Origin of the sequence: Rufibacter ruber (assembly GCF_014138425.1) — a bacterium.
Classification (GTDB): domain Bacteria; phylum Bacteroidota; class Bacteroidia; order Cytophagales; family Hymenobacteraceae; genus Nibribacter; species Nibribacter ruber_C.
Genome location: NZ_JACJIQ010000003.1, coordinates 173,015 through 230,685, shown reverse-complemented (window position 1 = coordinate 230,685; position 57,671 = coordinate 173,015). Strand labels below are relative to the sequence as shown.

The window sequence follows — 57,671 nt, the reverse complement described above, 5'->3', positions numbered from 1 at the left end:
CCCAACACGCAGCGGGGCACGCAGGAGAGCGCTTATCCTTATTCGTTCTCTCCCAAGCAGTAATCATTCACTTCCTTTATTCCTGTTTTCGGGCTGTTTTTCAGAAAACAGCCCGAAAACAGGAATTCAACTTAGAACAAGATGAAATCGCTTTTCCTTTCCCTCGCCCTGTCCGTTGCCACTATTTCTGCCAGTCAGGCCCAGACCGAGACGCACACCAGAGGCAAGTACACCCTCACGTTTGTGAACCAGGACCCGCAGTTGAACCCTACGGTGAAGCAGAAGCTGATAGATGCCTTCTTCCAGACCTATCCTGCAGAGGCCAAGCGGTTCAACAAAAACGCGGTAAAAGCGGTGACCGTGACCATTGACACCGCTTACACGGGAGTGGCCTACGCCCATGACGGCAAGATCACCATCAGCTCCCAATGGCTCCACAAACGCCCCACAGACATTGACGTGATCACCCATGAAGGCATGCATCTGGTGCAAGCGTACCCCCCAGACAGCGGCCCCGGCTGGCTCACCGAAGGCATTGCCGACTATGTACGCCACACCTTTGGCGTAGACAACGCCGGCGCCAACTGGTCGCTTCCTGCCCTCACAGATAAACACCACTATGACAACAGCTACCGCATCACCGCCCGTTTTCTGGTGTGGGCTGAGAAAAACACCAACAAGAAACTGGTCAATGAACTAGACGCCCGCATGCGGAACAAAACGTATACCCCAGAGGCATGGAAAGAGCTGACGGGTAAAACGCTGGAGGAATTATGGCAGGCGTACAAAGCCAATCCGGCTATTTAAGTATGCTAGTATTCCATGGCGCAAGCGTCCGCTTGTGCCCGCACACATGCCAATATGCAAATTCGGCACAAGCGGACGCTTGCGCCAGAAATCAGCATTAGGTGAAATAAAACAGCTCGGCCTCCCCTTTTGTCTGGAGAAGGCCGAGCTGTTTTTGGCCTGTTTTTCAAAAAGTAACCCAGAAACGGGAGACCTTTTATTTAAGAATGGTCTCTATACGGGCTAATTCCTCAGTGCTGAACCGGGTGTTCTGCATGCACTTGAGCGAGTCTGCCAACTGAGCGGGCGTGCTGGCGCCAATCAGCACCGATGTTACCCGCGGGTCTTTCAGCAGCCACGCCAGCGCCATCTGCGCCAGTGACTGTCCGCGTTGTTCGGCCATTTCGTTTAACAGCTGAATCTGCTCCAGTCTATCCTCGGTTATGTCTTCGCGCTTCAAAAAGCCGTGTGCTTTGGCAGCACGGGAGTTTTCAGGCACGCCGCCTAAATACTTGTTCGTGAGCAAGCCCTGGGCAAGCGGCGAAAACGGAATACAGCCTACGCCCTCCTGCTCCAGCAGGTCCAGCAGACTTTCCTCTACCCACCGCACAAATAGGGAGTACTTGGGCTGATGAATGAGGCACGGCGTTCCCAGTTCCTTCAGGATTTCAATGGCACGGGTGGCTTCTGGCGTTTCATAATTGGAAATGCCCACGTACAGCGCCTTCCCCTGCCGCACAATAGAGTCCAGGGCGCCCATGGTTTCCTCCAGCGGCGTATTGGGGTCTGGGCGGTGGCTGTAGAAAATGTCTACATAGTCCAGCTGCATGCGCTGGAGGCTCTGATCCAAGCTGGAGACCAGGTATTTACGGGAGCCCCAATCGCCGTACGGCCCCTCCCACATTTTATATCCGGCCTTGGTGGAGATGATCAGTTCATCGCGGTAGCCCCTGAAATCCTCGCGCAGAATCTTCCCAAAATTTTCTTCGGCGGAGCCGGGCGGCGGGCCGTAGTTGTTGGCCAGGTCAAAATGGGTGACACCGGCATCAAAGGCATCACGCAGGATTTGGCGCGAATTCTCCAGCACATCTACATGCCCGAAATTGTGCCACAGGCCTAACGAGAGAGCGGGCAGTTTTAAGCCGCTCCGGCCGCAGCGGCGGTACTCCATGGTTTCATAACGGGCCGGGGAGGGAATGTATGTCATGTTTTTCTTTCGTTTGGGAAAGTCTAAGGTAAACGATCTGGATGTTGGGTGCAACGGCAAGCGTCAATTCAGCAGAAGATCAGCGCTTTACTTTAACTTCCGGCTGAACAGCTCCAATGTTCGCTCCCAGGCCAGTTGAGCAGCGGCCTCGTGGTAACGGGCCGGGGAGGTGTTGTTGTTAAACGCGTGGTTGGCGCCTTCATACACAAACAGCTGGTATTTGGTGCCCGCCTCTTTCAACGCCGTTTCAAACGCCGGGATTCCGGCATTCACCCGCTCATCCAGTCCGCCGTAATGCAGCAGTAATTCGGCTTTGATCATGGGTACATCAGCTGCCTCTGGTGGGCGGCCATAGTAGGCGACAGCGGCCTCTAAGCCGGGATCATGTACTGCCAATTGTCCCGCCAGGGCACCACCCCAGCAGAAGCCAACGCAGGCGGTTTTCCCGTTGCCGTACTGATTGGTTTTAAGGTACTCCAGCCCTTTCAGAAAGTTCTGCAGGTTCTGTCGCGTGTCCAACTTAGAGAATAGCTCCCGGGCTTCATCTTCATTGGCCGGCGTTCCGCCGAAAGGGGAAAGGGCATCTGGGGCAACCACCCAATACCCCGCCTGCGACACCCGCATGGCCACGTCTTTGATGTGCGGGTTCAGGCCCCGGTTCTCATGAATGACCAGGACAGCACCCAATTTCTTCTTCCCCTCTGGCCGTACCTGAAAGGCTTTCATGGTCACCCCGTCAGCCCCTGGATAGGTGATATCTTCGGCTTTCAGATCTTTGGCTACCACCGTGGCGGCGTGGGCATAGTTGTTCTCCAACTGCGGGAGCAGCGCCAGGGCCAGGGTGAGGCTTCCCGTCAATTTCACCAGACGGCTGATGAATTCCTTGCGGGAAAGCGGTACGTGGGTGTACTCGTCAAACAGGTTGATGATGCGCTGGTCCATAGAGGGGTGAATGGTTGTTAGTATTCAGAGCTTGTTTGCTAGTAGATGCTGTTAATTTAATAAAATATCACGGCGCGTGTCTTTAGACTTGTGACAAAGAGATGATGCGAGTCTCCAGGCTCACCGGGAACCACGGGCAAAAAGGCAGGAGCCTGGAGACTCCGTGCATCCACTAGCACCAGTCTCAACCCTCTCGCCAGATGATTCTGTTTTTGACCTGTTTTCCCAAAAACAGGTCAAAAACAGAATCATCTGTTCTGGTTAAAGGGGGTTCCCTTCTACTTCCTCGGCTTGCCACCCATGTAAAAGGTCAGTTTTCCGCCTTTGGCGATGTCTGCATAGGCCAGGAAAGGTCTGTTTAGTGCTTTGCCGTTCAGCTCTACTTTCTGCACATACACGTTCCTGTCACTCTGGTTTTTGGCTTCAATGGTAAACGTTTTGCCGTTCTCCAGCTGCAGGGTGGCTTCTTTCACGGTAGGGCTGCCCAACGCGTACTCACCGGAGGCGGGGGCCACGGGATAAAACCCGAGGGAGCTGAACAGGTACCACGCACTCATCTGGCCGCAGTCATCGTTGCCGCCCAGACCGTCTGGGGTAGGTTGGTACTGTTTTTTCAGGATCATGCGCACGCGCTCCTGCGTTTTCCAGGGCTGGTCTGTCCAGTTGTAGAGGTAGGCGGCGTGGTGGGCGGGCTCGTTGCCGTGTACGTAATTGCCAATAATGCCTTCGCGGGTAATGTCTTCGGTGTCGGCGAAGAACTCATCGGGCAGGTGCATGGTGAAGAGCGAGTCCAGGTGCGGCACAAAGCGCTTGTTTCCGCCCATGGCCTGAATCATGGCCGCCGGGTCATGCGGCACGTAGAGGCTGTAGTTCCAGGCGTTGCCCTCAATGAAGCCCTGGTTGTGCGTGCTCAACACATCGAACTCTTTTTTGAACGTGCCGTCACTCAGCTTAGGCCGCATGTAGCCTATGCTTTTATCATACACGTTCTTCCAGTTCTGCGCGCGGCGGCTGAATTCTTGATACACGTCTTGCCGGTTCAGCTTTTTCGCCACTTGGGCAATGCACCAGTCATCATAGGCGTACTCCAGAGTTTTAGACACCGAGGAACCGTTCTTGTCTTCGGGCACGTAGCCCAGCTGCATGTAGTACTGCAGGCCGTCATAGTAGCCTTGGCGGGCGGTGGCCACGCAGGCGTCCAGGGCGCGGTTGGCATTGCCGGTATAGGTGCCGTTCATAATAGCGTCTGCAATCACAGATACGCTGTGGTACCCAATCATACACCAGTTCTCATTGGCGTGGTGTGACCAGACCGGCAGCATGTGGTGCACACTCTGGTCATAGTGCGCCAGCATAGAAGACACCATATCCGCATTTCGTTTGGGCTGCACCAGGTTAAACCAGGGGTGCAAGGCACGGTAGGTGTCCCAGAGGGAGAAGGTGGTGTAGTTGGTGAAGCCGTTGGCCTGGTGGTTGTTCTGGTCCAGGCCCCGGTACTGACCGGTCACATCCATGTAAGTGGTGGGCCCCAGAAACGTGTGGTAGAGCGCGGTGTAGAAGTTGATGTAATCATCTTTGGTGGGCAGTGCGGCCTTGACTCTGCCTAACTCCTGGTTCCACTGCGCCTGGCTCTCCTGCTTCACCCGCTCAAAGTCCCAGTGCGGAACCTCGGCGCGCATGTTGGCCACCGCCCCCTGGGTGCTCACCGGAGACAGGGCGAATTTGATCTTGATCTTCTCCCCTTCCTCAGTTTTGAAATCAAAATAGGTGCGCAGCTGCTTACCCGCCATCTCCGGAAAATTCTTGCTCTGGTCAAACTTGCGCCAGAAGCCGCGGTACACCTGGGCCTTGCTGTAGTCTTTGTTGCCGTAACTGGTGAATGGCTTGGAGAACGCCATGGCGAAGTACACCGTACGGGTGCGGGCCCAGCCGTTGGTCTGGCGGTAACCGGTAATGAGCGTGTCGTTTTCTATCCGGATGAAGGTCCAGACGTTTTTATCCTCATAGTTGTAGATGCCGTGCATCAAATCCAGAATGATGTGCGACTCCTCTGACTTAGGGAACGTGTACTGGTGCATGCCCACGCGGTTGGTGGCGGTGAGTTCGGCCAGAATGTTATGATCCTCCAGTTGCACGCGGTAATAGGCAGGCTCCGCCTTTTCATGGTCATGGGAGAATTTGGAGCGGTAGCCTTTCTCGGGGTTCGCCTCGGTGCCGGGGTTCAGCTGGAGCTTGCCCGTGGTAGGCATGATCAGGAAGTCACCCAGGTCAGAGTGGCCGGTGCCGCTGAAGTGGGTGTGGCTGAAACCCACAATAGTAGGGTCATCATACTGGTAGCCGGCGCAGTACTTGTAGACATCTTTGTTGTACTTGCCGTTTACCTCATACGGAATGGTATCTGTGTCTGGCGACAGCTGCACCATGCCAAACGGCGCCGTGGCCCCCGGGTAGGTGTGTCCCATTTTATGCGTGCCTATAAGCGGATTCACCCAGCGCACCAGATCAAGAGGAGGTTTCTGGCCCAAGGGGGTAAACTGACAGATGAAAAGTGTGAAAAGCAGGAGATTCCTCATCATTCTGAAATGGCTGTAAAGGGGGATGCTAATTTGTCTCCAAAGATAGAAGAGATTTCCTGAGCAAAAAGGATTTAGCCTTTTGAGGCTACCCGTTACGTCTGTTAACAACAATGCGTCTCACCCTGCATTTTTTCTGTTTTCGGCCTGTTTTTAAGAAAACAGGCCGAAAACAGAAAACAAAATTTTGCCGTTGGATTTTCTACGGCACTACCACTATTTTACCTTTGGTGTGGTGGGTGGCAATCTGCTCCAGCGCTTTGGCCGCCTCCGCCAGAGGGTACTTCTCACTTACCAGAACTTTCAGCTTGCCCGCCTCGGCTAGTTCCCGCAGGTGCTCTAACTCCACTGCATCAGGTTCCACGAACACATAGTGGAAGTTGAGGTTCTGCGTGTCAATATCATCGCCGCGGTTCAGGATGGAGACAAGGGTGCCGTTGGGTTTCAGGGCTTTCAGGCTTTGCTGCAGGGTTTCGCCGCTGGCGGCGTCAAAGATCAAATCCACGCCGTCTGGGAACAGCTGCTGCACGGCCTCGCCCACGTCCTGCCCGTTGTAGTCTAGGGCATGGTCTGCGCCCAGCTCCTGCATGAAGGCATGGTTCTTCTGGCTGGCTACGCCAATGACGGTGGCGCCTTTGTCTTTGGCCAGTTGAATGCCCAAGGTGCCAACTCCGCCGGAGGCGCCCAGAATCAGCACGGTCTGCCCCGCCTGCAGATTACCCGCGTCAAACATAGACTGGTACGCCGTTAACCCCACCAGCGGAATGCCCGCGGCTTCCTCAAAACTCAGGTTCTTGGGCTTGTGCGCCAGGTAAGACTCAGGGAGTACCATGTACTCAGCAAAAGTACCGTGCTGCACCTCTGGGCGGCGGGCGTACGCGTACACCTCATCGCCCACCTGAAAGCGGCGGGCGCTGTGGCCGCGGTCTTCCACCACCCCGGCCACGTCCCACCCCGGAATAGCGGGAAACTTCACCGGCAGAAAACTGCTCAGATACCCCGCCAGCACCGCATTGTCTACAGGGTTCACAGCGGCGGCCTTAATGCGCACCAGCACCTCCCCTTCTTTTACCTCAGGTATTTCCAGTTCGCCTACCTTGATTTTATCGGGGGCGCCGAACTCTTCATAATAAGCGGCTTTCATCTTTCTCTTTGCCATAGAATGCATTCTTGTTTATAGTTCTCAGTCTGATTTTAAACGTGCCCGTCAGGCCGGGAGCCGCCCTTCCTCCACCTGCTTGAGTTTGTACGTAATGAAAACCGATGGGCATAGAAGGTCTGAGCACCAGCTCAGGGGCACCTCTTGTTTTACTTTTTCTACAGGAAGAGGTTCACTGGCACGGGCGGTTTCCAGAACGTAAACCACAAAGCCGCTTTTCTGTTTTCGGGCTGTTTTTCAGAAAACAGCCCGAAAACAGACGCCAGATAATGCAGCTTTCGCCCAAGGCTTTCCGTTCAGTTTGCTACCTTTACCCGTAGAATACTTTCCCAGTCGCCCGTGCGCGGGAACACCCTGTTGTTCCGCCGGGCTAAATTGAACCTATGACCATGAGTATTTCCCTAGAATCTTTAGAACCCAAAGCCCTGTGGCAGCATTTTGCGGCATTAAACTCCGTACCCCGCCCCTCTAAGAAAGAAGAGCGTATCATCAAGTTCATGCAGGACTTCGGGAACAGCCAGGGCTTTCACACCATCACAGATGAGGCAGGCAATGTGCTCATCACCAAACCGGCCACTAAAGGCATGGAGAACCGCCAGACGGTGGTGCTGCAGAGCCACCTGGACATGGTGCACCAGAAAAACGCTGACACTGATTTTGACTTCCTGAGCCAGGGCATTGACATGTACGTAGACGGTGACTGGGTGAAAGCCAAAGGCACCACCCTGGGCGCTGACAACGGTATTGGCGTGGCCACCATGATGGCGCTGCTCACCTCGCAAGACATAGCCCACCCGCCCCTGGAGTGCCTCTTCACCATTGACGAGGAAACCGGCATGACCGGGGCCATGGGCTTGAAAGGAGGTCTGCTGAACGGCACCATCATGCTCAACCTGGACACCGAAGATGACCGGGAACTCACCATTGGCTGCGCCGGCGGCGTAGACGTGACCGCCACGGGCAGTTATGCGCAGGAGAACATTCCGTTTGACTTTTCAGCGTACAGGCTGAGCCTCACCGGCCTCACCGGCGGCCACTCGGGCATGGACATTCACCTGGGCCGCGCCAACGCGAATAAACTCATGAACCGCATTCTGCACCAGGCCGCTGACAAGTTCAACGCCCGGGTGTGCAGCATTGACGGCGGGAGCCTCCGCAACGCCATTCCGCGCGAATCTTTTGCCGAAGTGGCCGTGCCAGAAGCCAAATCAGACATCTTTGAGCAGTTCCTGCAGACCCAGGCTGAGATTCTAAAGAGTGAATACGCCCTCACAGACCCAAACCTGCAGCTTCTTTTTGAAGTCTCTGACTTGCCGCAGGCGGCTATCTCCTATGATTTCCAGAACCAGCTGCTGCGCGCGCTCTACGCCTGCCCCAACGGTATCTACCGTATGAGTCCGGCCATTGCAGGCCTGGTGCAGACGTCAAATAACCTGGCCCGCGTGCTGGTGAAAGACGGTGCGTACACTATTCAATGCCTCACCCGCTCCTCTGTTGACACCGAGAAGTTTGACCTGGCCGCCGCTATCCAGAGCACGTTTGAGTTGGCGGGTGCCAGTGTGACCCAGAAAGGCTCCTACCCCGGCTGGACGCCGAAACCAGACGCCACCATTGTGAAAACCATGAGTTCTCTGTACCAGGAGCTGTTTCAGGAGGCCCCGCACGTAAATGCCTGCCACGCCGGTCTGGAGTGCGGAATTCTGGGCGCCAACTATCCGGAGATGGAAATGATTTCCTTCGGGCCCAATATTACCGGCGCCCACTCGCCAGATGAGAAGGTGCAGATCAGCTCTGTGCAGAAGTTCTGGGGCTTTCTGCTGGAAACGTTGAAACGCATTCCGGAGAAGGCGTAGCCCTTTCAGTTGTTTCGGCCGGAGCCGCTCTTGTAAACCAGGGGCGGCTCCGGTATTTACAGCAGATTTTAAACTGGAAAGCTTGAAGAGCAAAGGTCAGATTCTGCGAACCCTGTCTGTGCGTTCGCGCTTGGCATTACCAATAAAAATCTCCCGCAATTCTGTTCAGCTGTTTTGAGCCTGTTTTTCTAAAAACAGGCTCAAAACAGAAAATTTTCACCGTCAGCAATACCTGGCGTTGCCTCAAACTATGTCAGCAGAGAACGCAGCACCACTTCCTATTATTTCGCCGCAGGGCCACCAGCCTCTGTCTGCCCTGCAGGAGCAGTTCAACCTTCTTCTCCAGCAGATCAACGCGGCCAAGGCCGAACTGGCGGCGCACACAGATGCCCAACAGACCGTACGGCAGCGGGTGCAAAAAGAAATAAGGCCGCTCATTTGGCAGATCATTGACCTGCGCGTGCATCTGGTGCACCTCTTTGACCACACCTACACCCAATACCTGCTCCCCCCACATGAACAGGACAAACTGGCCCAGCTGATCCTTTCGTTTGTGCAGCCGCTCCTGCAGCACCAGGACACACCTGAACTGGAGGAGATCTACCAGCGCTATGCCGCCGCCCCAACCCCTGAAAGTGAAGCCCCATCTCCTCCTGACCTTCTGGTGAGGGAAAGCACAGAAAACGCCCCCCAGGAACTAGATTGGGAGGACTGGGAAACGGCGCAGGCGCAGCTGGAGGAACAGCTGGAGCGGGAGCGGCAGGAGCGGCAAGCCCAGCGGTTGGCTAAAAAGAATACTAAGGTGCAGCTCACCACGGCAGACCAGTTGAAACTGGAGATCTTGGGTACTGCCAGAACCACGCGCCGCCTTTACACTGATCTGGCCAAACTGCTGCACCCAGACCGTGAGCTGGACGCCACGCGGCGCCTCTGGAAAGAGGAGGCCATGAAAAAAGTGACGGTGGCTTACCACCAAGATGATTTCTTTGCCCTGCTCCGGCTGCAGATGGAGTACCTGCAGGAGCAAACCCAACAGCTGCACCAGCTGCCAGAGCAGCAGTTGCTGCCTTACGTGCACCTGCTACAGCAACAGCTGGCCGAGCAGCTGGCCGAGAAAAACAGGCTCAGCAGTCAGGGCGAGCAGGATTTCTACGGCTCTTTCTACGGCTCCCCCAAACAGGTGGAGTTAAAGTTCAGGGGGTACAAACGGGAGCTGAAAGAGGAGATACAACAACTGCGCGTAGAGCTGGTACGCCTGCAGGATTTGCAGGCCCTGAAAGCCTTGCTGAAGCTGATCTGAACAGCTTTTCAAGGTCCTGAATAAATATATTTTCTGCTTTCTTTCTGATTATCAACCACATTCCAAAACCAGAAATGTAAATCGTATTTATTCCTCCAACTCGCCCCACTCCTTCTGCGTATATTTTTACATATCTATATCTAACCATTTACATAAATGAGTACACACGAAGCAGAGTATAGAGCTCGCGGAAACTGGAACGAGATCAAAGGCAAAATCAAAATGGCCTACGCTGATCTGACTGAAGATGACCTCACCTATGATGAGGGGCAGGAGGACAAGTGGATCGGGAAACTCCAGCAGAAGCTAGGGAAGACGGAACACGAGCTTAAAAACTGGCTCCGCACCCTTTGATTCGATTATGTGCTAAAATGCAAACCCCCAACTCGGCCTGTTCGGTAGAGTGGGGGTTTTTGGCGTTATCCCAACCTGCTGCATAAGACCGTTAACAGGAACCTGGGAATTGCAGAAGTCCTTTACAATAAGGTTCATAAATCAGAAAATGACTGCCCACCGTGATTCTCCCTTGAGGATTGCCATACGGTAATTTAACCTAAAAAGTGCTCTGATGATTTCAAAGTCACATGATGGTTCAGTAAGTAGCTTTTTAGAGTTTGAAGTTATTCAAAGTTTCTTTCAGCCCCCGCCCCAAGCGTGCGCGTGTGCCTCCGTTTTGGGGCTACTTTCCCTAAAACAGCCCGGAAACAGAAGTTTATTTAGCCTGAAGGCAAAACCGCACGCTTACCACAACCTGCAAGAGTGAAAGCAAATACCTTTAAATAACATTGCCCCTCGGGCGAAATCTAAAAGTCAAAAAAAGCCCCATCCTTCCGCGTCTACCAAGGCACAATTGTAGCACGAAAGAACAGGGCTGTAAGATCATCAGCAGTGGTAAACTTTTACCGGGCTGATAAGGGAGTCAAATTATAGTGATACCCCGCGTTTCCACGGAATGAAGTCATCCTGGCCTAGAAGTTGGGCTTTGGTCTGAGTATTGCCGCTGGCCACCTCAATGATGAAGTCTAAGATGTCTTCGCCCATTTCCTCAATGGTTTTCTCACCGGCAATCACCGCACCGGTGTCTACGTCAATGATGTCTGGCATGCGTTCAGCAAGCTTGGTGTTAGAAGCCACCTTGATCACCGGCGTGACCGGGTTGCCGGTGGGTGTGCCCAAACCGGTGGTGAACAGGATGATGTTACAGCCCGAACCAGCCAAGGCCGTGGTGCTCTCTACGTCATTGCCTGGTGTGCACAGCAGGTTCAACCCATCTTTGGTGATGTATTCAGGGTAATCCAGCACGTCTTGAATAGGCGAAGTACCGCCTTTCTTAGCGGCTCCCGCCGATTTGATAGCATCAGTTATCAAACCGTCCCGGATGTTGCCCGGGCTGGGGTTCATGTCAAAACCGGAACCCACTGCTTCGGCGGCGCGGGCGTAGGAGCGCATGAGGTGCACAAACCGGTCGGCAATTTCATTGGTAACGCAACGGTTGATCAGGTCCTGCTCCACGCCGCACAGCTCCGGGAACTCAGACAACACTGATTTTCCGCCCAGGGCCACCACCAGATCAGAGGTATGGCCAATGGCCGGGTTAGCCGAAATGCCGGAGAATCCGTCTGAGCCACCGCACTCCAAACCTACCACCAGCTTGCTCAACGGCGCCGTCTGGCGGGTTTGTTTATCGGCTTCCACCAGACCTAAGAAGGTTTTTCTGATGGCCTGTGACAACAGTTCGGTTTCAGTGCCCTCCTTTTGCTGCTCCAGCACATACAGCGGCTTGGAGAAGGCTGGGTTGATCTTCTTGATGGCGTCTTCCAGAATGTGCACCTGCGCGTTCTGGCAACCCAGGCTCAACACAGTGGCCCCGGCCACATTAGGGTTATTGATATAACCGGCCAACAGGGCGCAAAGGGTGTCAGAGTCTTGTCTGATACCGCCGCAGCCGCCCTCATGGGTCAGGAACTTGATGCCGTCAATGTTGTCAAAGATGCGTTTCTTGGTGGCGTGCTCGGTACGCTGCAGGGTAAGGGTTTCAATGGCCTCAGTGTTACCAGACTGGTACAGCTCCACCATCTGCTGCACGTAAGACTTATACACATCACGCTGCCCAAAGCCCAGCTCATCTAAGAACGCCTGCTTGATAATGTCAACGTTGCGGTTCTCACAGAACACCAGCGGAATCACCAGCCAGTAGTTGCCGGTCCCCACCTGCCCATCGGCGCGGTGGTAGCCCATGAACGTTTTATCTTTCCAGCGGGACACATCTGGCACGTTCCAGCCCGTTGATTGGGTTTTCCCCTGGAAACCGGATACCTGGTGCTTCACGTTGTGAATGGTCAGCACACCGCCAGCCGGAATGTCATACACGGCCTTGCCCACCAGGGAGCCATACATGATGATACGGTCGCCTTGCGCCAACGGCACTTGCGCAAACTTGTGCTTGGCCTGAATGTCATCAGTCAAGACCACGTCTGCGCCGTCATAGGTCACGGTTTCGCCTTTTTTCAGATCGGTCAGTGCTACCAGCACATTATCGTTCGGGTGAATTTTTAGAATTCGGTGTAGCATAGCGTTAAGAGCATATCGTGCAATCGATTGCGCAATATATCAATATTTAGAGAACATTGAAAAAATTAGAACAAAATCTTTTAGAAAATAAAGAAAATATAACGCAGGGGTTCCTGAGCAGCGCGGGGTTTAGATTTTCCCAACAGAAGAATTCCCACTTTTCGCCTCTGGCGAGGCAATTGAGAATACTTTTCAACCAATTTTCATTTCAGTTTGCACAGACAGCAAGAAAGCATTTAGCTCTTCTAGAGTAAAGCTGATTGTACATTTTGTCATTCTGAAAGTCTTAGGGAACAGGTAGAAACGTAATTAAGCTTCTGTTGACCGCTTCTGCCGTTCGCCACCAAGATCCTTTCAGGATGACAGAGAGGAAAAAGGTCATAGTGGTTTGCCTAAGACCCGCTAAAAAGCTTTTATTTTTATATGCCTTCAAAGGCAAGGGCGCTGCTCAAGGTATGCCATACCTGATCTCCTGTTTTCGGCCTGTTTTTGGGAAAACAGGCCGAAAACAGGATTACCAATTTTTTTTAATCACTTCCGCCCCACAATCTGGTCCATGACCCACGCGGTGCGGGCGGCGGTTTCTCCGGTGCTGGGGCATTTGCCCTGCCCTCTCAATTCGTCTACCATGGTCTGGATGAACGGCTGCTGCACGTGGGTGGGCGGCGGGAGGTGGAACTCTTGCAGCCCCTCCTGGTTCTCCAGCCGTACCGGCTCTGGCGCAAACGACGGAAACGTGATTCTCCCTTTGCTCCCAATTATCTCAGTGGTGTCTGTGAACTGGGCGGGATCAACGGTAAAGCACCAGACACCGGTTCCGAGCACGCCGTTCTGGAACCGGAACTGCGCCGTCACCAGGTCCTCGGCGGGGTAAAGACCGGCCTGGTTGGCGGTTTGCCCGGAAGCCTGCGCAATGGGGCCCAGCAGAAAATCAAGGTAGTCCAGTTGGTGTGATGCCAGGTCAAAGAACAGACCGCCGCCGGCTTTGTCGGGTTGTACCCGCCACGGCAGCTCTTGTGGGTTCAGGTTCTGCGGCACCGGGTGGTACAGACGAATATTCACAAACCGAACTTCGCCAATGGCACCACTCTCTACCAGTTCCTTCACTTTCAGAAAAGACGGCAGACACCGGCGGTAGTAGGCTACAAACAGCGGCACCTGCGCCTGGGCGCATGCTTCTACCATTTGCTGGCACTGCTGGTAATTCAGCGCCATGGGCTTTTCTACGTACACCGGTTTTCCGGCTTGAGCCACCTGCAAAGTATAGTCTGCGTGAGCATCTGGGGGCGTGGCAATGTACACCGCATCTACCTCAGGGTCCTGAATCAGCGCCTGCGCGTTCTCATACCACGCTGGCACCCCGTGCCGCTGGGCATAGTCCTGCGCCTTATCCGCGTTTCGGCGCATGACGGCCACCAGCTGGGAATGCTCAATCTTCTGGAAGGCGGGGCCGCTTTTGACTTCGGTCACGTCACCGCAACCAATGATGCCCCACCGCACGGTGGAATAGGGAAGTTTTGCCATGTCTTAGGTAGCTTGTTCTGAGATTCCAAGATAAGCAGTTCCCTGAAAGGGAAGTCTGTTTTGGGGCTGTTTTTGGAAAAACAGGTCAAAAACGGCGCGGCTCTACTTTTCAGGAACAACGGCCTTGGGGGTGAAGGTCACTGATTTGATCACGCCGTTAAACCAGGAGCGTTGGTCCATGCGGGTGCCCAGAGAGGTTTTGGCGGTGGCGGGAATGGGCAGGTACGTGATCTGTCCGGCCAGTTCCAGGTTTCCGTTCACGTACCCTCGCATCTGCCGGTCTTTGTAGACCAAGGTCATAATGGCCCACTGGTTCACCGGATGCGTTTTGGTGGAGTCAATCAGGGTGAGGGAGGCGCTGTCTGTGCGCATGAAAAAATCTGGGTACCACTGTTTCTGGTTGTTCAGCCGCAGCTCCATGAGTATTCTCCGGTTGGGGTTGGCCGGATCCTGAATGTGCAAAAACCGCTGCTCAAAATTGGCGGGCCAGGCATCTGCCGGTTTGAACACCACTTCAATGGTGAATTCTTCCGCCCCCAGAATAGGGTTCACGTCTAGCAACAGTCCGTCTTCTACCCCATCAAAGGCCACTGCGGTTGCACCATCCTCTGTTTTCACCACCTTTGGCGACCCCACCACCGTCACCGGATGGCCAGCCACGGCGGAAATAGAATTCACCTGCCAGTGCATTGGTTTGACCGAAGCGCAGGAGATCATTCCGCCAAGGGCGAAGCTGGAAAGTATGTAGCAGAAGTTTCTCATTAGGTAGCGCCTTTGGTGGAAATGGATCAAAGTTTCTGATTGCTGATTGTCAAGATTGGGGAATTTTCATCCTTCCATGCACTCTACTCTACTCTACTCTACTCTACTCTACTCTACTCTACTCTACTCTACTCTACTCTGTCATCCTGAAAGGATCTTGGTAGCGAACGGTAGTAGCAAGGACTAAACGTCTTTACCGTTCGCCCACAAGCTCCTTTCAGGATGACATAGAGAAGGAAAAGGAAGAAAGAAAGAAAAAAGGGTAGCATGAAAAATGGAGAAGGACGGGTATTGAGAAAGAAATATAGAAAGAGAAATGTGCTTCTATGGGGAATTTTCACCCTCTCTGTTTTTTGCCTGTTTTTCTGAAAACAGGCCGAAAACAGCTCGTCAGCAATTAGCCTGTTTAACTAGAATACTATTTCCTTCCTTTTCCTAAACTACTTCTTCACCGTCGGTTTTACCACCCGCTCTGCCAGTTCCAGCCTCAGGTCTTTGATACCCGCTAGCACAATCTGGGCCATTTCGCGGGCGCCCAGTTCATTGAAATGGGTATCGTCTTCTTTGCCGTCTGGGTAATTGGGGTGCTGGTTGGGTTTCAGGTGCAAAAAGAGTTTCTTAGAGAATTCAGGGCCGTACTGCTGCAGCAGTTCCTGACTTTTCTGATCCAGGTCAATCAAAGGCACCTCCTGCTTTTTGGCCACCTCCCGAACAATGGCGGCATACACCTGGTGCGTCTCCTCAATCTTGCCGGCAGCGTCAAACTTGCGGCGGGCGGCGGGGGTGATCAGCACGGGCTGGGCTTTCCTGGCTCTGGTCTCCGAGATGAACCGCTCCAGATTGGCCCGGTAATCTTTTTCAGTGGTATAGCTTTTCTTGGTGGGCACCTCGTCATTATGCCCAAACTGGATGAACACGTAATCTCCCGCATTCAGGGCCTGGGACACCGGCTGCCAGAGATTTTCTTCAATAAACGTGCGGGTGCTTCGGCCGTTTTTGGCGCGGTTGTCAACGGTCACGGTGTTGTCAAAAAAGTACTTAAACGGCATGCCCCAGCCGGTCTCCGGGTAAGCTTTGGTTTCTTTGATAGAGATGGTGGAGTCCCCAATCAGGTAAACGGTGATAGGGGTCTTTTTTTGTTTTGCAATGAATGACATACACCCTACCGTCAGTAGCGTCAGGGCCAGAAAAGAGAAATGAAGTTTACGCATCAGAAAATAGTTAAAACAACTGTTGGGGCAAGAGTATTTTCCCGCCGATAAGAGGCACGTTCTGAAACAAATGGTCTTTACCATTGGACAACCTGTAAGGCTTTTTAACCCCGTTAATCTGCACCTTGATCCGCCGATGGATTCTTAACCAGTACCGGCTCTGTACTTTTCAGGCAGCACATCTACATCCTTGACGGTTTGCCAAGCCCCACCTGTTTTCCAATGGCGTTTTGGAGCCGTTTTCTGAAAAACAGGCTGAAAACGCAAACCAAGCGCTTACCATTCGTCTCTGGCCAGCATGGGCCTGCCCCGCTTGCAGAGCTGCAGCGCCAGCCCCCATGGGTCCCGGAGCATGACCAGGTGAGAACCATCATCTAAGGTTTGGTCAGAGACGCAGGTGGCCCCCGCCAGGCAAAGCCGCTCCTTGTCGGCAGTGGGGTTTTCAGAGACAAACGCCAGGTGCACCAACAACGGGTTCATGGTTCGCTAGGCGGGCACCTCATCGGCGGGGTTCAGGTAGATCTCCACCATAATGCGGCCGCTGTCATCTGCCATGAAGGTGGTAAACGGTGCCTCTTTCTGCTGCCGCACCACCCGCATGCCTAAATACTGGGTGTACCAGCTGGCCATGCCCACCGGATCTTCTACGTTCAGGGCGAAGTGTTCTAATTTCATTTTGTGTTGTGTTTTATTCGCGGCGCGATTTTAGAAACTAAATCAGGTAAATCATACTGCAGCAGCAGACCCTGCACCACATTTGAATACATGTTCTGCTGCAGCGGATTGGCCACATACCTCTCATACGACGTGAGCGTGTTTTGCAGCTCGGCCTGGGCGATGCGGTTGTCCAGGAAGGTGGCGTGCGTGACCACCGGCCCGTAAAGTCCGTCAGCCGCAATGAGTACGGGTAGTGTGCTCAGTTCTTTTCTGGAGAGTAGATAGTCCAGCAGCGTGACCACATCCTGCACCCGCTGGGCGAGCAGCGGCCGCTTCAGGTGCAGGCCCAAAATGGCGTTTCTGTACTCATGGCTCATGTACTTGGCATCATTGAGCTTGGGGTCATCCTTAGATTCGCCCACGCCCCGCAGGTCTGCCAGCACCAGCACGTGGTCCGCCTGCATCTCCTGCTGGATCAGGCTGTCATTCTTCACCAGCGTCTCCTTCCCATTTTCCGCCAGGCGGATGATCAGCTTCTTGGGGGCCGTCTTACCCGTTGGAAAGTACACCAGCGCCGGAATGGGCAGCTCCCCGTTCCGCATGATGATCTGCTTTTCCACCCGGTAACTTTTCACCTGCGAGCCACCGCTCTGCTCCGTGAACACGGGGTTGGTATTCGGCTGGAAGCCGATGACTTGCCTCACCTTCTCCTGCAGCATTGGGAGGTTGGGCTCTGCCATAAACGCTTTGCGCTGTGGGGCCAGCTGCTGGAACTGCGCCAGGTTCATGGCCTGCACCGTGGCTTCATGGGGAAAGGCGGTAGTCACCTGCCCCGTGGTGGTGGCGAGGAGGTCCTTCTCCGGCAGGCTGCCAATGTCCCCTTCCCTGATTTCCTTCGTATCCTGGTAAAACCATTTCCGGAACCATTGCACGGCCACCTCCCGCTTGGGCTGCGAGATGCCATGGCCGTCTGGCCATACAAACAGCTTCACCTTCTCCGGCTGTTGCAGGGTGGTGAACACTTTCTGGAGTTCCTGATAGCCTTGCAGCGTGCCACGGTGATCTACAAAGTCATTCTCCCCGGCTAAGATCAAGACAGGTTTGGGAGCTGCGGTGATGATGAAATCAGCCATCTCCAGCGCGCCCTCGCCGGGCATGTACTGGCAACCGTCCTGCGCCCCCGCCTGCTCCATGTACCGCTCCCGCTGGGTGAAGTAACTGCAGGGTGCCGCCACTTTGATGCGGTCATCATAGGCCATCAGGTAAATGGTCTGCGTGCCACCCCCCGAATTGCCAATAGCCCCCAGTTTGGTTTTATCTACCTCTGGCCTGGTCTCCAGATAATCCAGCCCGCGCACGTTGTCCCAGAGCATGTAGTCTGCCACGCTGGTGCCCACCAGATTTGAACCGGCATTGAGCAAGGTGTGCTCGGTGGTGGCGCCGCGGGTGAGGGTTTTGCCTTTTTCATCAATGAGCTGAATGCGCTCGCCCTGCGAAAACGGATCAACCGACAGCACCACAAACCCATGACTGGCGAACAGGCGGGCGGTTTTCTGGTAAGACTCGGTGGCTTTGGCGGTCATCTCGTGCCCGTTCATGAGCAGGATAGCCGGGAATTCCCCTTTGCCTTCTGGCACGTACAGGTTGGCGGTGACGTGGTGGTTGGGCCGGCTCTCGTAGACCAGATTCTCTATCCTGAAACCTTTCTGCTTGATCTGCCGGGTGACTTTTGCGTTTAGCGGCTGTTTTTCAGGAAACTGCCCCAAAACATTCAGGTACTGCTGCTTCACCCCGGCCTGGTAGGCTTGCATGGCGGGTTTGCTCTGCTGTGCCTGGGTCAGTTTCTCCCGCCGCACGTCATATGCCTCCTGCAGTTCCCGCACCAGATAGGCGTTATAAGTGGTTTGGGCTTTCCAGGTGAGCACCTGCGGGGTGGTTTGGGCCTGCACTTGACCTGCCCAACATACTCCTACTATAAAAATGAATAATCGCTGATGAACTTTCATATTCTATTCTACACCTTTCTTCGGCAGGCAGTAAGCACTAACGAAGGAAGACACATCCTGCTTTATAAGAACTGTTTTGCGTTTTGGAGCTGTTTTGGCGAAAACAGCTCCAAAACGCAAAACAAGATGAAACAATGAAACCGCCCGTTTCCGGGCTCCATTAACTTCCTTTCAGGTAAACCCAGGTAGCCTTTACCATCAGGACATTTCTTTAAACTAAAAGCCCCAGGCCGAAGAGAAACATTTTCTGCACTACCCGTTCATTCACTGCCGGAGCTTCTGTCTAAGACCAACCTGCTAGAAAGTTCAGGGGAATTGAGACTACCCATTGACTCTGAGCTGTATTCACCTGATCCCATCACGGGAAACGGGTTTTTCCCTTCTCTGCTGGCTGAAAGATCTTGAAGGGCGTAACATTAGGTCCCGTTGATGTTCTGCTGTTATTTTCTCCAGGGTCACCGTTAACTAAAGAAGGCCAATCTGATGACTTTTCTACCCCAGATTTTACGTGTACTTCTACTTGATTTTCTATCCCGGCAGCCTCTGCAATAAAAAGTATATCTTCTGCAAAAGCCGTAAGGCATAGTAACGCAAAGGCAAACAGGATAGACGGTAAGTTTTTTCTCATGACTGATTGGTTTAGCATGAACTGATCCTCCTGGCAGCAGCAGTAGTATCTCCCGGGCAAATCTGGATTGGCTGCCAAAAGTCTCTTTTCACGGTTATTTACTCCATATGCTTGCTCATTATTCTCTTACTCTCTCTTTCCTAACTTTTCTGTTCCTCAAAATAACAATGAACCTATTAATGTGCAATCGATTGCTCCTTGTATCTAAAAAAAAGGCATCACCTGCCTTTCTTTACCCCCTCTTTCTATGGAAGCTGTTTAGAGTTTTGACAGAAAGGCGTTTCGCAAAGATTCTAATTTCTGTTTTCGGGCTGTTTTTTGAAAAACAGCCCGAAAACAGAAATTAGTGCGGGGGAACAACCTTACCCGGCAGCCTTTGCCTGCCAGTTTCAAAAAATCTATCCAGCTTCATCCTCAAGAAACATATTGCATTTTACTCTTGAGTGATGAATAGGTCACTTAACTATCAACGAAATAAAACTCCCTGTTGGTCTTCTGTAGTCAGATAAATAAACTTGCTGCTGCAGATTGGCTCCCAGGCACTGATTCCTCCCCACTAACTTATTTAGATAACTTAGTTTGCTGAACCCTGATAAAATAATGACAGGATCAGCAGACGGCTTCTCCCTCTCAGAAGCCATCTGCTGATGTACCTGTCACTACTGAACCACTAGCATCTTACGAACGCTTCTGCCGCCGTCTGTGATCAGATGGTAATAGTAAATACCACCTGGTAAAGAGGTTCTAAAGAGAATAGTATGTGATCCAGTTTGCTTTATTCCCTCAGAGACCGTGGCTACTTTTTTACCCATAGCGTCAAACACCTCTAAAGAAACCCGCGTTGCCCGCTTTACCTCATAAGGAATGGTGGTAGCGCCTGTGAACGGGTTAGGGTAATTTTGCTCCAGCTTAGACACTTTGTTCTCTGTCTCATAAGCAGACCCGGTAACGTTGTACTCAACAGGCTCTGGCATCCAGTCAAAGCTGTAACTGGGGTGGGTTGCCCTGGCAAAAATTTTGGCTACCATATGGTCTGCGGCCTCTGTTGCCGTCAGCAACCTTGAGATACTGCTTCTGGCGTTGGTGGCCGCTCCCGGTCCCGTGTTGTTGTACTCGCCGTACAAGGCGGGAGTGGTGTTCCAGGTGCTCCAACCTGCCGGGTTCAACGTGGCTGGCAAGACTGAGTTCATGAAAACTGTACGGGGAGCGGCTTGCCATGGTCTACCCAGGAAGAAGCTGGTAATGGCGTTCCCGTCAAACCCTACGGCAGACGCTTCTACGGTACTGTTCAAGAACACAAAGCCGTGTTTGGTATCAGCTTCTGTAGAGGCAGCCGTCAGCATTCCGCCATTGCGGTTTACCCTGATGGTACAGTGGTCAAACACCACAACCTGACGTCCAAAAATAAAATCAACTGAGCCTTCCAAGAGACAGTCTTTCATGTACACCCGCCCCACTACTCTACCGCCCCATGCGTAATAGGTGTCCTGGTAACCCAAAATACGGCAGTTGTAGTAAGCCTGGCGGTCACCGTTGGTTCTCAGCGCCACCGCCTGCTGGTTTCCTACAGATCCGTCATTCTTAACTGTGTTTTGGAAGGTGATGTTTACGGCTGTAAAGTCATCTGCCTCTATAGCCACACTGTAGGAATTAGCAGTGCCTAAATTGTTTTTACCGGCATAGTCATCATACGTGAGGATAGTAGTAGCAGGGTTTTCACCGCGTAGTACTACGTTCACCTTTTCCCTCTGCAGAATCACCTTTTCATAGTAGGTGCCAGGCTTCACTAAGATAGTATACTTGCCTGTGTAGAAATTAGGCACCGCATCAAACGCCGCCTGAACAGTAGTGTAATCACCGGTGCCGTCTTTGGCCACTACCTTGGTTACATTTGCTGCCTGGGCCTGGGTGGTGAATGTTACTTCATTGCCGTAGCCGGTACCCTGGCTGTTGGTGGCAAATGCCCGCACATGGTAGGTAGTGTTAGGAGTCAGGTTAAAGAGGAGGCTGTTAAAGCTTCCTAAACCATTCCCTCCCTCTGCTTTCGCATCTGCGGTGGTGGGATTACCGGTGGTATTCCAGACAACCCCGCGGGAAGTTACTTCTGCTCCACCCCATGCCGTTACATTGCCCCCAATCTCAGCGGTTTTAGCAAGCACGTTGGTCGCAGCAGAGGTAGTCACGGTAGGCACCACCATTTCTGCCAGTGTGGTGAAACTCACCTGTTCCCCATAGGCGGTTCCGGCGGCGTTGGTGGCGTAGGCCCTTACATAGTATTTTGTGTTGGGGCTGAGGCTGGTCATCTCACTGCTGAAGGCGCCTGAACCAGTGCCATTTTGAGTTTTATTCCCATCTACGGTAGGGTTCTCGCTGGTTCCCCACACCACACCCCTTGCCGTAACAGCCGAGCCGCCGTCTGTGGAGATGTTTCCGCCGCTGGTGGCAGAGGTGGTAGAAATTCTGCTCACCTGGGCTACGGTTGAAACAACTGCCGGATCAACGGTCACGCCAATGGCCGATCCCGTGATGGTGAATTTGTGCACCGCCACCAGTTTGGCCCAACCTTCTGCCATGGTGTTGTGCGGATAGATGCGCACGTAGAACGTTTCATCTGAATTTACCGTGGCATTGAGATCAACCGAGATGGGCTCAACTTTATTTCCTACCAGCGCCCTGTCTGCCACCAGCAAGGTACGCTGGGCAAATGACGGGTCTTTGGAATAATAGATAGCAGCCTTCAGGTTAGAGGAATACCACCCGCCCAAAGCAAGAGACACATTGGTCACGTGAAAGGAAGCCCCGGTTTTAGGTTTCACCGCATATTGAAAATACAAGGACTCCACCGGATTCGGTTCTGCCTGCCAATCCTGTGAAACTGTCTGCACGGCCATTACATTAACATTCGCATTGGTATCAGTGATAGGCAGATCGGTTTGGCCATAATATTTCATGGCAGGGCTGTAAGTGGGAGCCTGCCCTATCAGTGCGCCCGTCACCGAGAAGGTCTGGTCACTTGCCCACACAATCTGGGAAGGAACGGCCATTGCTTCGGTTTCACCAGAAATGGTCACATCCTGCAGGGTAATATACTTACCTGTTGAAGCAACATTATACCAAGGATAGAACCGCAGGTACAAACTATCCCCCTCTGCTACGCCTGCCGACAAGTTGACCGATACCGGCTGAAGCTCAGAATTAGAGACCACGTAATCAGCGGCCCCGCTCCCACCCACTATCTCGGTGGCCGTCTTGAAGGAGCGATCAGTTGAGTAAAAAACCCTTGCGCGCATACCATTCCCACTGTGAGAGGCGATTTTATAAGAAATAGACTTCACAGTGAGCTTGTTGTTTGCGGTGGCTGCCACAGAGAACTGCATGTAGGTGCCGGCAATGGTGTCCGTCTGTCCGGCAGGCCAGCTGTTGCCTAGTATGCGTGCCCGTTGGCTTGTGTTGATGCCGGTATAGCCGTTCAAATCCATATTCTTTAGCTGCTGCTTTGAAGCTGCCATTTGCCCAGCGGTGGCCACGGCCCCACCTGTTCCGCCTGTACTTGGGTTTGTCAACGCCCAAGTAGCGGAGGCCTGATTCATAGGCCCTGCAGGTATCTGGTGAAAGGTGGCCGTGATGGCTTTTGCCGAATTCATAGTTAGGGTTAACGGGTTGGTCATACCCGTGGCAGCTCCGCTCCAGCCGCTGAACTGCCAGCCTGCCGCGGCGGTAGCCGTTAGCGTGACCATTTCCCCCTCTGAGTAGGTTCCACTATTGGGATTCACAAGGCCTTGCCCCACCGTAGTCACGGTTAACGCATATGTGGTGGCGGGTACCTGTGTGAACGAAGCCGTGACAGCCTTATCTGCACTCATGGTAACCGTCAACGGATTTGCAATACCCGTAGCGTCACCACTCCAGCCGCTGAACTGCCAGCCTGCCGCGGCGGTAGCCGTCAAGGTAACTTCTTCCCCCTGGTTGAACGATCCGCCGTTAGGAGAAACAGCCCCCTGACCAACAGTAGAAACTGTTAAAGTATGCCTGGTCGCTTGTATTTGGGTAAACGTAGCTGTAATGGCCTTGTTCGCATTCATGGTGACTGTGAGAGGATTAGTACTCCCTGTAGCATCTCCGCTCCAGCCGCTGAACTGCCAGCCTGCTTCTGCAGTTGCCGTTAAGGTGACTTGCTCATCTTTGGCAAATGTGCCGGTGGAAGGTGATACCGCCCCTTGCCCCTGAGTAGTCACGGCCAGGCTATAGATAGTGGATGCCCCTGCTGCTTCCGTAGTGCCTGAGATAACTACATCTTTCAGGTTAAGGTATTTTCCTGTGAGGCTACTGGTTTGGTTGTGTAGCCATGGATACACTCTCACATAAAAAGTTTTCCCATTGGCCACCCGGCTGTTCAATTGGGCAGAGACAGCATACATGGAGCCGTTCGTCAACAGATCATTGCTGCCGGCTGAATATGGAATTTGGGTAGGGTTCCTGAAGGAAGGTTCTGTGGAATAATAAATAGTAGCCTTCAGGTTACTACCGCCACTGCCGCCAATCTTAAGAGAGACGGTGTTTACGGTTAGATCATAACCCTCTTTGGGGGTTACAGAGAACTCTACATAGACATTGCTGATGGTATCTGTCTGACTGGCGGGCCAGCCAATGTTATTCATATAACTGAGACGCTGGCTACTTTCAGTTCCCGTGTACCCATTGATAGTTAAGATACTTAACTTTTCATCAGGGGCATTGATTTGTCCTGTAGCAGTGGCGGTAAGTCCAGTACCCGGAGTGGTGCCGGAGGGATTGGAAAGCGCCCATGTAGCCGTTGCCGTCTGCGCGAACACCTGTGTAGAAAAAAAGCAAAGCAGCCATGCCAAGCCAAGTAAGAAGTAGATTTTCTTCATAGGGTAAGGATTATATAAAACTAAATGGAATTACTACTGCACGTGCCCAAGGCACTTTCACTACCTCCTGTTATTTTACAACCGCAGGGTATATGGTACTTTCCTGATTTATTAGCTAAATATTCTCCTGCTCAACCCGCACCAGCCCTTCTCTTGTACCCCTTCTTTTAGAAGCTACCTCTTTTCATGAGCAATCGATTGCACAAACTTGAACTAAAAAAAGGCACTCATTTGCCTCCCTTTTTCTACCCCAGCACCGCCTGCCCCTCCTTAATATTTAAATATCATCAATTATCTTTTAATAATCAAGGTAAAAATACCTTTTTATCATTAAAATAGCTTTAAAATAGTTTTATTGCAATTTTTAACTCAGTCAAAAGGGCGATCTGGAGATGGATTTGCCGTGTTCACAAGTCTGTTTTTGACTTGATTTTTCAAAAACAGGCCAAAAACAGACCTGTGAAATAATTTCTGCACTTACCCAAATGACTGTGGCTAACAGCATATTTCCCACAGAACCAACTTCCCCGGCTTTGTGCCCTTAAAGAAACAGAGGGACGGTGTTATTTCTTTGCCAGGCTTTTCATTCCCTCAAACACCAATCTAGCTACTTCTTTGGCTCCTTCGGGCTGGAAGTGGGTGTTATCTTTCTGGCCGTCTGGGTAGTTTTTGTATTTGCCCGCCGGCAGGTTCATGAAATAGTGTTCGGTCACATATTCCTGGCCTTTGGCCGAGAAAGAATCAATGGACAGCTGTTGCAAGTCAATCAACGGTACGTTCAACTCCCTGGCCACGTCTTTTACCGCCTGCGGATACTCCCCGTGCACGTTCCCAATTTTACCGTCTTTCCAGGGGTAGTTGCGGGTTACGGGCGTGAGCAGGATTGGATACGCGCCTTTCTGCCTGGTTTGGTTCACGTACAGCCGAAGGTACTCTTTATACCCCTGCACGTTCACGTAGCGCTCCGGCTTGTTCTCTGCCGCATCATTGTGCCCGAACTGAATCATCACCACGTCATTTTTCTTCAGCTCCTGGTATACCGCTGCCCAGCGGCCTTCCTCAAAAAACGTACGGGTGCTTCTTCCGCCGCGGGCTTTGTCCAAGAGGATCACACTATCTGCTTTGATAATATGCTTAATCTTAGAAACGCTGTCTGCCCGCAGAAATGGCTGAAACACCTGCCCCCACCCCATCACCGGATAGCGTTTGTTCATGTAGTCTTCGCCGTCATAGTCAGAGTAGTCTGCCACCGTTGAGTCACCAATAAGATACACCCGCGCCACTTTCTTTTTGAAAGGGGCGAAGGCCATAACCATCAGGAGCAGCACTACCGCAGGAACAAGTCTTTTTTTCATTGGGTAAGGGGAAATAGGGAGAGAATCACCGTTTCTGTTTTGGAGCTGTTTTAGCCAAAACAGCTCCAAAACAGAAACGGCTTTTAGGTGAAGGTTGCTTCTGAAAAACTACCAGAAGGCTCCCAGACGCAGTGGCTACGCCGGCGGCCCTAAAGATTATTGCACTGAAACCGCGGCTTTCTTCAAGTCTTTCCCCTGTGAGATTTGGGTGGCGGAATTCTTGAAATCCTTGTTCTGCAGCTTCACATTCTGCGTCAAAGGCCCCAATACTTTCACGGCTGGCTCTTGGCTGTCTTTGTACGTAAGCCCCTGCACGTTCACGTTTTTGCTGTTGTAGATGGTCAGCGCCGGGCCTTTGTCAGTCAGCACCTTCACGTTTTTCAGCGTAATACCGGTGGCATCAACCGCCGTGATGCCTTTTTTGGCTTTCAGGAAAGCATTTTCAATAGACACGTTCTGCAGGTTCATCTCGGGCAGTCCTTGCAAGGCCACCGCCTCATCTGCGCCAGACACAGTGATGTCCCGCATCCAGATATTTTTGAACGAAGGGGTTTCCTCCGTCACCGGCACCTGTTTCTCTACGCGGGCTTCAGTGCTGGCTTTCTGGTCTTCCTCCAGTACCGGGGAGTTGCCGCCGTAGAACAGGTTGAAGCTGATGGCTTGGGTGGGAATGTTAATCATGTCAATGTTGGAGATCCAGATGTTCTCCACCACGCCGCCGCGGCCGCGCGTACTCTTAAAGCGCAGGCCAATGTCAGTGCCCATGAACGTGCAGTTAGACACGTGAATGTTTTTCACGCCACCCGACATTTCGCTGCCCACCACAAAACCGCCGTGGCCGTGGTACACCACGTTGTTTTTCACAATGGCGTTTTCAGTGGGAATTCCTCTGTCACGGCCGTCTTTGTCTTTGCCAGATTTGAAGCAGATGGCGTCATCGCCCACGTCAAAGGTATTGTTGTACACCAGCGAGTTTTTGCAGGACTCCAGGTCCAGGCCGTCGCCGTTCTGGGAATACCACGGGTTGCGCACGTTCAGGTTGCGCAGGATCACGTTCTGGCACATGAGCGGGTGCAGGTTCCAGGCCGGTGAATTCTGGAACGTAGGGCCATCCAGCAGCACCCGGTTGCAGTTCACCAGACTCAACAACACCGGACGCAGGTAGTCTTTCACGGCCTCAAACTCTTCTTTGGTCTTGAAGTTGGGCACGTTGAAATTGTCTTTCCCATCCCCTTTCTTAGACTTCTCAGAAGGATACCAGGTCTTCCCGTCTTCGCTCAAAACTCCAGTTTTAGTAAGGTTCTTCCACTGGGCATCGGTCATTTTGCTTTTCTTCACGGGGCGCCACGCATCCCCGTTGCCGTCAAAGGTGCCGGAGCCCGTGATGGCCACGTTTTCCAGATTATTACCGGAGATGGGCGACTGGCAGCGGTAGGTGTTCAAGCCTTCAAAGCTGGTCTTGATCAACGGGTAATCCTCAAAGTCACGGCTGAAGATGACCATGGAGCCCGCCTCGGCGTGCAGGTTGATGTTGCTTTTCAGCACAATGGGCCCCGTGTACCACAGCCCCCTGGGGATCACCACTGTTCCGCCCCCTTTGGCGGCCACCTCGGCAATGGCTTTTTCAAACGCCTGGGTATTCTTGGTGATGCCGTCGCCCACGGCGCCGAACTGGGTAATGCTTACCTTGTAGGCCGGGAAGCTGGTTTCCTGCACCCTTGGCATGTTGAACTCAATGCCCTGGTAAACTTGCTCCAAGGTGAGAGCGTCTTTCCCAACGCCTGCGCTGCCGCCGGTGGTTTGGGAAGCAGCGGCGGCGGCGGGCGTTGCCACCCCGGTTGGCTGCCGCTGGCACGAAAACTGAACTAAACCGGCCATGCCTATTGCCAGTAGTACTCGGTTCTTCATCAAATTCCTCATATCTGTTTTACTCGTCAATTACTAAACTTACTTTTTCTGTTTTTAGCCTGTTTTCTGAAAAACAGCCCGAAAACGCACTCACTCAAGGTGTGATCCTGAACCAGTCATAGTCGGCGAAGCCGGAGTCATTGGTTTTGTCTTCCCGCGTAGCGAAGATGCCCACTTTTGCCCCAATCCAGCGGCCAGGCACGGCGGTAAAGACCTCCCCCGCCTGCTTGAAATTCTGCCCGTCTTCACTGTAGCTGAACTGGCACTTGGCGCCCGCACTTACCTTTACCCTCAACTGCACCTCGTTGCCGCTCAATTTGCCAAGAATCTGCTCTTTCTCAGGAGTACCCTTGTGCGATTTCAGGGCAGAGGCGTACGTCAGGTACAGCCCGTCTTTTTTGCTTACTATGGAGAGGTGGGCATAGTCTTCGCCCATGACCACCAAACCGGTGCGCTCCTTCTCCAGCTTTGGGTTTGGCGTGAATTTCACTTTGGTGGTGGCGGTAAAACTCTGCGCCGGAAATTTCTGCAGGAGCAGGTTGGGCACATCCCAGAGGGTTTTGCCGCCTTCGGGCAGCTGGTGGGTGTACAGCCGTAATACGCCGCGGTTGGTGGTGAATGCCCAGGTGGACTTGGGGTTGGCGTGCCACTGCCACTGCAGGCCCAGGGTGGGTTCATTGAACTCATCTGATTCCTGCGGGGTCACCACTGGGTAGGTCTTGCCCACGTTCGGCTTTTGGTAGACCATCACGGGCTGACCTTTGCCGTCGCCGTCTGGGTCTTCGCCAATCACCGGCCAGTTGTTCACCCACTTCATGGGCTGCAGGTGCACCACGCGGCCATAAGCCTCCTTGTCCTGGAAGTGCAGGAACCAGTCTTCGCCACTAGGCGTGTCTACCCATGCCCCCTGGTGTGGGCCGTTGACGGTGGTTTTGCCCTGATCCATCACAATCTTCTCCTCATAGGGGCCGTACACGTTCTTAGAGCGAAGTACCAGCTGCCAACCCGTAGCCACCCCGCCCGCCGGAGCGAAGATGTAGTAATACCCGTTCCGCTTGTAGAACTTGGGGCCTTCCACGGTAGGGTGGTTCTCATGCCCGTCAAACACCAGCATGCCCTCATCAAGAACCTTGGTGCCTTCTGGGTTCATCCTGTTTACTGTGAGAATGCTCTTGATGCCCGCCCGGCTTCCGGCCCAGCCGTGCACCAGGTAGGCCTTGCCGTCTTCATCCCAGAACGGGCAGGAGTCAATCAGGCCTTTGCCCGCTTTTACCAGGACAGGCGCCTCCCACTTACCCGCGGGGTCTTTGGTCTTCACCATGTAGATGCCAAAGTCAGGATCTCCCCAGTAGATGTAGAATTCACCGTTGTGGTGCCGGATGGAGGGCGCCCATACGCCGTTGCCGTGCTGCGGTTGGGAGAAGTGCTCAAACGGCGGTTGGCGTTCTAGCGCATAGCCAATGATCTTCCAGTTCACCAGGTCCCTGGAGTGCAGGATCTGCAGCCCCGGAATGGCATTGAAGCTGGAGGAGGTCATGTAGTAGTCATCTCCTACCCGGCAAACGTCAGGGTCTGAGTAGTCGGCGTCAATGACCGGGTTCTGGTAGGTGCCGTTGCCTTTGTCTGCCACCCACACTTTTGAAACTTCGCCGGTGGGCGCAGCCGCTGAGGCAGGTGGACGGGTAGAGGGTTTCTCTGCTTGACAGGCCATCAGTAAGAGCAATCCGGCGGTGTAGTACTTTATACGCATGTCACTTGGTTCACTTGGTACTGCTAAAGAGTGCGGGTCTGGTCTTCCGCCAAAGGCGGGAACCAACCGGCCTTCCCGTCAACTTTCTGTTTTTGGCCTGTTTTTGTAAAAACGGCTCCAAAACACACTTATTCCTTTACAAGGGCTACACGCCTCACCACCACATCATTGCCTACCTGCAGCGAAACCAGGTAAAGATCGGAGCCCATTGAGCCGCCGTGGCTGTCTTTCCCGTTCCATTCCACCTGGTGGGTTCCCGGGGTAACCGTTCCCTGGAAAACTGTGGCGACCACCTTGCCGGTTAAATCAAGTACCCTCACCAGCGCCTGGGCCTTTTGGGCGGCGGTGAACACCAGGGTGGTGGAGACCGTGAAAGGGTTGGGATACAGACGGGTGGCAATAACCGCCTTTTCCTCTGCAGAGGAGGTGAGAGTTGCTGCCGGTACCAGGCTGTTCAGGTAATCTTCCAGGTTGGTGTAGCCGTTGCTGTTGCGGTCCCCGTTTCGGTCTGAAGCATCATTTGGGTTTAGGCCGTTCTGATTTTCCCAGGCATCTGGCATGCCGTCTTTGTCTGCGTCTGCGGGCGCCGGCAGTGACTCTAAGGTTGGCCAGCCGCCTACGGTGCCCTGGGTGTCAATAATCCCCTTGCTGGCACCATAGGCTCCCCCATACGTAGCAGTACCGGTACGCACCTCATTGATGATCCTGGTGTCAACCGCATCCCGCTTCAGGCTAGCCCCGGCCCCGGCCAAAACTGCCTCATACGCCTCAAGGGCGGTATGGGTCGTTTCCATGTGGTAATCAATGGGCGCCTGCAGCCGCACGCTGGCTCTTTGGGCCGTGGTAATATTTGCGTCATAGTCTACGCCACCGGCCCAGTTGTCGGCGGTGACGGTGGCGTTGCCGTGCACGTAGTTGCCGTTGATGTAGAAGGTGCCATAGCCTGCCCCGAACTGGGGATCTGACTCATAGGAGACCTGCACAATGCGTTTGCTTTTACTGCTTGGGGTAGCCGGACCAGGTTTATAATAATTATTGACCATGTTGTATTTACCGTTCTCGCCGCCGTAGGCACTGTTATCGCCCCAGTTGTAGAGCACATTGTTCCTGAAATCAACGTGCTCATTGGGATAGGTACCCCCGTTGATCCCAGACCGGCCACCGCCGTTGAAACGGGGATTGCGGCTGGTATGGTGGGCTAACAGGTTGTGGTGGAACGTAGCCTGATCGCCGCCCCAAATGCCGCCATAGCCATGGTTGCCCTTGTTATGGACAGATTTGTACAGGCTTTCGCTCAAGAGACACCACTGCATGGTGAAATTCCTGTTCAGGTAAAAACTGGCCGTCTCATCTACTGACCAGCTCATGGTGCAGTGGTCAATAATTATATTCTGCTTGTTCCTGCCCCAGATGGCGTCATTCTCCACCTGCGCCTCATCTCCCAGCCTGAACCGCATGTACCGGATGATCACGTTGTCTGCGTCTACCGTCACAGTTTGGTTGCTGATGCAGATACCGTCACCGGGTGCGGTCTGGCCCGCAATGGTGAGGTTTCCGTTTTTAATAGGCAGGGCCGAAAGCAATTTGATAGTGCCGCTCACCCGGAAGACAATGGTTCTGGCGCCCGTTGCATTGACCGCCGCCCTAAAGCTGCCGGTGCCGGAGTCATTCAGGTTGGTGACCTCAATCACCGTGCCGCCCCTGCCCCCGGTGGTAAAACGCCCAAACCCTTCGGCTCCCGGAAAAGCCAGCTGCTGCGCAAAACCGACAGAGGTTTCAAGGGCCAACAGCACGAGTAGTGCCATGATATGTGGTAGTTTTTTTCTCATATTTCCTGTTGGTCTTAATTGGTCTTTTATCGGTTTGCTTCTTCCCGTTTTTGGCTCGTTTCTAGAAAATCAGGCCATAAACGGAAAGACACTGCTCTTCCTTTGTTCTTCTCTGCTCTTTCGGATTTATCAATCCGAAAGTCCTATGTCGGGGATTTCTAATCCCCTGGTTTTTCAGGCTTGCCTCAACGGGGATTAGAAATCCCCGACAGTGTGGTTCGGGATTTGAAATCCTGAACAGCTGACAGCTGATCAGCGTTTATAGCCGAGAATCAAGCGGTATTTTCATTATAGCCCCGGCTTTTGCTACTTTTCCCGCTTCGTCCTCCCCTACCCCCTCCAAAGGGGGACGGAATGCGTGTTACTTTTTTCCGTTTTTGGCCTGTTTTCATAAAAACAGGCCAAAAACGGAAAGTCATTACTTTCCCGCCTGCGGGGTTTGCTTAGTTGCCAATGGGTCCCAGTCTCCGAAGATTTTTTCCAGGGTATATTCCTGCGCTTCTTCTGCCGTCAGCTGTTTAGACCAGCTTACCCGTTGCTTTGGGGCTGTCCCTGGTCCGGTAGAGCCAAACTCAGCATAAAAAGTGGTCTTCTCAGCGTCTGGTTTGCTCCAGTTATGCCAGCCTTCGGGTTTGATATGTTTGCCCAAATAGCTGTTGAGGAATACCGTCTTGGCAAACGGCCGCCAGGGCCGGCCCAGATAATAAGAATTCTCAGGGGCATCGCCGGTAAGGCGGCAGTTGAGGAAGACAAAACCATACGGTGTGCCTTCTAAGGTAGAGGCCGCCGTCACAAAACTCCCGCCTTTCTTGCTGTAGATCTCACACCCCTCAAACACCGCCGTTGACCACCCGAAGATGAAGTCTGTGGTGCCTTCTATGTAGCAGTTCTTATAGTACTGGCGGCTCTTTTCGCCGTGCGGATACAGGGTGTCCTGAAAACCCAGAAACCGGCAGTTCTTGAACATGACCTTATCCCCGTCTACCCGCACGGCCACCGCCTGCCCCACCGGGCCAGCCGAGTTCTCAAACGTGATGTTCTCAGCCGTAAAATCGTCACCGTACACAAAGAAGCTGGAGGAGCCGGTGGTGCCCATCTCCTCGCCAAAGCGGTTTTTCTTAGCGGCATAGTCATCATGGGTGAGAACGGTTTTCTGCACGTCCTGCCCCACCAGTTTCACATTGGTTTTGGTGGAAGGCAAGGTAAGTTTCTCCTTGTACACCCCGTTTTTGATATAGATGGTGGTCTGGTTCTTCCGGAAATCAGGTACAGCGTTGATGGCCTCCTGCACCGTTTTGAACTGCCCGCTGCCGTCTTTGGCCACTACAAAGTCATACCGTTGGGCATACGCCGGTTCCAGCAGAATCAGGGACAGCAGGAACAGTAGAATAACTTTTCTAACTCCCATGGGCTCTATTTATTTGATGCCTGTGCCCTACCCATTTCCTCAAATTCCAGGGAAGCCATGATGAACGGAGAAACGGCTTTGGGGTCATTGTCACGGCGCTCCTCGTTGATGTAGTATTCATAGGTGCCGTCACGGTACGGGTTACCGCCCAGACCGGCCACGGCGCAAACCTGCGTGATGCTGATGGTGCCGTCTGCCTCTTTCCTGATCAGGTTCTCTAAGATGCCGTTGTAGGCTTTCCGCGCCAGCGGAAGATATTTCCCGCTGTCTATGTAGCCTTTTTTGCTGGCCTTCACCAAAAAGTAGGTGAACATGCTAGACGCCGAACCTTCTAAGTAATTTCCCTCTCTGCCGCCTTGGTCTACCACCTGGTACCACAACCCGGTTTTGGGCTCCTGGTACTGGGCCAAGGCGCCCGCCATTTTCTTGGTGATGGCGATGACCTCGTTGCGTTGCGGGTGGTTCTGCGGTAGGAAATCAAGCGCATCTACTAACGCCATGGCGTACCAGCCCATGGCGCGGCCCCACACGTTGGGTGAAAGCCCGGTTTTGGGGTCTGCCCACTTCTGCTCGCGCTTCTCGTCCCAGCCGTGGTAGAACAGGTTCTTCTCCTTCACATAGGTGTACTTGTCTACCAGAATGATCTGTTTGGCCACGTCATCAAATACTGCCGGTTCGTTGTAGGTGGCGCCGTACTGGGCCAGGAACGGCGAGGCCATGTACAGACCGTCTAGCCACATCTGGTGCGGATAGATTTTCTTGTGCCAGAAACCGCCCTCTGAGGTTCTGGGGTGGGTACGCATCTGGTCGCGCAGTTCATCCAGGGCAAGCTTGTATTTCTGCTGACCCGTCTCCTGGTGCAGGAAAATCAGGAATTTACCCGGGTTCACGCGGTCTATGTTGTAGTCTGTTTTCTTATAGGTTTTGATCTTGCCCTCCGCCGTGATCATGGTATCTGCGAAGGCCTTGATGTAGGTGAAGTAGGTACGGTCACCGGTGCGCTTGTACACCCGCTCCAACGCACTGGCGAATAAGCCTTGGGTATAGTCCCACTTCGGCTCGGGCCGGAAGTCAATCATCCAGCCCTCCGGACTGCGTTTCATCTCTGAGTCAGCCATCCAGACAGAATAGGGTTTACCTGCCGGGGACGTTGGTACTTGGGTACTTCCGGTCTGGCCGGAGCGGCAGGCAACAGTTGCTACCAAGAACGCAAGCAGGAGATAGAGGGACGTTTGTTTCATGGTTTGTCAGATAAGCGTAAGCGGTTCTAGCGTTTCATTTTCTGTTTTCGGCCTGTTTTTGTGAAAACAGGCCGAAAACAGGGGTTAGTTTTTGGTTGGATTCCAGTTGTCTTTGCCGGCCAGGACTTTCTCTGGAGTAAATTTCTTAGCCTCTTTCCGGGTGAGCTGCTTTGACCATGGCACCCGCTGGTCTTTGGCAGCCCCGGGCCCCGATGATTTATATTCGGCGTAAAAGGCGGTTTTCTCAGCTTCAGGTTTCTTCCAGTTGTGCCACCCCTCTGGTCTGATGTGCGCGCCCAGCTCTGAATTGAGGAACACCGCCTGCGCATACGGCCGCCAGGGCCGGCCCAGATAGACCTTAGTGGCCTCTGCCGAGGCCGTGTTGATCTTGCAGTTCAAAAACACAAACCCGTAGGGTTGGTCTTGGGGTGTAGACGCGGCGGTAATGTAGGAGTTCTTTTTGCAGTGGATGGTACAGTTCTCAAACACTGCCGTGGCCGGCCCGAAGATAAAATCTGTGGTGCCTTCTATGTAGCAGTTCACATAGTACTGGCGGCTGTTGTCTACCCCGGCGTACAGCGTGTCCTGGTCGCCAATGATGTTGCAGTTTTTGAACACGCAGCGGTCTGCCTCCACGTGCAGGGCCACCGCCTGCCCTACCGGGCCTGCGTTGTTTTCAAAGGTGATGTTTTCGGCCTGAAACTCATTGCCCTGCACCAGTACCGTGTAAGAGGTAAAGGTGTTGATCTCGCCTTTGCCGGAGTAGTCATTCCAGACTATGCGGGTTTTGTCCCGGTCTTCCCCTTTAAAGGAAATCCTGGTCTTCCAGGAGGGGATCACCAGTTTCTCCCTATACACGCCGTTCCTGATCCTGATCTCGATCCTCTCCTCCGGGAAAGCCGGGATAGCGTCTACCGCCGCCTGAATGGTGGTATGGTCACCGCTTCCGTCTTGCGCCACCAGCAGCTGCTTCTGCTGGGCGTGGGCCAGGAAACCGGTCAGGAATAAAATAAGTAAGATCTTCCACTTCATTCTTATGCTCCTACTTTACCAGACTGTTCAAATACACTTCTACGTTGGTATAGAATTTACTCAGGGTCTTGGCCGAGGCATCTGCCGCGCTGCCCGGGTTCAGTTTATGCTGCTGCTCCCAGGCATCTGGCATGCCGTCCTGGTCTTTATCAGCGGGTGCCGGAAGTGATTTCAATTCTGGCCAGCCGCCCACATCCTGCTGGGAGTCAATGATGCCGTTTTTATGCTTTCCGTTGGTAGACCTGCCGGCTCTCACCTCCTGCACAATGCGGGCATCTACGGCATCACGTTTCAGGCTGGCACCCGCTTGGCTGAGCACAGCTTCAAAGGCCGCCTGCGGTTCCTGCGTGGGCACGCTCACTACGGTGAACTGTTTTTCGGCTTTAGCCGCCTGAACAGAGTCTTTGTGATCTGGCTGCACGCCGCCATGCCAGTTGTTTTTGGTGACTGCCGGGAAACCGTCTACATAATTGCCCGCCACGTAGAATTTCCCATAAGGGGCAGAGGGGTTCACGATTCTGTCTCTCTTAGACTCCTGCGTGGCCAAACCAGACTTGTAGTAGTTGTTGACCATGTTGTAACGGCCTTTCTCGCCCCCGTAGGTACTGTTATGCCCCCAGTTGTAGACCACGTTGTTGGTAAAATCTACCAGTTCATCTGGCGGGTTGGGCACTGACTTAGAGCCGCTGAACCTGGGGTTTCTGCTGTTGTGGCTGGCCAACAGGTTATGATGGAAAGAGGCTCCCCTGCCCCCCCAGATCCCGCCGTAGCCGTGCTCCCCTTTGGCGTGTACAGAGGCATTCAGACTTTCTGAGATAATGCACCACTGCAGGGTAAAGTTTTTGTTGTAGTAGAACGAAGCGCACTCATCTGTAGCCCAGCTCATGGAGCAGTGGTCAATGATGATGTTGTTCATGCCTTTGTTCGCACCCACCGCATCTGCCTGCTGCGCGGCTTTGTCCCCCATCCGGAAGCGCATGTACCGCACTATCACGTTGTCTGCTTTGATACTGACCGGATAGTTTCTGAGGCAGATCCCATCACCGGGGGCAGACTGACCGGCAATAGTAAGATCCCCGTTGTTAATATCAAGCGGCGACTCCAGGTCTATGTTTCCTGACACCGCAAAGACAATGATACGCGGCCCCTTCTTCCGGACGGCCTCCCGGAGACTGCCGGGCCCGTTGTCGTTCAAATTGGTCACCACCACCACCTGGCCGCCGCGGCCGCCCGTGGCGTACTTGCCAAACCCTTCGGCCCCCGGAAAGGCCAGCGCTTCTTTCTCTTCTGCCGCCGCGGTGGCTGCGGCAGAAGCTGCTTTCTGGGCGCACCCGGTTAAACTGGCAAACTGGAAGGCGAGGCCTAAGAGGGTAAGCTTTCTGAGTGCGTTCATACGTTAAAGGTAAGTAGTGAATGGTTTCTACCTTAAGCATTGCACAGGTGTGCAATCGTTTGCTCTCACCTGCGCAAAAATTCTGTTTTTGGCCTGTTTTTCAAAAAACAGGCCAAAAACAGCCCATGATCAAGCAGCAATAGAAATTAATCTTGCTACCTCTACAGGAAATTATTTGCTGATTTTCACCTGCACAGGGTTGGCCAGTTCTTCTGCCAGCTGCGCCAGGTACTGGTGAAACTGCTCTTCTGTCTTGATCCCGTTTTGCTCCAGCTCCCACGCAGCCAGAAAATAATATTGGGCCTGCCCGTTGGTGGGTTTTAACTGCACCACATGGTTCAGCGGGTCTTCAGTGATGGAGAGCAGGTCCTGGGGTTTGAACAGCACGGCTATTCCCACATTGTCTGGGGGAGAGTTTAAGCTTTGCGGCCCATAGGTGGCAATGTAGCCGTATCTTTTGCCCGCCTCCCCTTTAGAGGACACGAATTTAGCCGCTTTGTCTTTGATGAGTCCGGTGCTGATGTTCTGCGGTTGCCCCCGCTCCAGGCGCATCTGATGGTGTGTGGCTCTGGTGCCGGCATGAATACTCAACTGGGAGTGTACATTCAGCTTGAGGCCCGCTACCTGCCAGCCGTAATAGTCAGTGAGGATAGAAGAATAAACAGGCCCGTTTTGCAGGATTCTGGCATAGGTGCTGTCTGTCTTCTCTACCCGTACCGCTTTGCCCTGGTCAAACATGGCTAATGAGCCAACGCCTAAGGCTTTGCCCACCTTCAGGACATCCATGCCCCACGGCTGTAGGTTGTGGTAAGAATCATACCCATCTTGCCCCACCTGCTGGAGCACCATGTCTGCTGTTCTTTTGCCAAACACATCTACCCCATTTCGCCAATCCAGGTAAAAGCGGTAGCCCACTTTGTCTGACTCCCACCCCGGCCCCTCGTAACGCAGGTAATAAGAATGGTCTGTGAGCTCATCTGGTACACGCAGGGAGTCTATATTCTGGAAAGTGCCACCCAGGTATTTCCGATTCTCCCAGCGGCCTCCTACTTTCTTGGAAAGCTCAGCCTGGGTGCGTTTGGGGTAGTTTCTTTTGTTGCTGCCTGTAGGGTTGAAGTGGATGGTCAGCTTACGCGTCTCCCCGGCTTTCATGTTCTCCAGCACCAGCGCAACGCCTTTGTTGAAGTGGTCTTTGCCGTTGTACTGGCTAGGGATTTCTGTTGGGCCGTCCATGACCACAAAGGCCTCTGGGTTAAATTGGGGATTGTTTTTGCGAAGCTCCTCCCCGTCTACCAATACCAGGCTGCTCTCCCGCCCACGGTTCAAAGGATTGGTTACCTGTATTGTAAATGACTTCGGAAATTCTGAAGAGGCGGCAGGCTGGGTAGTGGCACAGCTGGTGCTAAACAGTAGCAGAAAGGCTGAGACGCCGTTTACCCAATTTTTAAAACTTCTATTCATGGTACACTTCTGTTGTAAATAAACTCCAGCATTGCTGCTGTTGTATTTGCCCCATCGCCCATACACCGGCATGATCTGTTTTAGGGCTGTTTTCTCAAATATAGCCTAAAAACGGGAAGGGAACTGGTTACTGCTTCTGCCCTTGGGTGATGGGTTTAACCAGGCTGTTGATATACACCTCTACATTGTCATAGGCAGTGCTCAGGTTTCTTTCATTGGCATTGGCCTTGGCGGGATCTAACTTATTTGCTCTTTCCCAATCATCTGGCATGCCATCACGGTCAGTGTCTACCGGAGCCGGGGCCGTCTGCAGCTCTGGCCAGCCACCCACATCAGCCTGGCTGTCAATAATTCCGTTGGTACTGCCTTTGGAGCCCGGAAAACTGAAGGTTGTATTTTTCACATTTTCCAGAATTCGCACGTCCACGGCATCTCTTTTCAAAGACGCACCCGCCCATGCTAAAACCCGGGTATAAGCATCCTGGGCACTGTGGGTTGCAACGTTCTTATTGATAGAATGGGCAACTGCCAATTTCATGGCATTTTTTTCTGCCTCTGGCACGGTCCCGTAACTCCCATGAAACTGATTGAATACGCCATACGCCCAGTTATCAGCAGTGGCTCTGGTGCTTCCTTCAACGTAATTCCCGTCAATGAAGAACTTCCCCCAGGTGTCAAACACTTCTGTTCCAACATTCTTGTTTTTGTCAGGAGAGAAGATTCTCTCTTTTTTAGTAGTGGCTGGCCCTGGTTTATAGTAGTTGCTCACAATATTGATATTCATCGCTTCCCCTCCGTAGGCACTATTGGTGGGCCCCCAATTGTAGATGACGTTGTTGCGCACGTCAACCAGATCTGTCAACGCAAATGCTTTGCCAGCCTCTTCTCCAAATCTTGGATTCCGGCTGTCATGGTGGGCAACCAAATTATGGTGAAAAGTAGCCTTCTTTCCTCCCCAGATGCCGGCATACCCGTGTGCCCCTTTGTCATGCACAGAGTTTTTCAGGCTTTCTGCAATAATGCTCCACTGCAGGGTGAAATTCTCGTTGGCGTAGAACGATACACACTCATCTGTGGACCAGCTCATGGAACAATGGTCAATGATAATGTTCTTTCTGAATCGCCCACCTACAGCATCTGCTTCCTGCGCTCCCTCATCTCCCATTCTAAACCGCAAAAACCGGATCATCACGTTGTCTGCATTCACAGTAACGGGGAAGCTTTTAAGAGTTATGCCATCACCGGGAGCCGTTTGTCCTGCAATGGTTACGTTCCCGTTGTTGATTGTGAGGTTAGACTGCAGCTCAATGGTACCAGAAACCTTAAATAAGATGATCCTGGCACCAGACAAATTAATGGCTTCCCGTAAACTGCCAGCCCCACTGTCATTCAGGTTGGTCACATACACCACAGCTCCCCCTCTACCTCCCGTCACATCCTTCCCAAAGCCTTCTGCCCCAGGAAAAGCCAAGGGTGCTTCCACCACAGGCGTTGGGGTTTCAGTTGGTGAAATAGGCCCAGGTTCCTCTTTGGGTTCTCCTTTGCAGCAGGTAAAGGAAAGATTAACCATAATACCCAAAAGTGTCAAAAATTTACTGACATTGAGGTGTTTGAATTGCATATGTCAGAAAGAAATTACCAGGTGCAGGAAATGTTCCCCACACCTGGTGCTTATCTTAAATTTATCTCCATCTAGGATCACCAGCCGTAACATTGGTAGGCATCCCGGGGAAGTTGGCATCTTTAATTTTAAAATTCCCATTCTTAGGATCCTGCCACAAAGCCAAAGAGGTACCGCTGTAGGCTTTTATTCCGGGAATTGGAAACGCCCCAGTGGCAGCAAGAACATAGTCAGACGTAGTGTAGCTGTTATTTGCTTCTACTGCAGTACTAGTTCCAACTCTGACCCCCCTTACAGATTGGTTACCCGCTTTCCCTATTCCTAAAATTGTATTATTAATTTTAACACCCTGAGCCACATTATTGCTTCCTGTAGTGGAGTAGTCAACCAGGTAGTTGTTCGCTAATGGAGACTCATTAACTGTTACATTCTCAAATAAAACTGACGTTGAATTGTTTCTGCTTACAACTATCTTCTCAGCCTTATAAATAGTGGTGTTTTTTATTACTATGTTCTGCGCCTGGCTAGTGGCAACATCAACGTTTATTACACCATAGCTACCAAGGCTGTCAACTATACTATTGTTCATAGTAAAATTTGTTATGACAGTAGGAGCAGATTGTAATCTAACTATGCCCCTGAATTTGCCAGCTCTCACATTTTCAAAGGTCATTGTACCAATAGTAGAGGTTTTGTTTATATTAAACACATACTTTGCAGTAGCATCACTCCCTGTCAGTACTACATCTCTGAAAATTATATAATCTATATTACTTCCTTCAGCAATAGCAAAGTTGCTAGTAAAATAAACAGAAGCTAAATTGGGTTCTGTCAAATCTGTGCCACTAGTGATGGTGACAGATTTGTTAAGCAATGTTTCTGCAGAAATATTATACGTTTGACCTCTCTTAAGAATAATTGTACTACCATTAGGTATTTGAGTAATGGTATCTTGTAATACAGATGGTCTACCTGTGATTCCTCTTAGATCAACAATGTTTCCGGAAAGTGGTTCTTTGGTTTGGAAAGTGGTTACACCATTTGATTTAGTTCCTGCAAATATCTCAGCTCTGTAATTTGCACCTGAGGTTAAACCATCTACTATCAAAAAACCAGAGGTAAGATCTGATGGAGAGAGAGTAATTTCTCTTGCCGTTCCGCCTGTTGGCGTTACTACTACCCTTGTGGTATTTGGTCTTGCAACAAAACGAAGCCGTACAGATCTATCTGTAATATCTTCTGATTTCACAGGAATATCAGTAAATAATTGAATACCCCTAATAGAAAACCCGTTACTTGTTAACCATTTAGACTCTGGCGTATCTCCCTTCGCGTTTGTCTTGATACGGGCAAACAACTTCTGTTTAACCGGGATATTTTCATCTGTAAGTGTGATGGCTGTTGTATCAGCAACTGCAGAAACAATAACAGGTGTTGCAAATAAAGTATCTGCTGCTACTTCAACCGTGTAAGACACTCGACCAGCAACTGTATTGGCAGGTGTTTTCCATGTCAGCCTTACCGAAGTTTCACCACTAGAGGAGGCTATTTGTCCTGCAGGCATAAACAAGCGAGAGGGAGTTAATTTTTCCTCCTCTTCATTACAGGAAACCAAGCTTAGCAGGAACAATACTGGATAAAATAATAACAAAAACTTTGAATACTTCTTTTTCATGTCTTTAACTTTTAATAATCAACATCTTGATTAATAGCCATAATCTTGGGTAAGCCTGAAATTAGCGTTCAAAGCACCGGTGGGTATTGGGAAAAGCTCTGACTTATTTGCAGTAAATTGGCTTGCGAATGCTCTATCTGGTCCAGAAATGTGCAGATCTGTAATTGCAGCTCTCCAATTTACTTTCTCATACCCTGACCCCTCTGGAGCAGTAGCAGTTGGTGCAGGTTGGTACATGACCTGATTCACATTTCCAGATATAGGCGCTCCATTTGTTCCTATTCCTGCTAATAATTGAAAGCTGAGGGCCTCTTCATGGGCTGTTACATTTCTTCCTAGCAGTTGATTAGGCTTAAAGAAAACATGTTGTGGAACATTAGCATAACGACCACTGCCTTCTTTCATAGCAAGCATCTTTGCTCTTGTCTCTATAATTGTGGATTCTAATAAATTCCAACGGATTAGATCATATTTACGAATGCCTTCACCTCCAAACTCTAAAAGCCTCTCTTTCACAATTGCTTTAAAAAATACGGGTTTAGTTGTAGGAGTAGTACCCATTCTATTTTCCCATTGATCAAAAAAAGCACGTTTTCTAACTTCTTCAAATGCAGCAATAGCTTCTAAAGTAGGTCCACTCAACTCGTTCTCTGCCTCAGCAAACATCAATAAGACATCTGCATATCTAATAAGTGGCCAGTTAATACCTAGTGTTTGAATCAAACCGTTAAAATTTGTCCAATATTTTCTAAACTTGCCTTCTCTCATTAATAGTGGAGTGGTGAGTGTCTTATTATTATTTGCCTCAACAGCAAAATAAGCTAACGTTACATCTCTTCTAGAATCCCCTATGGAATCAAACTCATAGAAATAAGTAGGAACAGCTTCAATCAATCCATTTGCCTGACCATAATTAGGATTTGCTTGATTAATTCTTGGCCCATTGGCATAACCCAACTTTGTATCAGTCTGTGTACCTCCGCCGTAGGCTCCTACTTCCCAAATCAATTCTCTATTAGCCCCAGCAGATCTTGAGCTGCCATGTAGCGCTCTAAACACATCTTCATAAACTGGACTTAAGCCATTCTCATTCTTCAAAATAATATCACGACATTCTTTTCTAGCAATTGCATAAAAGTCTTGATAATTACTTCTGCGTTCCATCTTTTTTGTATCTCTCCTAAGAGAGTATCCTCCTCTTGCCAAAGCAATTCTTGCTCGTAAAGCCTTAACAGCGGCTTTGCTTACTCTGGTAGACGGCTCACCAGTTTCTGAACGCCAAGGAACTAAATCTGCAGCCTGAGCCAAATCAGCCAATAACTGATCATATATTTCATCCTGATTTGTTTTAGTGATATAAAGATCAGGAATATCAGAAGAAGGCTGGAATTGAGCTGGAACATCTCCCCAGTTGCGTACAAGCTCATAATAAAACTGAGCTCTCAAGGTCAATGCTTCCCCTAAAAACTTTCGCATTTTAGCTTGTTCACTTGCTGTACCACTTGTATAAAGAGGTGATAAGGGAATATTTTTTATACAAATATTTGCTCTCTCAATACCAGCATATAATTGATTAAAAGGACGCTCTAATTCAGTATTGCCTGGTGAAACACCATAGTGGGCAATTCCTTGTCTTCCTTGTGTATTTTGATCCCCACTAATTCTAAAATCATCTGCTGCATTAGGAAAAATGATAGAAATCCTATTGCCATACCCATGATCTCCTGGAAGCTGGTTATATACACCAACCAAAGCAGATTCTGTATTAGAAATACTCGCAAAGATTGCATCCTGCGTTAATGTAGAATCATTCTCAATTGTAAGAAACTCTTCACAACCTGATAATGTTAATACTCCCCCAATTGTAGTTGCAAGAAGTAGAGACTTAATATATTTAGTATTCATGGCTCTGTTTAAATATTTTTAAAAAGTAACATTCACCCCACCTAAGACATAACGGCTCCTAGGATAAGCTGCATGATCTACACCTGGTGTCAATCCAGTTCTTCTTCTCGTATTTGCTTCAGGGTCATAACCTGAATATCCTGTTATGGTAGCCAAGTTATTAACTGTTGCATACACTCTAAATTTAGAAATAACTCTAATCCTCTTTAATAGTGACTCTGGCAATGAATATCCTAAGGTCAAATTTGATATTCTTAAATAGGATCCGTCTTCAATTGCGAATGAATGCAGAAAGTAATTACCTCTTACCGGTGTCCAATACTTAGCATCTTTATTCATTTCAGCTAATTGCTCTGGATTTGTAACTAACAGACCATTATTATCATACCAATTCCAGCGGTCACGCATAAAAGACAGCATATTATTATCCCTTGTTTCATACAGTGTAGTAAACTCCAACTTATTGGCATTATATACTTTTGCTCCGTATGAGAAATTAAGGAATATACTCAAATCAAAACCTTTATAGGTTAATTGTTGATTTAATCCACCGAAAAACTTAGGTTGGTTATTTCCTAAAACAGTTCTATCATCTGCTCCTACCATTGAAGTACCATTATCAGGGGTTAAATCTTTTAATTTAAGATCACCTGGCTGTGGTGCTCTATTACCTAAAGCTATTTCCCTACTATTAGCTATACCGTCTTTCAACACATATGTCCAAGAGTTAGAAGCTGCATTGTAAGTAGAATTAAAATCTTCAAGTTTATAGTAACCATCAGTTACATAACCATAAAACTGCCCCACAGGGCCACCAACTTGAACTAAGAAATCATTGTATGTGACAGATTGTGTTGGCAACCATCCAGAAGGGAAAGGATATGATTTCAAAGGTTGTCCAGAAGGATCAATTCCTAGGCTCATAATTCTGTTCTTCTGATGTGTAATATTGAAATTTGCTGTCCAGGTAAAATCGCCTTTATCCATTACTACTCCATCTAACTGAAGCTCTACCCCTCTATTGCGGGTTTCACCTACGTTCTGAAGCTGGCGGGTATAACCACTAGTTGGTGGTATTTGCGCTTCAATCAAAAGGTCATTTGTCGTATTCTCATAAACATCAATGCTGGCATTCAACCTGCTATTCCACAAGGACATATCTACCCCTAAATTTTTTGACATAGTTGTTTCCCAGACCAAAGCTCTGTTTGCCAAAATTGGCGCATAATAACCTGGAGTAACAGATTCACTAAATGCATACCCATAGTCAGCACTAGCACTGAAATTAGATCTCCACTGATCTGGATCTATACGGTTATTACCAACTGCTCCATATCCAAACCTTAGTTTGAGATCATTTAACCAGCTTTTGGTATTAGCCATAAAGCTTTCCTCTCCAACATGCCAAGCCAATGAAACAGTTGGGAAATAACCCACCTTGTTTTCAGGAGCAAACAACGAAGAAGCATCACGTCTTAGAGCAAAATTTAATCTGTATTTTTCTCTAAAATTATAACCAACAGAACTAAACAAAGAGAAAAGAGCTTCTCCAGTTATAAATGTTGTAGCAGGTGATTGAATAGCATTTGCGGGAGGTGTAGCTTTGTCAATACCTGCAAAGGCTTGCTCAGGAGTAATGTCAACTGGCAGCCATCTCACTGCTACGCCATAATCCTCCCTATTCCTTTTCCAGGTTTCCTGCCCTACTAGTACATTTATTTTGTGATCTTCTCCAAAAGAAGCACGGTAATTCAAGGTATTTGAGTTCGTGTAAGTTAGCGCCTTTCTATCTGTCAAGTTTACTATGGGTTGACCATTTTCTCTTAATGCAGATGAGGTGGCAGGGCCAAAGAACTCATTTACTCTTCTTTCACCTGAGGTAACCCCAAATACACTTTTAAAAGTTAAATTCTTGATTAGATCTAAACTAAAATAGCCATTTAAGATAATGTCATTACGCTTATCATACCGTAATTCTTGTCTTGCTAAAAGAACAGGGCTGATCAAGTTAGAAAACTCATAATCTATTGGATCAAATTCATTAACCTGATCTTCAAATCCTGGAGCGACAAAAGGTCTGAATCTCACAGCATTTCTCAACCGGCTAAACCCTACATTACCTGTAGACGACGAACCAGTACCCTCAATTTCTTGACGGCTATAGCGGGTAGTAAAACCAATCTTAAATCTATCGTTAACTTTATGGTCAAACTTAAGGGAGGCAAGTGTACGAACATTGCCAGAATTAATCATAATACCTTCTTCATCAACATGATTAAGTGTGATATTAAAGGAAGTTGTTTTACTTCCCCCAGTCACACCTAAAATGTGATTTTGGCTAACAGCAGCTCTACCAAAAACTTCTTCCTGCCAATCAGTTTTAGGCATACTGCGATATATATCTAAATCCTCAAAGCGACCATAGCGATCCCGAAAGCTCTCCCGTGATCGCTCATCTCTATTATAGTTATATACTTGATACTGATATAAGGCAAAATCATAAGGATCCATTACATCTAGCTTCTTAACTATTTGCCTTACACCTACAAATCCATTATAAGTAACCTGGGTGGGCATATCTCGGCCACCTTTGGTAGTGATTACAATTACCCCGTTAGATCCCCTCGCTCCATAAATAGCAGTTGACGCGGCGTCTTTTAACACATCAACAGATTGAATTTCTTGAGGAGAAAGAAAGTTCAGAGCGTTCTCTACCTGAATACCATCTACGATATACAATGGCTCGTTACTCTGAGTAATAGAATTACCACCTCTTACCCGTATGGTCACTTCAGCTCCTGGCTGCCCTTCAGAAGAAGTAACCTGAACGCCAGCCAACCTTCCTGCTAAGGCGTCTGCCGCTGTGCTCACTGGTATATCCTGCAATTGCTTGGCATTCACCGAAGACACCGAACTGGTTAATTCCTTCCTAGTTACTGTCTGATAACCAACCACCACCACTTCATCAACAAATTTTGTATCAGATGACAATGACACATTAACAGTTGACTTCCCGGCAATAGCCACTTCTTTTGGCTGAAACCCAATATAGGAGAACACCAGCGTACCGTTCAGGTTTGGAACGGTCAGGGTGTAGTTTCCCTCAACGTCAGTAGCGTTTGCCGTGGTGGTTCCTTTTAACAGAACCGTCACACCGGGCAAGCCCTCCCCCTTTTCATCGGTCACTTTCCCTTGAACAGTAGCAGACTGCGCAAAGGCTCCTAACACGGCGTAAAAGAACAGAGGCAGCACCAGCAAGTACCGGATCTTCTTTTGTAAGGCTTGTTGCATAGGTAACAATTTGAAATTTTGTTAATGATTAGGATAAGTATTTTCAACGGACGGTTAAACAGGTAAACTGCGCAACCGATTGCATATTTAACACATTTTAAATTCTTTCACAAAAAAAACCTGTTGTTTTTTAGCAGTTTTCTAAAACACCCCTCCCACAGTACATATTTTTAACATATTTTAATCTTACCCTCTTTTCCACAGAAACCCTTTCAATAATCTTTTCCAACCTTTTCCTTCCCCACTTTTATACATTGTATTAATAAATTTGTAATTTGCGCAAACGATTACATCAATCTGCCTAGAATTATGAGCCTACACCACACCACCAGGCACGCCATACACCCGGCTGATGCGAAAGGGTATGACACCCAAAAACTACGGGAAGCTTTCCTGATTGAAAACCTCTTCAGAAAGGATGCGATAGAATTGGTGTACACTTTATATGACCGCCTGATAGTAGGCGGCGTGCACCCCGTGAACTCTCCGGTAAAACTGGAAACAATCCCCACCCTCAGATCAGACAACTTCCTGGACCGCCGGGAAATGGGCATCATCAACGTAGGTGCTCCGGGCACTGTCACTGTAGATGGCCAGGAATTTTCTCTTGAAACGAAAGAAGCTTTATATATAGGCAAAGGTGCCAAAGACGTAGTTTTTCATCCGGCCGCAAACGGTACCGCCTATTTTTATTTCAACTCAGCCCCTGCCCACCACACCTATCCTACTAAAAAAGTAAGTTTAGCCGAAGCGGAAACGGTGGAATTGGGCTCTCTGGAAAACTCTAACCACCGCACCATTAGAAAAGTGTTGATCAATTCTGTGGTAGAGACCTGCCAGCTGCAGATGGGAGTGACCGAACTGAAACCCGGCAGTGTCTGGAACACCATGCCAGCGCATACCCACGACCGCCGCATGGAGGCGTACTTCTACTTTGAGCTTCCAGAAGACCAGACGGTTTGCCATTTCATGGGAGAACCCCAGGAGACCAGACACCTCTGGGTAAAGAACCACCAAGCCATCATTTCTCCACCCTGGTCCATTCACTCTGGCGCCGGCACCTCTAACTATACCTTTATCTGGGGCATGGCCGGTGAAAACCTGGATTACAATGACATGGACAAAGTGGCCCCTACTGATTTAAAATAGTATTACAATGCTGAATTTATTTGACCTTTCCGGGAAAACTGCCCTAGTCACCGGCGCCACCCATGGTTTGGGCATGGCCATGGCAACTGCCCTGGGTAAAGCGGGCGCCACGCTAGTAGTCAACGGCAACACGCCAGAGAAAATGGAAAAAGCGCTGCAGGCGTACCAGGCAGAAGGGCTCACGGTGAAAGGGTATCTTTTTGACGTGACCAATGAAGGATTAGTGAAGGAGAACGTGGCGCGTATTGAGCAGGAAGTGGGCCCAATTGACATTCTGGTGAACAACGCCGGCATGATCAAACGGATTCCGGCACTTGAGATGGAGGTAGAAGATTTCAGAAAAGTCTTAGATGTTGACCTTACCGGACCTTTCATCATGTCAAAGCACGTGGGCAAGTACATGGTGGAGCGCAAGCGCGGGAAAATTATCAACATCTGCTCCATGATGAGCGAACTGGGCCGTGATACAGTCTCTGCGTACGCGGCGGCAAAAGGAGGTCTAAAAATGCTCACCCGCAACCTGGCCACAGAATGGGCCAAGCACAACGTACAGGTCAATGGCATTGGCCCCGGATATTTTGCCACCGACCAGACAGCCCCTATCAGGGTAGATGGCCACCCGTTCAATGAATTTATCATTCACCGCACCCCGGCCGGTAGATGGGGAAACCCTGAGGACCTGGCAGGTGCCACCATTTTCTTGTCCAGCAAAGCCAGTGATTTTGTCAACGGCCAAATCTTATATGTAGATGGGGGCATTTTGGCTACCATTGGAAAACCAAGCAACGAACGGTAATTTTAAGCAACAACTTTTTTAAGTTAGATCTTTAAACTCACTGCTTTTATGGCCACTAAAACCAAAGTAACCATTCATGATATTGCTGAAAAGCTGAATATCACGGCCTCTACCGTCTCCAGGGCATTGAATGACAACCCCAGAATCAGCGAGGTCACCAAGAAGGCAGTCTTGAAAGCAGCCAAGCAGCTGAATTACCAGCCTAACAATATTGCGGCTGCTTTACGCAACGGCAAAAGTTACATCATAGGCATCATTGTGCCCACCGCAGACCGCGCGTTCTTTGCCTCTGTGGTCAGAGGAATTGAGGAAATTGCCAATAAACTTAACTACAAGGTGATCATCTCCCAGTCTTATGACAACTATGAGAAGGAGGTGCAAACCATTGATGCCTTATTGAGTGCACGGGTAGACGGCATCATTGCCTCTATTGGGAAGAACACAGAGAACTTTGACCACTTCAAACGGCCCCAGGAGAAAGGAATCCCGCTGGTTTTGTTTGACCGTACCACAGATGCGCTGGAGGTAAGCCAGGTAATGATAGATGATTACCTGGGGGCCTACAAAGTAGTGGAGCATCTCATACAACAGGGGTGCCGCCGTATTGCCCACTTTACCAGCCCCAAAAAGGTGAGCGTGTTTAAAGAGCGTCTGAGGGGGTACATGGATGCCCTCCGGGATTACGAAATTCCCTTTCAGGAGGAGTTGGTCATCAAGAGCAACCTCCAGCTGGAAGATGGCCGCAGCGGCATGGAGCAACTCCTGCAACTGAAAGAATGGCCAGATGCTGTTTTCTCCGCCAGTGATTACGGTGCCATGGGGGCTATGCAGGTGCTGAAAGAGAGAAAGATTGCCGTTCCTGATGTGATTGCTTTAGCCGGGTTCGGGAATGAGCCGTTCACCTCTTTCTCAGACCCAGCCCTCACCACCGTTGACCAGTTCAGCCTGACCATGGGTAGAATCACCGCCGAACTCTTCTTTGAGAATTTTAAGGCGGGCCCTGACAAAAAATTGGTTCCGCAGAAGACCGTGCTCAAGCCTGAATTGATCATCAGGGGCTCCTCGCTTAAAGCAAAGGCACCCACTAAGAACACCAAAGCATAACAACTATTTCACCTGAAAAAGAGGTCACTCCTCAGAAGCAACCCAATCACCATTAGTAAGCTGAACCGTCAGTTCCAAAAGCAGAAACGTATGCAATCCTTAAACAGAAATACCGCCGGTGTCACCACCACCCACCCAGTGAAAGTCCTTCAATTTGGAGAAGGGAACTTCTTGAGAGGTTTTGTTGACTGGATGATTGACATCCTCAATGAGAAAACCTCCTTTCACGGTTCAGTGGAGATTGTACAGCCAATTGACAAAGGCATTGTGCATCTTCTGAACCAACAGGACGGACTTTACCATCTCATTCTGGAGGGGATTCAGAACGGTGAGGCCACTCAGGAAAGAAGACTTATCACGGCTGTTGCGGGCGGGCTGAACCCATATGCTGATTATGAAGCTTACCTGCAGCGCGGGGAGAATCCAGAACTGGAATTCATCATCTCTAACACCACTGAGGCAGGTATCTGCTTTGACGCCGCTGATACTACGCCTGAGTCCATCCCAAGCAGCTTCCCTGGTAAATTAACTGCTCTGCTGTACCGCCGCTACACATATTTTAATGGGGCCTCAGACAAGGCGCTTACCATCATTCCGTGTGAACTGATTGAAAAGAACGGCGAAACCTTGCGTGACACAGTACTACAGTTTGCCAAACACTGGAACCTGCCAGAGGGCTTCAGCACCTGGATCCAGAATGACACTATCTTCTGCAATACCCTGGTAGACCGCATTGTTCCGGGCTTCCCGAAAGATACGATCAAGGAGATTCAGCAGGAAATAGGCTATGAAGACAACCTGGTGGTGAAAGCAGAGCCCTTCCACCTGTGGGTCATTGAAGCACCCGCCTCTGTGGCAGCGGCCTTCCCTACAGAAAAGGCTGGTCTGCAGGTAAAGTTTGTAGAGGATCTCACCCCGTACCGCACCCGCAAAGTGCGCATCTTGAACGGCGCCCATACGGCCTTAGTGCCGGTTGCCTATCTGCAGGGTTTACGTACGGTGAGAGAAGCGGTAGAAGATGAAAAAGCCGGCAAGTTCATCAGAGAAGCTATTTTTGAAGAGATCATTCCCACGCTTGACCTTTCAGCCCAGGAACTGAACCAGTTTGCCAATGATGTGATAGAGCGGTTCCAGAACCCGTTCATCCGGCATGAGCTGATGTCTATTGCCCTCAACTCCGTCTCTAAATACAAAGTAAGGGTGCTGCCTTCCGTACTGGAGTACATTCACAGAAAAGGCCAGCTGCCACAGCGTCTGCTGACCTCCCTGGCTGCCTTGATCCTGTTTTACAAAGGGGAGTGGAACGGAGAGCAGATCCCATTGAATGACACAGCAGAGGTGTTATCCTTCTTCCAAAGCGCATGGGCCAAAGAAACGGCGGCTGAAACCGTTCATGCCGTACTGGCGAACCAGGACTTCTGGGAAACCGATCTCACCAGCGTGCCTGGCCTGGAACAGGCTGTACAGCAGGCATTAGAAAACCTACAAGCTCAGGAGCAACTGCGCTCCGTTTAGAGGAACCATTTGATACTAAATCCTCCAAAAAGAGACGGCAATTAAAAAAGCTATCTGTTTTTGACCTATTTTCACAAAACTAGCCCAAAAACGCACCTCCAGCAACCGGGAGGCTGCGCCACTTTTTAGGCGGTTTCACTTAATCATAACCTAGATACCATGTCCTTTTTAGACGAAAACTTTCTTCTAGAGACTAAGACAGCCCAAAGGCTTTACCATGAGCATGCCAAACACATGCCCATTATAGATTACCACTGCCATCTTTCCCCGGAAGACATTGCCAATGACCGGAAGTTCCAGAACCTGACTAACATCTGGCTGGAAGGCGACCACTACAAATGGCGGGCTATGCGCACCAACGGCATTGCCGAAGAGTACTGCACCGGAGCAGCAGATGATTACGCAAAATTTGAGAAGTGGGCCCAGACGGTGCCTTACACCATGCGCAACCCCCTCTACCACTGGACGCACATGGAACTAAAAAGGCCGTTTGGCATTGAAAAAGTGCTGAAACCGGAAACAGCCCGTGAGATCTATGACGCCGCCACAGACATGCTGCAGTCAGATGAGTACAGTGTGCGCGGCATTTTAAAGAAAATGAACGTGGAAATCATCTGCACCACAGATGACCCGGTAGATTCATTAGAGCATCACCAGAAAATCAAGACAGATGATTTCGGGCTGAAAGTATTGCCTACTTTCAGGGCAGACAAGGCCATGGCCATTGAAGACGCTGGCTTTTTAGCCTATCTGCAGAAACTGGAGCAGGCTTCCGGGGTCTCCATCTCTTCTTTCCAGGGGCTGCAGGATGCGTTGAAACAGCGTCATGATTTCTTCCATGCCCAAGGCTGCCGCCTGTCTGACCACGGGCTGGAAACCATTTACGCAGAAAACTACACAGACGAGGAAATCAATGCCATCTTCAGCAAAGCCCTGCAGAAACAGGCGCTGAGCAGCGAAGAGGTACTGAAGTTCAAATCTGCCATGCTGGTGTTCCTGGCCCTGATGGACCATTCCAAAAACTGGACCCAGCAGTTCCACCTGGGGGCCCTGCGCAACAACAACACCCGCATGATGCGGGAGTTAGGCCCAGATACCGGTTTTGATTCTATTGGTGATTTTGACGTAGCCAGGCCTCTGTCAAAGTTCATGGACAAACTGGACAACTCAAACCAGCTGGCCAAGACCATTCTGTACAACCTGAACCCGAGCCAGAACGAACTGTACGCCACCATGATTGGGAACTTCAATGATGGCAGCACACCCGGTAAGGTTCAATATGGTTCGGCGTGGTGGTTCCTGGATCAAAAAGACGGCATGGAGCGCCAGATGAACGCCCTCTCTAACATGGGCTTGCTGAGCCGCTTTGTAGGTATGCTCACAGACTCCAGAAGCTTCCTCTCCTACCCGCGCCACGAGTACTTCAGAAGAATTCTCTGCAACATGCTGGGCAACGACGTGGAGAGCGGACAGTTACCGGCTTCAGAGCTGGACTGGATTGGTCAGATGGTGGAGAACATCTGCTACAACAACGCAAAAAACTTCTTCAACTTTTAAGCAGCGGGCATGGGCAAGGTATTATCCTTTGGAGAACTGTTGTTGAGAATCTGCCCAGACGCAGAAGGGCAGTGGCTGCAGGAAAACAGCCTTCCCTTCTACGTAGGCGGGGCAGAACTGAATGTAGCCACCGCCCTTGCCCTCTGGGGTGTTCCTTCAGCGTACCTGACGGCATTGCCAGAGAACTTTCTCTCTGAGCAGCTGATGGGCTATATGCAGGAGCGGCAGATTGACACGTCGCCGGTTGTCCTTCAGGGGGAACGGGTAGGCCTATACTACTTACCCAAAGGCAAGGATGTGAAGAACGCGGGGGTGATCTATGACCGCGCCGGTTCTGCCTTTGCCGGCCTTACCACCGGTACCATCCAGTGGGACTCTGTTTTTGAAGGGGTGAGCTGGTTTCATTTCAGCGCCATTTGCCCCGCCATTAACCAGAACCTGGTAGACGTCTGCGCCCAGGCCCTGCAAGTGGCCACAGCCAAGGGCATCTTTGTTTCCCTGGACCTGAATTACCGCGCCAAGCTGTGGAAATATGGCAAAGAGCCGGTTGAGGTAATGCCAGCCCTGGCAGCGTCCTGTGACCTGATCATGGGCAATGTTTGGGCCGCTAACAAAATGTTGGGAATGCCCCTGCAGGAAGAGCTGGTACAGGACATTGAAAAAGAAAAGCTGGTGCAGCACGCACAGCTTACCTCAGAAGCCATTCTGCGCGAGTTCCCCAAATGCAAAACCGTAGCCAACACCTTTAGGTTTGACCATGGCCAGGGCATCAGGTATTTCACCACCCTTTACCACCAGAACGGGCTGCACGTCTCCCATGAATATGTGGCCGACCAGATCCTGGATAAAGTGGGCAGCGGCGACTGTTTCATGGCTGGCCTCATCTACGGGTTCTACCACGGCAAATCAGCCGCTGAGACGCTAGAATTTGCCACAGCGGCGGCCTTCAAGAAATTGTTCATTCTCAGTGACGCCACCACCAGCACTGTGGCAGACATTGAAGCAACCATCACCACCTATGCAAAATAAAGAAACCGCCCTGCAAGCTATCTTAGACCAGGGACTGCTCCCTCTGTTCTTCTATGAAGACGCTGAAGTAAGTCTGCAGGTCATCAAGACGCTCTACAACGCCGGCATCAGAACGCTGGAATACACCAACCGGGGGCCTGCCGCACTGGAGAACTTCAAGTTTCTGAAATCTGAGCTGAAGGATCTGCAAGACCTGCACCTGGGGATAGGCACCATTAAAACGGTGAAAGACGCAGAAGCTTTTCTGGCGGCAGACGCAGATTACATTGTCGCTCCCATTGTAGAACCGGCTGTTGGGCAACTGGTGGGTGAGGCGGGTATGCTGTGGATTCCCGGTTGCTTCACACCTACCGAGATACATACCGCGCAAACCGCAAAGGCGGCGCTGATCAAAATCTTCCCCGCCAACATTGTGGGTCCGGCCTTTATATCTTCTATCAGGGAACTGTTCCCCGGCCAGCTGTTCATGCCAACCGGTGGAGTAGAAATGGAGGCCGACAATATCAAGGGCTGGTTTAAAGCCGGGGTCTGTGCCGTAGGCATGGGCAGCAAGCTTATCAGCAAAGAGGTACTGGCGCAGCGTCAGTATGAACACCTGCACACACAAACCCAGGAGGCGATCCGGCTGGTACAGGCAAACCGGCCTTAGCGCATGTTTACATCTGTCTTTTGCGCTGCAAATGGGTATCAAAAGAACCTGACATCGCATTTTTCTCCCACCATAGCGCGCTGCTATGCTGCTCAAAAAACGCTTCGTCAGAACCTTTCGCTCCCAAATTTCGCTCGCAAAACCAAAATTTAAACAAGCTCTTAACCCAAACACACAACCAAACGAAACAAACATATGTCTCTAACGCAACAAACAAAACTGGCGGACACCGCCCAGGAGAAGTTGGGCCGTTACCGGTGGACAATCTGCGGGCTGCTGTTTTTTGCCACCACGGTCAACTATCTGGACCGGCAGGTACTCAGCCTTTTACAACCCCTGTTAGCTGAAAAGTTTGGCTGGTCAAACACTGACTATGCCAACATTGCAGCGGTTTTCCAATTCACCTACGCCATCTCCATGCTGTTTGCCGGCCGTATTATTGACCGGCTGGGCACCAAATGGGGCTATGCCTGGGCGTTGATCATCTGGTCACTGGCGGCCATTCTTCACGCGTATGCTGAACCATTGGGCAGAGCCGTGAGCCCCGTTTTCACTGCCATTGGGTTTGCGGCCGTTCCGGTCTCAGTACTGGGCTTCATGGTGGCCCGGGCTTTCTTAGGTTTTGGGGAATCAGGTAACTTCCCGGCGGCCATCAAAGCCACTGCAGAGTATTTCCCTAAGAAAGAGCGCTCTTTTGCCACTGGTATTTTCAACTCCGGCTCCAACGTAGGGGCCATTCTGGCACCGGTTACCGTTCCCTGGATTGCGTCTCACCTGGGCTGGGAATATACCTTCTTTATCATTGGAGCCATTGGTTTTCTCTGGCTGGCCTTCTGGTTCTACTACTATGAGTTTCCAGACAAGCAAAAGAGACTTTCAGCGGCAGAGCGGGCGTATATCAGCAGTGACAGTGAGCCCGTGCTGGAGCCAGACTCCACCGCTTCGGCTGAGAAAGTATCCTGGTTCAAACTGCTTAGCTTTAAGCAGACGTGGGCTTTTGCTTTCGGTAAATTCATGACCGATGGTGTGTGGTGGTTCTTCCTGTTCTGGCTACCGGCTTATTTGAAGGCGCAGTACGGCTTAACAGGAACTGAAGTGATGCTGCCGTTAGGGATCCTCTACAGTATGACCATGTTCGGAAGCATTTTTGGGGGCTGGTTCCCGGTGTACTTCATCAACAAAGGCTACAATCCCTATGAAGGCAGAATGCGGGCCATGCTGGTGATTGCGCTATTCCCACTCCTGGTATTGGCGGCACAGCCGTTAGGGCATATCAGCTTCTGGTTCCCGGTCTTCTTTATTGGCATAGGGGCTTCCGCCCACCAGGCGTGGTCAGCCAACATCTTTACCACTGTGTCAGACATGTTCCCTAAAAAGTCAGTGGCCTCGGTTACCGGTATTGGCGGCATGGCCGGTGGTATTGGGGGCGTGGTAGTGACCAAGGTTGGGGGCTGGCTGTTTGACCACTATGAGAGCATTGGCCAAATTGAAACCGGCTATACCATCATGTTTGCATTCTGCGCCCTGGCCTACCTCATTGCCTGGTCTGTTATGAAATCACTAGTACCTAAGATGAAGCCAGTGGCTCTATAACCACACAATTCTCATAACAAAAAAAGCAGGACAGCAAATCCTGCCTTTTTTGTTATGAAAAACTCTTCATGGAAGCTGGATGTACTTTCTGAAACTGCCGGGCAAAGGCACCCAGGAAAAAGTACTTAACCATTCCATGCCTTCTGTTTTCGGGCTGTTTTTCAGAAAACAGCCCGAAAACAGAAGGCAGGATCTTTGCCGAGGAACGCTCTCTTTCAATACTTCACCAACAACTTCATTACCTCTACCAGGGGGAGTAAAACGCTGTTTTCGGTCTGTTTTTTCAAAAACAGGCCAAAAACAGCTGGCACGGTGTGGGATATTTATAGGATGATTTACTTGTTCAACTTCTTTCTTTTAAAGATTCTTGCCTGAAAACATGAATTTTCAATCAGAACAAGCCATTTACTAAAATTCCTCTTTCAGAAGAGGCATAAATCTGTATATTTGGTAAAACTGAATTCCCACGGCAGGATGCAGAAAGGAACCGTAGAAGAGAGAGTACCTGCGTAACAATGACTTTATCTAATGGATGGATCCGCTATCAGTGCCCTGCAGACATATGACAAGCATGTAGGCCTGAAGTTTCAGCTGTACAACAGCCTTTTTACCGCCCTTCCCTTTCACCGCGTTGAAAAAACCGGCGTGTTGCTGGCTATTTTCCTGATTCACTGTGAAGAAGGCTTCGCCAAGGAACTGAGTCCGAACGAAATCATCACCTCCTTTCTCCAGCAGTACACCAACTACCGCACTGAGCAGGAGCAGACAGACCTGCTCTTCAGGTTTGTGCAGTATGCTGAACGGCAGGTGGTGCTTTTTGACGCCCTGGAAGATGCCGCCTTCCGGGAAATCAACGACATGAATGGCGTGGGTACCTTAAAGCAACTGCAGACGCAGGTGGTGCAGACGGGAACGCAGGAGCAGTTGAAAGAGAAGCTCAAAGACTTCTCTGTGCGCCTGGTGCTCACCGCCCACCCCACCCAGTTCTACCCCAGTGAGGTGCTGGGCATCATCAATGACCTGTCCAAGGCCCTGGTGCATGACCACACGTCACAGGTGAACAGCTACCTGCGGCAGTTGGGCAAGACCCCCTTCTTCAAAAATGAGAAACCCACCCCGTATGACGAGGCCGTAAGCCTGATCTGGTACCTGGAGAACGTCTTTTTCCAGTCGGCGGGCAAAATATTAAGCTACCTCAAAAACCAGTTCCCAGAGGCGGTGACGCCCCAGCAGCCGCTGATCAGGCTCGGTTTCTGGCCGGGCGGCGACCGGGACGGCAACCCGTTTGTCACGGCCCCCATCACGCTAAAGGTGGCCGAAGAACTGAGAGGCTCCATCATCAAGTGCTACTACCGTGAGGTGCGTACCCTCAAGCGGCGCCTCACCTTTAAGGGGGTGTACCAAGAGCTGGTGGAACTGGAAAGCAAACTCTATAACAACCTCTTCATTCCGGGCCATAAAGCAGATATTACCAAAGAAGATGTGCTGCTGCCGCTTCAACAGATCAAGGAAACCATTCTCAGAGACCATAATGGCCTGTTTGTTGAACTGGTGGAAAACCTGCTCAGAAAGGTGGAGCTGTTTGGCCTATATTTCACTTCGCTGGACATTAGACAGGACAGTTCAGTGCACAACGAGTTGGTTGAATGCATTGCCAGGCGCACAGACGCGCTGCCCAAAGAGTATGTACAGCTGAACGAGCAGGAGAAAATCAACGCCCTGCTGCAAGCTACGGCCACCGTAGACCCGGCCGCCCTGGACAGTGAGCTGCTGCAAGACGCCCTGCATACCATTTCGGCCATCAGAACCATTCAGCAGATCAACGGGGAAGACGGCTGCCACCGCTACATCATCAGCCACAGCACCAGCGCCCTGGACATTATGCAGGTGTATGGCCTGTTCAGGCTGCGCGGCTGGCAACCAGAAGATATCACCGTTGACATAGTTCCGCTTTTTGAGACCATAGAAGACTTGCGCAATGCGGCCGGGGTAATGAAAGCCCTCTATGAGAATGAGGCGTACCGGGCGCACCTGCAACGGCGGCGCAACATCCAGACCATCATGCTGGGCTTTTCTGACGGCACCAAAGACGGCGGTTATTTGATGGCGAACTGGAGTATCTATAAAGCGAAGGAAGAGCTAAGCCTACTGGCGAAACAGTATGACCTGCAGGTAGTCTTCTTTGACGGCCGCGGCGGCCCACCGGCCAGAGGCGGCGGAAGAACCCACCAGTTCTACGCCTCCATGGGCAACAACATTGCCAGCAAGGAGATCCAGCTCACCATTCAGGGGCAGACCATCAGCTCCAACTTCGGTACCATTGACTCTGCGCAGTACAA

39 protein-coding genes and 1 pseudogene (2 of these 40 running past the window's edge) are annotated in these 57,671 nt (G+C 50.9%); 14 read left to right on the top strand and 26 right to left on the bottom strand.

The genetic code is table 11. The features are described from left to right. A pseudogene (locus FHS90_RS05175) lies at positions 1-63 on the top strand (GH92 family glycosyl hydrolase); it begins 2,240 nt to the left of the window's first position. A gap of 78 nt (positions 64-141) precedes the next feature. Next, positions 142-807: a basic secretory protein-like protein gene (locus FHS90_RS05170; RefSeq protein WP_182512212.1), complete on the top strand. Its 666-nt coding sequence runs from the start codon at positions 142-144 to the stop codon at positions 805-807. 196 nt (positions 808-1,003) lie between these two features. Here the strand turns inward: FHS90_RS05170 and mgrA are convergent, their stop codons facing one another. From mgrA to FHS90_RS05150, 4 genes are all read right to left on the bottom strand, one after another. After that, on the bottom strand, positions 1,004-1,993 hold the full coding sequence (gene mgrA / locus FHS90_RS05165) for an L-glyceraldehyde 3-phosphate reductase (protein ID WP_182512211.1): 990 nt from the start codon (positions 1,991-1,993) through the stop codon (positions 1,004-1,006). A gap of 87 nt (positions 1,994-2,080) precedes the next feature. After that, positions 2,081-2,935 (bottom strand): dienelactone hydrolase family protein, encoded by an 855-nt coding sequence (locus tag FHS90_RS05160; protein ID WP_182512210.1) that lies wholly within the window; start codon positions 2,933-2,935, stop codon positions 2,081-2,083. A gap of 278 nt (positions 2,936-3,213) precedes the next feature. Then, a complete protein-coding gene (locus FHS90_RS05155; RefSeq protein WP_182512318.1) occupies positions 3,214-5,508 on the bottom strand; it encodes a GH92 family glycosyl hydrolase in 2,295 nt (764 codons plus the stop codon). Positions 5,509-5,710: 202 nt separating this feature from the next. Beyond that, positions 5,711-6,667, bottom strand: coding sequence for an NADP-dependent oxidoreductase (locus FHS90_RS05150; RefSeq protein ID WP_182512209.1), 957 nt, complete (start codon positions 6,665-6,667; stop codon positions 5,711-5,713). Positions 6,668-7,056: 389 nt separating this feature from the next. Here FHS90_RS05150 and FHS90_RS05145 point away from each other — a divergent pair, with 389 nt between their 5' ends. The 3 genes from FHS90_RS05145 to FHS90_RS05135 all read left to right on the top strand — a co-directional run bounded on the left by FHS90_RS05145 (position 7,057) and on the right by FHS90_RS05135 (position 10,174). Beyond that, a complete protein-coding gene (locus tag FHS90_RS05145) occupies positions 7,057-8,520 on the top strand; it encodes an aminoacyl-histidine dipeptidase (protein WP_182512208.1) in 1,464 nt (487 codons plus the stop codon). Positions 8,521-8,770: 250 nt separating this feature from the next. Next, positions 8,771-9,820 (top strand): J domain-containing protein, encoded by a 1,050-nt coding sequence (locus tag FHS90_RS05140; protein ID WP_182512207.1) that lies wholly within the window; start codon positions 8,771-8,773, stop codon positions 9,818-9,820. A 156-nt stretch (positions 9,821-9,976) separates the two neighbouring features. Beyond that, positions 9,977-10,174, top strand: coding sequence for a CsbD family protein (locus FHS90_RS05135; protein WP_066838819.1), 198 nt, complete (start codon positions 9,977-9,979; stop codon positions 10,172-10,174). Between the two features lie 570 nt (positions 10,175-10,744). On the opposite strand, the gene FHS90_RS05130 is transcribed toward FHS90_RS05135, so the two are convergent. The 22 genes from FHS90_RS05130 to FHS90_RS05030 form a co-directional block, all read right to left on the bottom strand. After that, positions 10,745-12,391, bottom strand: coding sequence for a UxaA family hydrolase (locus FHS90_RS05130; RefSeq protein WP_182512206.1), 1,647 nt, complete (start codon positions 12,389-12,391; stop codon positions 10,745-10,747). A 531-nt stretch (positions 12,392-12,922) separates the two neighbouring features. Continuing rightward, on the bottom strand, positions 12,923-13,915 hold the full coding sequence (locus FHS90_RS05125) for a Gfo/Idh/MocA family protein (RefSeq protein ID WP_182512205.1): 993 nt from the start codon (positions 13,913-13,915) through the stop codon (positions 12,923-12,925). A gap of 102 nt (positions 13,916-14,017) precedes the next feature. Then, complete coding sequence (locus FHS90_RS05120; RefSeq protein ID WP_182512204.1) at positions 14,018-14,677, bottom strand: LamG-like jellyroll fold domain-containing protein; 660 nt, start codon at positions 14,675-14,677, stop codon at positions 14,018-14,020. 440 nt (positions 14,678-15,117) lie between these two features. Beyond that, positions 15,118-15,834 (bottom strand): rhamnogalacturonan acetylesterase, encoded by a 717-nt coding sequence (locus tag FHS90_RS05115; protein WP_246386678.1) that lies wholly within the window; start codon positions 15,832-15,834, stop codon positions 15,118-15,120. Positions 15,835-16,164: 330 nt separating this feature from the next. Then, a complete protein-coding gene (locus FHS90_RS22730; protein WP_343049599.1) occupies positions 16,165-16,368 on the bottom strand; it encodes a VOC family protein in 204 nt (67 codons plus the stop codon). Between the two features lie 6 nt (positions 16,369-16,374). Next, positions 16,375-16,563, bottom strand: a complete 189-nt coding sequence (locus FHS90_RS22725) for a VOC family protein (RefSeq protein WP_343049598.1) — start codon at positions 16,561-16,563, stop codon at positions 16,375-16,377. After that, positions 16,560-18,551, bottom strand: coding sequence for an alpha/beta hydrolase family protein (locus FHS90_RS05105; RefSeq protein WP_182512202.1), 1,992 nt, complete (start codon positions 18,549-18,551; stop codon positions 16,560-16,562). The genes FHS90_RS22725 and FHS90_RS05105 overlap by 4 nt, the downstream gene beginning before the upstream one ends. 358 nt (positions 18,552-18,909) lie before the next feature. Next, complete coding sequence (locus tag FHS90_RS05100; protein ID WP_182512201.1) at positions 18,910-19,179, bottom strand: hypothetical protein; 270 nt, start codon at positions 19,177-19,179, stop codon at positions 18,910-18,912. 659 nt (positions 19,180-19,838) lie between these two features. Continuing rightward, complete coding sequence (locus FHS90_RS22375) at positions 19,839-24,071, bottom strand: pectinesterase family protein (RefSeq protein WP_182512200.1); 4,233 nt, start codon at positions 24,069-24,071, stop codon at positions 19,839-19,841. 563 nt (positions 24,072-24,634) lie between these two features. Next, positions 24,635-25,426 (bottom strand): rhamnogalacturonan acetylesterase, encoded by a 792-nt coding sequence (locus FHS90_RS05090; protein WP_182512199.1) that lies wholly within the window; start codon positions 25,424-25,426, stop codon positions 24,635-24,637. A gap of 156 nt (positions 25,427-25,582) precedes the next feature. Further along, positions 25,583-27,304, bottom strand: a complete 1,722-nt coding sequence (locus tag FHS90_RS05085; RefSeq protein WP_246386676.1) for a glycoside hydrolase family 28 protein — start codon at positions 27,302-27,304, stop codon at positions 25,583-25,585. 124 nt (positions 27,305-27,428) lie between these two features. Beyond that, positions 27,429-29,084, bottom strand: coding sequence for a glycoside hydrolase family 43 protein (locus FHS90_RS05080; protein WP_182512197.1), 1,656 nt, complete (start codon positions 29,082-29,084; stop codon positions 27,429-27,431). A 128-nt stretch (positions 29,085-29,212) separates the two neighbouring features. Beyond that, positions 29,213-30,889 (bottom strand): FlgD immunoglobulin-like domain containing protein, encoded by a 1,677-nt coding sequence (locus FHS90_RS05075; protein ID WP_182512196.1) that lies wholly within the window; start codon positions 30,887-30,889, stop codon positions 29,213-29,215. Positions 30,890-31,331: 442 nt separating this feature from the next. Next, positions 31,332-32,321, bottom strand: a complete 990-nt coding sequence (locus FHS90_RS05070) for a pectinesterase family protein (RefSeq protein ID WP_182512195.1) — start codon at positions 32,319-32,321, stop codon at positions 31,332-31,334. 5 nt (positions 32,322-32,326) lie between these two features. Continuing rightward, entirely contained in the window at positions 32,327-33,562 is a 1,236-nt protein-coding gene (locus tag FHS90_RS05065; RefSeq protein ID WP_182512194.1) for a glycoside hydrolase family 88/105 protein, read from the bottom strand. Between the two features lie 84 nt (positions 33,563-33,646). Next, on the bottom strand, positions 33,647-34,594 hold the full coding sequence (locus FHS90_RS05060) for a pectinesterase family protein (RefSeq protein WP_182512191.1): 948 nt from the start codon (positions 34,592-34,594) through the stop codon (positions 33,647-33,649). 10 nt (positions 34,595-34,604) lie between these two features. Further along, entirely contained in the window at positions 34,605-35,987 is a 1,383-nt protein-coding gene (locus FHS90_RS05055) for a pectate lyase family protein (RefSeq protein ID WP_246386674.1), read from the bottom strand. Between the two features lie 171 nt (positions 35,988-36,158). Continuing rightward, complete coding sequence (locus tag FHS90_RS05050; protein ID WP_182512189.1) at positions 36,159-37,448, bottom strand: DUF4861 domain-containing protein; 1,290 nt, start codon at positions 37,446-37,448, stop codon at positions 36,159-36,161. A 127-nt stretch (positions 37,449-37,575) separates the two neighbouring features. Next, complete coding sequence (locus FHS90_RS05045) at positions 37,576-38,934, bottom strand: pectate lyase family protein (RefSeq protein ID WP_343049597.1); 1,359 nt, start codon at positions 38,932-38,934, stop codon at positions 37,576-37,578. 196 nt (positions 38,935-39,130) lie between these two features. Next, positions 39,131-40,744 (bottom strand): DUF5123 domain-containing protein, encoded by a 1,614-nt coding sequence (locus FHS90_RS05040; RefSeq protein ID WP_182512187.1) that lies wholly within the window; start codon positions 40,742-40,744, stop codon positions 39,131-39,133. Between the two features lie 30 nt (positions 40,745-40,774). After that, positions 40,775-42,649, bottom strand: a complete 1,875-nt coding sequence (locus FHS90_RS05035) for a RagB/SusD family nutrient uptake outer membrane protein (protein WP_066837459.1) — start codon at positions 42,647-42,649, stop codon at positions 40,775-40,777. Between the two features lie 18 nt (positions 42,650-42,667). After that, positions 42,668-45,940 (bottom strand): SusC/RagA family TonB-linked outer membrane protein, encoded by a 3,273-nt coding sequence (locus tag FHS90_RS05030; RefSeq protein WP_220482990.1) that lies wholly within the window; start codon positions 45,938-45,940, stop codon positions 42,668-42,670. 309 nt (positions 45,941-46,249) lie between these two features. Between FHS90_RS05030 and kduI the strand changes: the two genes are divergently transcribed. From kduI to FHS90_RS04985, 9 genes are all read left to right on the top strand, one after another. Continuing rightward, positions 46,250-47,089, top strand: a complete 840-nt coding sequence (gene kduI, locus FHS90_RS05025) for a 5-dehydro-4-deoxy-D-glucuronate isomerase (RefSeq protein ID WP_182512185.1) — start codon at positions 46,250-46,252, stop codon at positions 47,087-47,089. Positions 47,090-47,096: 7 nt separating this feature from the next. Continuing rightward, a complete protein-coding gene (locus tag FHS90_RS05020) occupies positions 47,097-47,885 on the top strand; it encodes a gluconate 5-dehydrogenase (RefSeq protein WP_182512183.1) in 789 nt (262 codons plus the stop codon). Between the two features lie 48 nt (positions 47,886-47,933). Then, on the top strand, positions 47,934-48,989 hold the full coding sequence (locus FHS90_RS05015; RefSeq protein WP_066837466.1) for a LacI family DNA-binding transcriptional regulator: 1,056 nt from the start codon (positions 47,934-47,936) through the stop codon (positions 48,987-48,989). Between the two features lie 90 nt (positions 48,990-49,079). Then, on the top strand, positions 49,080-50,504 hold the full coding sequence (locus FHS90_RS05010; protein WP_066837468.1) for a tagaturonate reductase: 1,425 nt from the start codon (positions 49,080-49,082) through the stop codon (positions 50,502-50,504). Between the two features lie 159 nt (positions 50,505-50,663). Continuing rightward, positions 50,664-52,061 carry a glucuronate isomerase gene (uxaC, locus tag FHS90_RS05005; protein ID WP_182512180.1) on the top strand — a complete coding sequence of 466 codons (1,398 nt, stop codon included), beginning with the start codon at positions 50,664-50,666 and terminating at the stop codon, positions 52,059-52,061. Between the two features lie 9 nt (positions 52,062-52,070). Next, positions 52,071-53,090, top strand: coding sequence for a sugar kinase (locus FHS90_RS05000; RefSeq protein WP_066837474.1), 1,020 nt, complete (start codon positions 52,071-52,073; stop codon positions 53,088-53,090). Beyond that, a complete protein-coding gene (locus FHS90_RS04995) occupies positions 53,080-53,739 on the top strand; it encodes a bifunctional 4-hydroxy-2-oxoglutarate aldolase/2-dehydro-3-deoxy-phosphogluconate aldolase (protein WP_182512178.1) in 660 nt (219 codons plus the stop codon). Before FHS90_RS05000 ends, FHS90_RS04995 begins: the two co-directional genes overlap by 11 nt. 195 nt (positions 53,740-53,934) lie before the next feature. Then, positions 53,935-55,332, top strand: coding sequence for an MFS transporter (locus FHS90_RS04990; protein ID WP_182512176.1), 1,398 nt, complete (start codon positions 53,935-53,937; stop codon positions 55,330-55,332). Positions 55,333-55,860: 528 nt separating this feature from the next. Then, positions 55,861-57,671, top strand: the 5' portion of a protein-coding gene (locus FHS90_RS04985) for a phosphoenolpyruvate carboxylase (protein WP_066838557.1). 766 nt of this gene lie beyond the right edge of the window; the window shows 1,811 of its 2,577 coding nt (coding positions 1-1,811); the start codon lies at positions 55,861-55,863; its stop codon lies off the right edge, out of view.

Bases quoted from the DNA above. Each gene is read 5' to 3' on its own strand.
- FHS90_RS05050 (WP_182512189.1), bottom strand. From the start codon at position 37,448: ATGAATAGAAGTTTTAAAAATTGGGTAAACGGCGTCTCAGCCTTTCTG.
- FHS90_RS05065 (WP_182512194.1), bottom strand. From the start codon at position 33,562: ATGAAACAAACGTCCCTCTATCTCCTGCTTGCGTTCTTGGTAGCAACT.
- FHS90_RS05135 (WP_066838819.1), top strand. From the start codon at position 9,977: ATGAGTACACACGAAGCAGAGTATAGAGCTCGCGGAAACTGGAACGAG.
- FHS90_RS05150 (WP_182512209.1), bottom strand. From the start codon at position 6,667: ATGGCAAAGAGAAAGATGAAAGCCGCTTATTATGAAGAGTTCGGCGCC.
- mgrA (WP_182512211.1), bottom strand. From the start codon at position 1,993: ATGACATACATTCCCTCCCCGGCCCGTTATGAAACCATGGAGTACCGC.
- FHS90_RS05130 (WP_182512206.1), bottom strand. From the start codon at position 12,391: ATGCTACACCGAATTCTAAAAATTCACCCGAACGATAATGTGCTGGTA.
- FHS90_RS05085 (WP_246386676.1), bottom strand. From the start codon at position 27,304: ATGGCCGGTTTAGTTCAGTTTTCGTGCCAGCGGCAGCCAACCGGGGTG.
- FHS90_RS05160 (WP_182512210.1), bottom strand. From the start codon at position 2,935: ATGGACCAGCGCATCATCAACCTGTTTGACGAGTACACCCACGTACCG.
- FHS90_RS04990 (WP_182512176.1), top strand. From the start codon at position 53,935: ATGTCTCTAACGCAACAAACAAAACTGGCGGACACCGCCCAGGAGAAG.
- FHS90_RS05080 (WP_182512197.1), bottom strand. From the start codon at position 29,084: ATGCGTATAAAGTACTACACCGCCGGATTGCTCTTACTGATGGCCTGT.
- FHS90_RS05010 (WP_066837468.1), top strand. From the start codon at position 49,080: ATGCAATCCTTAAACAGAAATACCGCCGGTGTCACCACCACCCACCCA.
- FHS90_RS05170 (WP_182512212.1), top strand. From the start codon at position 142: ATGAAATCGCTTTTCCTTTCCCTCGCCCTGTCCGTTGCCACTATTTCT.
- FHS90_RS05155 (WP_182512318.1), bottom strand. From the start codon at position 5,508: ATGAGGAATCTCCTGCTTTTCACACTTTTCATCTGTCAGTTTACCCCC.
- FHS90_RS22725 (WP_343049598.1), bottom strand. From the start codon at position 16,563: ATGAAATTAGAACACTTCGCCCTGAACGTAGAAGATCCGGTGGGCATG.
- FHS90_RS05115 (WP_246386678.1), bottom strand. From the start codon at position 15,834: ATGTCATTCATTGCAAAACAAAAAAAGACCCCTATCACCGTTTACCTG.
- FHS90_RS22730 (WP_343049599.1), bottom strand. From the start codon at position 16,368: ATGAACCCGTTGTTGGTGCACCTGGCGTTTGTCTCTGAAAACCCCACT.
- FHS90_RS05140 (WP_182512207.1), top strand. From the start codon at position 8,771: ATGTCAGCAGAGAACGCAGCACCACTTCCTATTATTTCGCCGCAGGGC.
- FHS90_RS05055 (WP_246386674.1), bottom strand. From the start codon at position 35,987: ATGAACGCACTCAGAAAGCTTACCCTCTTAGGCCTCGCCTTCCAGTTT.
- FHS90_RS05000 (WP_066837474.1), top strand. From the start codon at position 52,071: ATGGGCAAGGTATTATCCTTTGGAGAACTGTTGTTGAGAATCTGCCCA.
- FHS90_RS05070 (WP_182512195.1), bottom strand. From the start codon at position 32,321: ATGGGAGTTAGAAAAGTTATTCTACTGTTCCTGCTGTCCCTGATTCTG.
- FHS90_RS04995 (WP_182512178.1), top strand. From the start codon at position 53,080: ATGCAAAATAAAGAAACCGCCCTGCAAGCTATCTTAGACCAGGGACTG.
- FHS90_RS05105 (WP_182512202.1), bottom strand. From the start codon at position 18,551: ATGAAAGTTCATCAGCGATTATTCATTTTTATAGTAGGAGTATGTTGG.
- uxaC (WP_182512180.1), top strand. From the start codon at position 50,664: ATGTCCTTTTTAGACGAAAACTTTCTTCTAGAGACTAAGACAGCCCAA.
- FHS90_RS05120 (WP_182512204.1), bottom strand. From the start codon at position 14,677: ATGAGAAACTTCTGCTACATACTTTCCAGCTTCGCCCTTGGCGGAATG.
- FHS90_RS22375 (WP_182512200.1), bottom strand. From the start codon at position 24,071: ATGAAGAAAATCTACTTCTTACTTGGCTTGGCATGGCTGCTTTGCTTT.
- FHS90_RS05145 (WP_182512208.1), top strand. From the start codon at position 7,057: ATGAGTATTTCCCTAGAATCTTTAGAACCCAAAGCCCTGTGGCAGCAT.
- FHS90_RS05100 (WP_182512201.1), bottom strand. From the start codon at position 19,179: ATGAGAAAAAACTTACCGTCTATCCTGTTTGCCTTTGCGTTACTATGC.
- FHS90_RS05075 (WP_182512196.1), bottom strand. From the start codon at position 30,889: ATGGCACTACTCGTGCTGTTGGCCCTTGAAACCTCTGTCGGTTTTGCG.
- FHS90_RS05030 (WP_220482990.1), bottom strand. From the start codon at position 45,940: ATGCAACAAGCCTTACAAAAGAAGATCCGGTACTTGCTGGTGCTGCCT.
- FHS90_RS05035 (WP_066837459.1), bottom strand. From the start codon at position 42,649: ATGAATACTAAATATATTAAGTCTCTACTTCTTGCAACTACAATTGGG.
- FHS90_RS05015 (WP_066837466.1), top strand. From the start codon at position 47,934: ATGGCCACTAAAACCAAAGTAACCATTCATGATATTGCTGAAAAGCTG.
- FHS90_RS05090 (WP_182512199.1), bottom strand. From the start codon at position 25,426: ATGAAAAAAAGACTTGTTCCTGCGGTAGTGCTGCTCCTGATGGTTATG.
- FHS90_RS05040 (WP_182512187.1), bottom strand. From the start codon at position 40,744: ATGAAAAAGAAGTATTCAAAGTTTTTGTTATTATTTTATCCAGTATTG.
- FHS90_RS05125 (WP_182512205.1), bottom strand. From the start codon at position 13,915: ATGGCAAAACTTCCCTATTCCACCGTGCGGTGGGGCATCATTGGTTGC.
- kduI (WP_182512185.1), top strand. From the start codon at position 46,250: ATGAGCCTACACCACACCACCAGGCACGCCATACACCCGGCTGATGCG.
- FHS90_RS05020 (WP_182512183.1), top strand. From the start codon at position 47,097: ATGCTGAATTTATTTGACCTTTCCGGGAAAACTGCCCTAGTCACCGGC.
- FHS90_RS05060 (WP_182512191.1), bottom strand. From the start codon at position 34,594: ATGAAGTGGAAGATCTTACTTATTTTATTCCTGACCGGTTTCCTGGCC.